This is a genomic window from Streptomyces sp. NPDC127595, from assembly GCF_042671685.1.
Lineage (GTDB): Bacteria > Actinomycetota > Actinomycetes > Streptomycetales > Streptomycetaceae > Streptomyces.
This window is the reverse complement of record NZ_JBHXWK010000013.1, coordinates 114,207-171,877: the sequence shown is the minus strand read 5'-3', so window position 1 is coordinate 171,877 and position 57,671 is coordinate 114,207. Positions and strand designations below refer to the sequence as shown.

Genomic DNA, 57,671 nt, shown 5'->3' with positions numbered 1-57,671 from the left:
AGCCGTCCCTCGCCGACCGTGTCCACCAGCAGGTCCAGGGTCTGGTGCATCCCGCTCGGCCCGGTCAGATCGTGGCCCGCCGCATAGATATGGCAGGTGTCGAGACAGACACCCAGCTTCGGGTGGGCGTCGAGTGCCTCGAAGTACGGCCCGAAGTCCCAGGTACGGGAGCAGAGCGAGGCGCCCTGGCCGGCCGTCGACTCGAGCAGCAGATACGGATCATCGTCGTGGGTCAGCTCGTCGAGCAGCGGCAGCAGGTGTTCGCGCACCTGGGCGAGGGCCACGGAACGCTCCCTGCCCCCGGTGGCGCTCCCCGTGTGCACGACCACGCCCAGCGCGCCGATCTCCCGGCCCCTGCGCAGCGAGTGCCGCAGCGACTCCACGGACTTCTCGACCGTCGCCTCGGTGTGCGAGCCGAAGTTGATCAGATACGGGGCGTGGACGTACGCGGGGATCGACCCGGCGGCGCAGGCCGCGCGGAACTCCTCGTCCTGCCGGGGGTTGCCGACGGGCGTCGCCCAGCCGCGCGGGTTGGCGACGAAGACCTGAACTGTCTCGGCCTTGAGCTCTCGGGCGTAGCTCAGGCCGACGGAGTTGAGGCCGCCGGCCACGGGAACATGGCCGCCGACGGGGTTGCGGAGCTGCTTGCTGGTCACACCCGTCAGGGTGTCACGCGCCAGCGCCCGTTCCGTCGGCGGACCTCGTGCACGGGCCCGACGAGATGCGGCTCACGCGATCTCGATCGTGATCGTCGACCCCTTGGGCGCCGTATCGCCGCCGTCCACCGACTGGCTCTTCACCGTGTTCCCGAAGAGGTTGAGCAGTCCGCGGTCCTCGTCGACCTGGAACCCGGCGTCCTCCAGTGCCTGCTTCGCGTCGTCCACGCTGTCGCCCACGACGTCAGGCACCTCGACCAGCTCGGGACCCTTGGAGACCGTCAGCGTCACGGTGTCGCCCTCGGCCGCCTCGCTGCCCTCACCCGGGGACTGCTTGGCGACCAGTCCCTGGTCGAACTCCGAATTGACCTGCTCGGAGGCGATCTTCACCTTCAGACCCGCCCCCTCCAGCTCCGCGGTGGCGTCCTCGACGGACGCTCCCGTGACGTCGGCCACCTCGACCGGGCTGCCCTTGCTGACCTTGATCGCGATGGCGGAGCCCGCGCGGCGCTCGGTGCCGGCTGCCGGGTCCGTGCTGATCACGGAGCCGCTCGGAACATCGTCGCTGAACTCCCGGGTGACCAGGCCCGCCGCCAGACCGCCGTCCTTCAGCGTGGCCTTCGCGCTGTCCAGCGCCGCGCCCTGGACGTCCGGCACCTTCACCGTCTCGGGGCCGTCGGAGATCGTCAGGTCCACGGAGTCGTTGTCCCGGATCCGGGCGCCGACCTCCGGGTCGCTGCTGATGACGGTGCCGCGCTCCACGGTGTCGCTGAACGCGTGCTTGACCTCACCGGCGTCGAGCCCGGCGTCCGCCAGCCGGTCCTTGGCCTGCTCCTCGGTGACCGCGAGGACCGCCGGGACCTTGGTGAACTGGCCCGAGTTGATGTACCAGACGCCCCCGCCGAGGCCGAGCACCAGAAGGACCGCGGTGACGATCGCGATCATTCCGCGCCGGGGGCGGCCAGGGGCACGCCGTGACGGCGGCGCCCCCTCGGACGCGAACTGGCTGGTCCGCTCGAACCGGCTGGTCGGGTTGAGTACGGCGGCATCCTCCTGGTATTCGTTCACCGGCAGAGGGCGCTGCACGGACAGCGAGCGTGGGATCACGCTCGTACGGTCCTCGGCGTTGTGGTGCCCCATGCCGAGGGCCTGCGGCGGTACGGCGTCGAGCTGCTCGGCGCTGAGCCCGGCCCGCGCCTCCAGCACCTGACCGAGCAGCGCCACCGCGTCGTACGGGCGGACCTCGGGGTTGCGGGCGGTCGCCGAGGTGACCAGCTCGTCGAGCTGGTACGCCAGCCCCGGTACGGCGGCCGACGGCGGCGGTACGTCCGCGTGGAGGTGCTGGTAGAAGACCTGGGCGGGGGAGTCCCCGGCGTGCGGCTTGCCGCCGGTCAGCATCTCGTAGAGGACGATTCCGCACGCGTACACGTCGACGCGGGCGTCGGCGGTGCCGTGCTCGATCTGCTCGGGGGCGAGATACGAGACCGTGCCGAGGACCGCGCCCGTCGTGTTGGTGACGGTGTCCACGGCCCGTACGAGCCCGAAGTCCGCCACCTTGACCCGGCCGTCGTCCCCTATGAGGACGTTCTCCGGCTTCATGTCGCGGTGCACGAAACCGGCGCGGTGAGCCGCGCCGAGCGCGGCGAGCACCGGCTCCAGGATGTCGAGCGCGGCCCTCGGCTGGAGGGCCCCGCGCTCGCGCAGGACGTCGCGCAGGGTGCACCCTGCGACGTACTCCATGGCCAGATAGACGTACGACCCGTGCGCCCCCTGGTCGAAGACCTGCACCACATTGGGGTGCGCGAGCCGGGCCACTGACTTGGCCTCGCGGATGAACCGCTCGACGAACGAGCCGTCCGCCGCCAGGGCCGGGTGCATCACCTTGAGGGCGAGCACACGGTCGAGGCGGGTGTCCAGGGCCCGGTAGACCGTGGCCATCCCGCCGACCGCGATCCGCGCGTCCACGCGATAGCGGCCGTCGAGCAGCTGCCCGACAAGCGGGTCCTGAAGGGTCGTATCCACGCAGGTGAGTCTACGAGCCACCACTGTCACCCCCACCCGTTCAGCCGATACCGGGTCTGGACTGAAGCCGACCTGTGACGCACACCGCACGTCCACGAGGGCACGCGGCAGCCGCCGAGGGCGGGGTGTCGCACAGCCCGCGAGACACCGGCGGCCGCCGACGGAGGGGACCCCCACGGGAGAACGCACACCTTCCAACGGGGTGGAAACGGGCGGTGCGCGGGCGGGGAAGTCCTGAAGCAGCAACCACGGACGGCAGTCAGAAGGCAGGCCGCTCCGGATCCAGCCGAGCGAGCCCCTCCGCAGGGGAAGACGCCTCGGCGAAGTGCCGCCGAGGAATCCGCCCCGCCCGGTAGGCGAGCCGCCCCGCCTCCACCGCATGCCGCATGCCCTCGGCCATGAGCACGGGCTCCTTGGCCCGGGTCACGGCGGAGGCGAGCATCACCCCCGCACACCCCAGCTCCATCGCGAGCGCGGCATCGGACGCCGTACCGGCCCCCGCGTCCAGAATCACCGGCACGCGCGCGTGCTCCACGATCAGCTGGAAGTTGTGCGGGTTCCGGATCCCGAGCCCGGACCCGATCGGCGACCCCAGTGGCATGATCGCGGCGCACCCGACGTCTTCGAGTTTCCGCGCGAGCACAGGGTCGTCGTTCGTGTACGGCAGCACGGTGAACCCGTCGTCCACCAGCGTCTCCGCCGCGTCGAGCAGCTCGATCGGATCGGGCAGCAGCGTGCGCTCGTCGGCGATGACCTCCAGCTTGATCACGTCGGTGCCCAGCGCCTCGCGCGCGAGGCGGGCGGTCAGTACGGCCTCGCCCGCGGTGAAGCAGCCCGCCGTGTTCGGCAGCACCCGGATGCCGAGCCGGTCGAGGACGGACAGCACCGAACCGTGCACGTAAGCGTTTACGCGCCGCATCGCGACCGTCGTCAGCTCCGTGCCGGAGGCGACGAGCGAGCGCTCCAGGACATCGAGGCTGGGCGCACCCCCCGTACCCATGATCAGACGGGACGAGAAGGACGTACCACCGAGGACGAAGGGATCGTCGGCCATGGGTCAGCCTCCTTGGACGGCGGTGAGGACTTCGACGCGGTCTCCCTCGGAGAGGGAGGTGGAGGACCACTGTCCGCGCGGGACGACGGTTTCGTTGAGCGCGGCGGCGACTCCGGACGGGGCCGGGGTGAGCGCCGCGACGAGGGTGTCGAGAGCGGTGCCGGCGGCGATCCGCTGCCGCTCTCCGTTGACGAAGACGCTGACGAGGATGCTCATGCGGGCTGCTCCGTGCGGGCCGGGCTGAAGCGCTTGGGGGAGAAGGGGCGTGCGACGTCCGGGAGTTCACCGGTGGTCAGGACGTGCGCCATCGCGTCACCGGTGACGGGGGTCAGCAGGACGCCGTTGCGGTAGTGCCCGGTCGCCAGGAGGAGCCCGTCGAGCTCGGTCGGACCGAGCAGCGGCGCGTTGTCGGGCGAGGCGGGGCGCAGTCCGGCGCGCGTCTCGGTGAGCGGCAGCTCGGTGATCCCGGGGACCAGCTCATGGGCGTCGCGCAGCAGCTCGTACACGCCGCCCGCGGTCACCGTCGTGTCCCAGCCCAGCTCCTCGCTGGTCGCGCCGACGACGAGCTCGCCGTTCTCGCGCGGCACCAGGTAGACGTGGCTGCCGCGGACGACGGCACGCACGGTGCGGCTGAGGAAGGGCGCGTACGGCCGGGGCACGGTCAGCCGCAGCACCTGCCCCTTCACGGGGCGCACGGGTGGCAGCACGGCCTCGGGAACGCCCGCGAGGCGTCCGCTGAGGCTGCCCGCGGCGAGGACCAGCTGCCCGGCCGACAGCTTGGTGCCGTCCGCGGTGACGACTCCCTGGGCCCGGTTCCGTACCACGCCCAGGCGCTCGGCCCACGTCCGGCGGAACACCACTCCGGCCCGCTCGCACGCCGTGACCAGGGCCTTCGCGAGCCGGCGCGGATCGACCTGGTGGTCGCCGTCGACCCGCAGCCCGCCCCGCACGCCGGGCGCGAGCATCGGCTCCAGGCGGCGGCACTCACGGCCGCTGAGCCACTCCGAGTCGAGCCCCGACTGACGTTGCAGGGTGTGCAGTTCGCGAAGGTGGGCGCGGTCGTCGGCGTCCAGTGCGACGGCCAGGGTGCCGCAGCGGCGGTAGCCGAGGTCCTGCCCCGTCGCCTCGGTGAGCTCGGCGACGAAGTCCGGGTAGCGGTGCGCGGAGTCGAGGTTGAGGCTCAGCAGGGTCTGCTCGCCGTAGTGCAGCTCTGTGACGGCGGCGAGCATGCCGGCCGCGACCTGCGCGGCACCGCCGCCGGGCTCCGGGTCCACCACCGTGGTCGTCAGCCCGCGCTGCGCGGCCCGCCAGGCCGTCACCAGCCCGATGATTCCGCCCCCGATGACCAGGACATCTGTGGTGCCTGAAGTGTGGGATGTGTCTGATGGCGTACGCGACATGGGCGTCCAGCTCCTCCCTTCGCCGGCATGACCCGGATCAGGTTCGTACGGTCGGAGGCCGTTCCAGCCTCCCTCTCAGCCCGGTGCGTCCGGACTCCCGCGAGTGCTTTACGTTGGCCAGCCTAGCTCGCTGCCGTATGTCTCAGTAAGGGAGCCTCCGTCCATGGCCCGTTCGCTCGACGGTCTCGTCCTGTCCCCGGTCGCCGACCAGGCGCCGGGTCAGGTGGGTACCCGCACCCGTTTCACGTACCACGAGCAGGACGGCGAGATCTGGGCCGAGTACGCGGGCGGCGACGTCGTACGCGGCCATCTCCTGGGTACCCGCGAGGGTGACCGCCTCGACTTCCGGTACGTACAGCTGAAGCGCGACGGCAGCACCTCCTCGGGGCACTGCGTGTCCCGCGTGACGGAGCTGCCCGACGGGCGCGTGCGCCTGGAGGAGACCTGGGAGTGGGAGTCACAGCGGGGCAGCGGGACCAGCGTCGTGGAGGAGGTCGCGCCGGGTGACGCGGAGCAGGTCAGGACGGGCGGTGTGGAGCAGGTCACTGAGCACGCCACCTGACTGACGAATTGTCAGCTGTCTATGGTGATCAGGTGACCGAGAAGACGCAGGTTCAGGAGCGGACGGTACGGCAGGTCGTCGTCGTGGGCGCGGGCATGGCGGGCGTACAGACCGCGGTCGCCCTGCGGGAACAGGGCTTCACCGGCGGCGTGACGCTGATCGGGGCGGAGCCGCACCAGCCGTACGACCGGCCACCGCTGTCCAAGGCCGTACTGCTCGGCAAGGCCGAGGGCTCCGCCTTCGACCTCGACTTCGAGGCACTGGGCATCGACCTGCGGCTCGGGCGCGAGGCGCTCGGCGTACGCCCCGGGGACCACGAACTGGACACGGCCGCGGGGCCGGTGCCGTACGACGCCCTGGTCATCGCGACGGGCGCGGAACCGATCCGGCTGCCGGGCGCGGAGGGCGTGCCCGGGGTTCATCTGCTGCGCACCCTGGACGACGCCGAACGGCTGCGTCCCGTGCTCGCCCAGCAGCACGACATCGTGGTGGTGGGGGCGGGCTGGATCGGCGCCGAGTTCGCCACCGCGGCGCGTGAGGCGGGGTGCGTGGTGACCGTCATCGAGGCGGCCGACCGGCCGCTCGCCGGGGCGCTGCCCGCCGAGGTGGCCGCCCCGATGGCCGCCTGGTACGCGGACAGCGGGGCCACATTGCGCACCCACGCGCGCGTGGAGCGCGTCGAGCCCGGCGCGGTGGTGCTGGACGACGGCTCCCGGGTGCCCGCGGGCGCCGTGGTCGTCGGCATCGGAGCGCGCCCCGCCACCGCCTGGCTCAGCGGCTCCGGCATCGAGCTCGGCGCCCACCGCGAGGTCGTGGCCGACGACCATCTGCGCACCTCGGTGCCGGACGTCTACGCGGTCGGCGACTGCGCCTCCTTCCCTTCGGGAAGGTACGAGGACCGCCTTCTGGTCCACCACTGGGACAACGCCCTCCAGGGCCCGCGCACGGTGGCGGCGAACATCATCGGCGAGTCCCCAATGGCGTACGACCCCGTCCCGTACTTCTGGTCCGAGCAGTTCGGCCGCTTCGTCCAGTACGTCGGCCACCACGCCCCCGCGGACACCACCGTCTGGCGCGGTGACCCGTCCGGCGCCGCCTGGACGGTCTGCTGGCTGCACGACGGCCGCCTGGTCGCCCTCCTCGCGGTCGGCCGGCCGAGGGACCTGGCCCAGGGCCGGAAACTCATCGAGGCGGGCACTCCGATGGACCCGGAGCTGCTGTCGGACCCTTCGCGGCCGCTGAAGACGGCGACGCTGACGCCTTAGGCGGGGCTGGTTCGCCGTGGGCGGAACCGGCGCCGGGAACCGCTGCCTGGCGGGCGGTCCGCCGTGCGGTGACCTGGTCGTGACGGGCGGTCCGGCCATGCGGTGACCGGGTTCTGACGGGCGATCCCGCCGCGCGGTGACCCGGTTCTGACAGGCGGTCCGGCCGTGCGGTGACCCGGTCCTGGCGGGCGGTCCGGCCGTGCCATGACCCGATCCTGACGGGACTCGGCTACCGAGTGTCAGTCCGGGATGGCAGGCTTGTCCTGTGACCGAGATTGACGCAAAGATCGATGCTCTCGTCCCCGCCTGGCTCACCCTCCCCGACATCGCCGAGCAGTTCGGTGTCGAGGTGACGCGCGTCCGGCAGTTGGTCAGGGAGGGCCAGCTGATCGCCGTACGCCGTGGTGAGAACCGCGCACTGCACGTCCCCGCCGCTTTCATCGACGGGGCCGAGCAGAAGGTCGTCAAGGGCCTGACAGGCACCCTGACGCTCCTGCGGGACGACGGTTTCTCCGACGAAGAGATGCTCGAGTGGCTCTTCACCCCCGACCCGAGCCTGCCCGGCACCCCCGCACAGGCTCTCAGCGAGAATCGCGGCACGGAGGTGAAGCGCCGCGCCCAGGCGCTCGCCGTCTGACCGAGACAAGACTGTCCGACGTTCGGACCACGGCGGCCATGGACCACCCCGGCCGCCGTGGTCCCCACGCACCGACCACGGGGGTACACGCATGCCCGACAATGCCGCCACCGCACGCACACAGCTCGCCGACGCCCGTGTCTACCTGTGCACGGACGCCCGCAGGAGCCAGGGCGACCTCGCCGATTTCCTGGACGCGGTCCTGGACGGCGGTGTCGACATCGTGCAGCTGCGCGACAAGGGCATGGAGGCCGCCGAGGAGCTGGAGCACCTCCAGGTCTTCGCGGACGCCTGCGCCCGCCACGGCAAGCTGCTCGCGGTCAACGACCGGGCGGATGTGGCCCACGCGGCCGGCGCCGACGTGCTGCACCTGGGCCAGGGCGACCTCCCGGTTCCCGCCGCCCGCGCCATCCTCGGCGACGAGGTCCTGATAGGCCGCTCCACACATGCCGAGTCCGAGGCCGCGGCGGCCGCCGTCCAGGAGGGCGTGGACTACTTCTGCACCGGCCCCTGCTGGCCGACCCCCACCAAGCCCGGCCGCCACGCACCCGGCCTGGACCTGGTCCGGTACACGGCCTCGCTGGGCACCGACCGCCCCTGGTTCGCCATCGGAGGCATCGACCTCGGCAACCTCGACGAGGTGCTGGAGGCGGGGGCCCGCCGCGCCGTCGTGGTGCGGGCGATCACGGAGGCGGACGACCCGGGAGCGGCGGCGGCGGAGTTCGCGAAGCGGCTGCGCGGCGTACAGCTCTCCGCGTAGCGGCGTACAGCTCTCCGAGTAACCGTCCGACGGGCTTTCCTGGTGTCCGTCCGACGGTCTTTCCGAGTAGCTGTGCGAGGTGCTGCCTGGACTGCCTGGGCTGTCTGAAGCGCTGTCCGATTGGCCGAATAGTTGTCCGGGCCCTGTCCGAGGAGTGGACAAGAATTCGACAAACCGGACAATTCTCGGCTGTGCGGTTGGGGGACCCGATCCCCCTGACTAACCTGCGGGTATGGCCCTCGGATCTGCTTCCACCAGGACTGACCACGCACGAACCGTGCGCGACATGCTCGCGACCGGCAACAAGACGTACTCCTTCGAGTTCTCCGCGCCGAAGACCCCCAAGGGCGAGCGGAACCTGTGGAACGCGCTGCGCCGGGTGGAAGCGGTCGCACCCGACTTCGTGTCAGTGACCTACGGAGCCGGCGGATCCACCCGTGCGGGCACGGTCAGGGAGACCCAGCAGATCGTCGCCGACACGACGCTCACCCCGGTCGCCCACCTCACCGCGGTCAACCACTCCATCGCGGAGCTGCGCAACATCATCGGCCAGTACGCGGACGCCGGGATCCGCAACATCCTCGCCGTGCGCGGCGACCCGCCCGGTGACCCCATGGGTGACTGGGTGCCGCACCCCCAGGGCCTGACCTATGCGGCCGATCTCGTCCGTCTCATCAAGGAGTCGGGCGACTTCTGCGTCGGTGTCGCGGCCTTCCCCGAGATGCACCCGCGCTCCGAGGCCTGGGACCTGGACACCGGTCACTTCGTCGACAAGTGCCGCGCCGGCGCCGACTACGCGATCACGCAGATGTTCTTCCACCCCGAGTCGTATCTCCGCCTGCGCGATCGCGTCGCCGCGGCCGGCTGCGCGACTCCGGTGATTCCTGAGGTCATGCCGGTGACGAGTGTGAAGATGCTGGAGAGGCTTCCGAAGCTCAGCAACGCGTCGTTCCCGGACGATCTGAAAGAGCGGATCCTCACAGCCAAAGATGATGCGGCGGCTGTACGCTCCATTGGCATCGAGTTCGCGACGGAGTTCTGCGCGAGGCTGCTGGCCGAGGGAGTCCCCGGACTGCACTTCATCACGCTCAACAACTCCACGGCAACGCTGGAAATCTACGACAATCTGGGTCTGCACCACCCACAGCAGGCCTAGACCGGTCGCACCCACGTACGACACACTGCGTAGCGGCCACTGGGAGAGGGGCGTACATGGGCTGGACGGTCCTCTATATCGCTTTCGGCGTCGTCGCGCTCTGGCTGCTCGGCGAGGTCCTGCTGCAGTACAAGGCACGGCTGCGCTACCGGCTGCTCGCCTTCGCGGGCTTCCTCGGCGTGGTCTTCGGTGTGCTGATCCCCTCCGTCGTGGTCATCGGCCTGGGCGCTGCCGCGTTCGCGGTCGGCCAGACGTATGTGACGCTTTCGTTCCGCCGCGGCTTCGCGGAGGGCTGGGCCGTCGGCAACCGCCAGGGCGCCGACAAGGCCAAGGGCAAGAGCAAGCGTCGCCGCGGTGAGCCCGAGCACCAGGACCCGACGCTGGAGGTCTCCGGCCTCGAAGCGGCCGACGCCACGGAATTCCCGGAGCAGGACGAGTTCGCGAGCGAGGACAACGTCTTCTCACCCGCGCAGTCCGACCGCTTCATGCCGCCGGGTTCGGGCGAGCCCAGCGCCGCCGAGAGCACCGCCGTGTACGAGCCGCAGCCCCTGCCCGACGACACCGGCTCCTACGGCGTGTACGACGCCAACGCGTACGCGACAGCGGCCGACCAGTCGTACGCGAACGCCGCCCAAGGCCAGGACCAGCAGGCCTATGCGTACGACGGCTACTCCGGCTACGACCAGCAGCAGTACGGCTACGACACCAACGGCCAGCAGCAGTACGCCGCCTACTCCGACCCGTACATCGGCACGCAGACGTACAGCGGTGCCTCGTACGACAACACCACCTACGGCGGCGGCGAGCAGCAGCAGTACGGGCAGCAGGGCTACGGGCAGGACCAGTACGCCGCCGGTACGTACGGTGACGGAACTCCGCCCGGTGGCGTCTGGGTGCCGCAGCAGCGCACCGACGAGTACGGCGGCGAACTCCCGCCGGAGCAGCCGTATCCGTACCAGGAGAACGGCAACGGCAACAACAACGGCAACAACAACGGCACCGGGTACGACGAGCAGCAGTACCGGTACTGAGGGGCGGCACCACCGGTACTGAACGGTGTCACCGGTTCGAGGGGCGTCACCGGTACCGAGTGCGGCTCGCACCTGACTTGGTGCGGGTCCTTTTCCGCTTCAGCGCGCCGGGATCACCGCGAGCCCCGGAACTCCGGTCCTTCCACGATCAGTCCGGCCACCAGCGCGCCCGACATGCCCGCATGGGGCAGGCCGCCGCCCGGGTGGGCCCAGCCGCCGACCGCGAACAGACCCGGCAGGCGAGTGCTGTTGGCGGGGTGCAGCCGAGTCCCCGCCGCGCCCGACAGCGAGGGCGCGGGTATCCCGCCGCCCACGGCGCCGGTCTCCTCCTCCGTGTGCACGGGAGTGCGCACCTCGCGCCACAGCACCCGCTCACGCAGCCCCGGAACGGCCCGCTCGGCGGCGGCGGTCATACGGTCCGCGAACGCCTCCGCGGCCCCGGCCGCCGTCCAGTCGTGGTGGGCCTGGGACGGCACGGTAGACGTGAGTACCACCGATTCGTGCGCGTCATCGGGGCGCAGCCGTAGGTCGTTCGGCCGCTCGACCCACACGGTCGGTTGCTCGGGCGGGGTACCGGACCCGAAGAGGTCGAGCTCCGCCTGCCGGTCGGTGGTGTGGACGACCGTGCGGTGCGCGGCGCCCTCCTCGCGCGCGCCGCGCAGCGCGAGACAGACCACGACCTTGCCGGCGAAGAGGGTCTCAGGGGTCGGCTGTACGTCGTCCCCCGCGTACAGCTCGGGACGGCTCAGGCCGCTCAGCCGCCAGGGTCCGCTGCCGACGACCGTGTCCGCCTCGGCGACGGTCCCGTCCCGCAGCTCGACCCCCGCGGCCCGGCCGTCCTTCTCGACGACCCCCGTGACCTCGGCACCGAAGACGAACTCGACCTTCCGGGCCAGGCACCGCTCGTACACCGCGCGCGCCAGCTCCCGTATCCCGCCGCGCACATACCAGGTGCCGAAGGCGTGCTCCATGTACGGCAGCACGGCGGCGCTCGCGGGGGCGACGCGCGGGTCAAGGCCGTACGCGAGGGCGTGGCTCTCCAGGAGGGCGCTCAGGCGCGGGTCGCGCAGCTCCCAGGCGCCGACCTCGGCGAGGGTGGCGGCCCGCCGGGTGCGCAGCAGCCGCTTGTGCGGCACCGCCGGGTACGGCTCGCGCTCGGCGAGAACCTGCCAGTTGGGCCACAGGGGCTCCTCCAGGAGCGGCCTGCGGGTGCGGTCCCAGGCCTCGCGTGCCCGCACCAGGAAGTCGCCCCACCGGTCGCCCGCTCCCGCGCCGAGCGCCTCGGTCAGTGCGGTGACGACGCCCGCGCGGGACGCGTTCGGCAAGGAGACGTCCGTGCCGTCGGCGAAGACATGGCGTGAGGACGGGTCCACCTGGACCAGCTCGACACACGACTCCAGCGGCTCCTTGCCCGTCTTGAGGAACAGGTCGCGATAGACCGCCGGCAGCGGCAGCAGCCCGGGGCCCGTGTCGAAGGAGAAACCGTCGCGCTCGACACGGCGCAGCGCTCCGCCGTACGTCGCCGTGCGCTCGTACACCACCACCCGGTGGCCCGCGACGGCCAGCCGGGCGGCGGCCGCCATCGCGCCCATCCCGGCGCCCATCACCGCAATTCGTGCCATGCCAGGGACTTTATCGGCCGCCACCGACAATCCCGCCCGGCGGTCAGTCGGGCGATCGCCCCACCCGTGCCGCCAGCTCTTTCTCCTCCCGGCGCTGCGCCCTGCGGCGCCGGAACCGACGGATCCGCGAGACCAGGAAGAAGAGCACCACAAGACCGGCGAGCAGCAGGACGCCCGCGATGATCGCGGCGGCCTCGGGGTGGAACATCGCGAAGGTGAGGATCCCCGCGACCCCGAGGTCCTCGGCGGTGCTCATGACGACGTTGCTGAACGGTTCCGGCGAGGTGTTGATCGCCATCCGCGTCCCGGCCTTGACGGTGTGGCTCGCCAGCGCGGTCGAACCGCCGATCGCACCCGCTGCCAGATCCGGCAGCGAACCGCTCTGTCCGGCGAGCAGCGCGCCGACCACGGCACCCGACACGGGCCGGATCACCGTGTGCACGGAGTCCCACACCGAGTCCACGTACGGGATCTTGTCGGCGACCGCCTCACAGAGGAAAAGAACGCCGGCTGTGACGAGGATCTCAGGGCGTTGAAGGGACTCCGGGACGTCGTCGCTGAGGCCGGTCGCGCCGAAGAGGCCGAGGAGCAGCACCACCGCGTACGCGTTGATGCCGCTGGCCCAGCCGCTGGTGAAGACCAGGGGGAGTACGGACACGGAGGCGATCGTAACCAGTCGGCAACGGTGCGTCCTGGGCTTGAGAGCGCAGGGCTGAGTACTCGTACCTAGTGGGTGAGATGAGTACCCGCGCGGATGGGCCCGACCTGCGTGAACGACAGAGTGGAGACACGGAAGGGGGCGCGGCTCCGGTACCGCCGACACGGGGCGGCGGAACGGTTCTCGCGCCCTTGGCCGCTCCTTCCGCCGATTCGTCGGCGGGAGCGAGGCAACGGGGGACCCGGGTTGACCGGTCGGGGTCCAACGGGGGAGATACGGGGGGAGTACGGGGGAGATACGGGGGGAGCACGGCGAAGCGCCGGTTCGAGTGGTCCGCGGGGGACGCGACCACATCGGACCGGCGCTTTCGTGAGTGCCGGGTACGCGGAGAGTCTCAGCGGTTGCCGCTCACACGCCCCTGGAGCAGCCGCGAGAGCGCCGCGTGGACGTCGTCCAGGGAGCGCTCGGGCTGGAAGGCCTGCCAGTCCAGGGCGGCCACCAGGACCATGCCGACCAGCGCGGAGGCCGTGAGCGGGATGTCGATCTCGTCGCTGAGCTCGCCGTTCGCCACGCCGTCGCGCAGGACGTCCTCGACGACCGCGACCGCCTGTTGCCGGACGACCATGAGCGTGGACTGCCAGGCCCGGTTGGTGCGCCACAGCTCGGCCACGTAGAGCTGGGTGAAGGCCGGATAGCGGTCGATGAAGACGAGCCCGGCCCGGATCATCGCGTCCAGTGCGTCGACCTTGCTGCCGCCGTCCCTGGCGGTCTTCTCCGCCGCCTCCCGGAGAGAGGCGGTGAGCAGGCCGACGCCGTGCCGCAGCAGCTCTTCGAAGAGGACGGACTTGCTCGCGAAGTTGTAGTAGACCGTGCCCTTCGCGACCCCGGCGCGCTCGGCGATCTCGTCCACCGTGGTGGCGGAGTAGCCCTGTTCGGCGATGAGGGTGACGGCTGCCTCGTAGAGCTTCTGGCGGGTCGCCTCGCGGCGGCTGCCGCCGGCTGCCGTGGTGTTGCTGCTTTCCATGGCCCTGATTGTCACAGGAACGCTCCCGCGCACGGTCACAGGCTCAGCTCCGGGTGCAGCCGGTCGAGGGTCCAGACCTGCTTACGGCGGGCGGACAGGGCGGTGAGAGCCAGGGCGCCCGCGGTGAAGGCCGCGAGCACGGCGCACGCCTGCCAGACCGGCCCGAGGCCGCCTCCTGTGATGAGCCTCCTGAGGGCCTCGACCACGTAACTCATCGGCAGGAAGGGGTGGATCGCGTTGAAGGAGCCCGGACTGGTCTGGACGGGGTAGGTGCCGCCCGCCGACGTCAGCTGGAGCATCAGGAAGGCGAGGACGAGGATCCGGCCGGCCGCTCCGAAGCGTGCGTTCAGCCATTGCACGATCGCCGCGAAGCACCCCGTCACCAGGAAAAGGAAGCTCACCGTCCCGGCCGCGTGGGCCATCTCCAGGCCGATCGCCCAGTGCAGCACGGACATCAGGGCCGCCGTCTGCAGCACCCCTATGGCGGTCACCGGCAGCCAGCCCGCCAGCGCGATGCGCCAGGCCGAGCCGCCCGCCGCGAGCGCGCGCCGGTTGAGCGGCTGGATCAGCATGTACGCCACCATCGCGCCCACCCACAGGGACAGCGGGATGAAGTACGGGGCGAAACCGGTGCCGTAGTTGGGCGCCTTGTGGAGGTCCTGCGAGGCGAGCTGCACGGGGTCCGACATGACCTCGGTCCGCTGGTCGCGGTCCTGCTTGTCGTAGTCGGGGATCTGGCCGGCGCCGTCGTGCAGTCCGTCGGCGAGCGTGCCGGAGCCGTCGACGAGCTTGTACAGGCCGGTGTCCAGGTCGCCCGCGCCCGTCTTCAGTTTTCCGACACCCGTGTCGAGGTCCGCCGCACCGGTCTTGGCCGTGGCGAGCCCCGAGTGCAGCGACTCCGCTCCGTCGGCGACCTTTCCGGCGCCCTCGTTCAGCTCGTTGATCCTGGAGACGGCGTCGGTGAGGTCCTCGGAGAGGTTCGGCGAGCGGTCGGCGAGGGCCTGGGCCTGCTTCTGGAGCGTCGCCAGGTTCTTGTCCAGCTTGTCGAGATCGCCGTCCTGGTCCTCGATCAGCGTGTTGACGTCGTCGGCGACGGCAGTCACGTCCGCGGCCGCCTGCTTGGCCTTCTTCAGGTCGGGGCATGCGGCGTCGGGGACCGGCAGGCTTTCGCAGCGTGCCTTGTAGACCGTGTCCAGGGTGGCGGACGCCGTGTGGGAACCCTTGGCGGCGGCCGGGGCCGTCTCCACCAGGGTGTCCAGATTGGCGCGGATCCCCGAGGCGGCGTCGGCGACCAGCTGGGCCGTGTCACCGATCGACTTCTCGTTGTCCTGCACGAAGGGGCCCACCTCGTCCGCGACTCCGTTGACCTTGTCGGCCAGGGTCTGCGTACCGTCCGCGACCTGCCGCGAGCCGTCCTCCAGGTCGCCCGCACCGGTGTTCAGCTTCTTCAGGCCCGAGGAGAGCTTCCCGCTGCCCGACTTGGCGTCCTTCAGACCGTCCGCTAGATCCTCGGCCCCCTTCTCCGCCGTGCCGATCCCGCTCTCCAGCTTGTCGGCCCCCTTGGCGGCCTTCTCGGTCTCCCCGTGGATGTCCGAGAAGGAGACGAAGATCCTGTCGAGGAACGACCGGGAGGCCTTCGTGGACGCGGCCGTGCGCACCTCGCTGAACACCGTCCGGGAGATCTGCCCGACGATGTAGTTGTTCGCGTCGTTCGTACGCACCTGGAGCGCGCCCGTCTCCGGCGACTCCCCGGAACTGGAGGCGATCCGCTCGCTGAAGTCGCTCGGCATCGTCAACGACAGGTAGTACCTGCCGTCCTCGACGCCCTCCCGGGCCTCGGCCGCGCCCACCTCGTGCCACTCGAAGGTGTCACTGTCGCGCAGCCCTTTGGTGATGTCGTCGCCCGCCGTCAGCTTCATGCCCGCGGCGGTCGCCCCCTTGTCGTCGTTCACGAGCGCCACGGGGATGCGGTCGAGACGGCCGTACGGGTCCCAGAACGACCACAAGTAGAGGGCGCCGTAGAGCAGGGGCAGCAGCAGGAGCGCGACCAGCGCGGCTCGCGGGAGCTTGCCCCTGCCGAAGCGCCTGAGCTCAAGCGAGGCGAGTTTCGGCGAGCGCATCGGCCGTCTCCTTGGTGTCGTTGGCGTTGGCGGTGTTCTCGTCGTACTCGTCGTGCTGCTGCTCAGCCGCGGTTTCCGGCACGTCGTCGGGCCTGGTGGACACGATGACGGCGTCCTCCGGAGCCTCGTGGCACACCGCGATCACCGTGGTCCCGGACTCGGCGATTGACCGCAACAGGGCCCAGGCCTCGGCCCGTTCCGCATCGGACAGCTTGAGGTCGAGGTCGTCGACGGCGAGCAGTCGAGGACGGCCGACGAGGGCCAGCGCGACGGACAGCCGCAGCGCCTCCAGGCGCTCCAGATCGCGTACGGAGGTCCGGGAGCCCTTGGGCAGCGTCTCCCGGTCGAGCCCGGCGGCGGCCAGGGCGGTGCCGATCCGCAACTTCGCCTCGTTCATCCGCTCGGCACGTGGCCGCAGCAGCCCCCGCAGCGAGCCGCCGAACCGCCTTTGCAGCAGCGCCCGTTCCAGCAGGTGCTCCCCTACGGTCAGCGCCGGGTCCAGGTCGGTGACGCCGGGGACATGGGCGGGCGCGCTGATCCGGCGTACCGCGGACATCTGCCCGGGCAGCCGGCAGGTGCCGACCGTGGCCTGCCCCTCGCCGGCTTTCATCCGTCCGGCGAGCGCCAGCAGCAGACAGGTCCGGCCGGAACCGGACGGCCCCACGATCGCGATCAGCGAACCGGGTTCGGCCGTGATCCCCACGTTCCGGAACGCCCAGCCGCGCGGCCCCTTGAGCCCGAACCCCTCGGCACTGACGGCGACTCCGCGTTGCTCGCCCACAGCTCCCCCTCTTCGAGCCGACCGGGGGGTCGACTTTTTTTGCACTGACTGGTCAGTGCAAAAAGTATCTCGAACTGTCTATCGAAGCAAAAATGCAGGTCAGGCCGGATTGTCAGTGGCATACCTCACGATGGACACATACGGCCACAGAGCCGTCACACAGACGACAGGAGGTTCGTCATGGCCAACTCATCCGCAGCCGCCTCCCACCGGCGCCGCGCCACCGGCCCTGCCCCCTCACTGACCGGCCCGGCGAGCGATGTGCACCCCGTGCTCCGCCGGGCCACGGCCCCACCCGCCGCCCTCGAACTGCTCGCACAGGCCCACGCCGGACTCGACGAGGCGACCGCCCTCGAAACGCCCAACGAGCGCTATGCGACGGCGCACTTGGCCGCCCTGCGCACCGCCGCCGCCGTCCTGGCCGCGCGAGGCCGCCCCGAACCCACCCCCCGACGCAGGGCACGCATCCGGAGCGCCTGGGAAGTGCTCCCGGAAATCGCGCCCGAACTCGCCGAGTGGAGCGCGCTGTTCGCCTCCGGAGCGACCCGCCGTGCCCGCGCCGAGGCGGGCATACAGGGCGCGGCAGGCCGCCGCGACGCGGACGACCTGATACGTGACGTGGCGATGTTCCTGCGCCTCGTCGAGCGGATGCTGGTACTGCAGCCCGTGCTGCCCCAGCCCCGGCAGGAGGGAGACCACCAAGTCCCGGACGCGGGCTGACCGGCACGGAGGCCGCGGAGCACCGTTTCCCCCGGCGACCACACGGGTTCGTGACTCCGGAGCCGATCGGCGATGATCGCTTCGCCGCCCACTAGGGTGGAAGTGCCTGAAGCCTTCCGACCCGAAAGGGCACCGGGAGGCCCCCCGATCGCTCCGCCGCGCAAGAGGCGGTGCCGCGCCGAGGAGTCAACTGCCGTGCCGGACCCGATGCGCCCCCGCGCCTCTCTCCGAACCGCCGTGGTCTGGGAGGTCCTCAAGGACGCCCTGGACCGCCGGGTCAAAGCCACCGGCAGGGAATCCCTGGACGTTCTCGACACCGGGGGCGGCAGCGGCAACTTCGCGGTACCCGTGGCCCGCCTCGGTCACCGCGTCACCGTCGTGGACCCCAGCCCGAACGCGCTGTTCGCGCTGGAGCGCCGGGCCGCCGAGGCCTCGGTCGCCGACCGGGTGCACGGCGTCCAGGGCGACGCGCACGGCCTCTTCGACGTCGTCGAGCGCGGTGGCTACGACGCGGTGCTGTGCCACGGGGTCCTGGAGTACGTGGACGACCCGGCCCAGGGCGTCCGCAACGTGGTGGACGCCCTGCGCCCCGAAGGCGTCCTCAGCCTCCTCGCCGCAGGCCTCGGCGGAGCCGTGCTGGCCCGCGCCCTCGCCGGGCACTTCACGGAGGCCAGGCAGGCGCTCCATGACCCGGACGGACGCTGGGGCGAGGGTGATCCCGTACCCCACCGCTTCACCGCCGAGCAGCTCACCGCCCTGGTCGAGGGCGCGGGCCTGAACGTCGCCGCCGTGCACGGCGTGCGGGTCTTCGCCGACCTGGTCCCCGGCGTCCTCGTGGACACCGAGCCCGGGGCCCTGGAAGCACTGCTGAAACTGGAGGCCGCAGCAGCCGAACTCGCCGCGTTCCACTCCGTGGCGACGCAGCTTCATGTGCTCGGTGAGACACCGGGGGCCGGTGAGGGCTGAGCAGCCTGCTGCGGTGCACCGCTGATCAGGGGCTTGGCCGCAGATGGAGTACGCCACAGGCCCCCCGATCGGGCGCTCGGCGCCGTATGATCGAGGGAGACCGTTCGGCATGACAGGCCGGTTCCTGGGGAATGTACGCCTCAGTGGATCCGGGCGTCATGGCGGCTTCCGGTCGGCGAATTGGCGTAGAGGGGCGGGTTTCACGGGGGCGATTCCCTGCCTATCCTGAAGGGGACCCCCGGTCGCCCCGGCGACTGCACGATGAGGAGGACTCCGTGCCGCTCTCGGAGCACGAGCAGCGAATGCTCGAGCAGATGGAGCGAGCGCTGTACGCCGAAGATCCCAAGTTCGCGACAGCGCTTGAGGGAAGCGGGCTGCGTACGTACACCCGGCGACGGGTGTACCAGGCGGTCGCGGGCTTCCTGGTGGGTATCGCGCTCCTCATGGCCGGAATGGTCACGGTGCAGATCTGGCTGAGCGTGGTGGGTTTTCTCGTCATGCTGGGCTGCGCGGTGCTTGCCGTCACCGGTTGGCGCAAGGCCCCCAAACCGGGTGAGCAGCCGACCGCGCCGGGTGGCGCGCCGGCCGCACGCGGTCAAGGCCGACAGCGCCGCTCCTTGATGGACCGCATCGAACAACGTTGGCAGCGCCGCCGCGACGAACAGGGCCAATAGCCCTCCAAGCCGCGCCGCTACAGACATTCCGTGAGGGGGTGTCCACCGAATCAGGTGGACACCCCCTCACGCACGCCCTGAAACCGTGAGTGGTGGCAGTCGTGTCGTGGCTGTGGGCGTGCGAGCCGCTGGGGGCGGCGGCCATCCCGCAAAGGGTGGCCCCCCGTGAGCGCCGGGCTATTGGACCGTCCCCACCTCCGCCTCAGTGCGGACAGCTGTGCGGCCCCCACCCCAGGTCAGGGCGAGGGCCGCACATCGTGCACGGGTCGGTCAGCCGTTCTGCCCCGAAGGACGCCGCAGCAAGGTGTCCCACCGGGTCGCGAGACGGGCGGTCAGCGCCGCCCAGCGGGCGGAGGCCGCCCAGGCCACCCGGATGGCCGAGCGAGGGGCGAGAAGTGCGCGGAGACGGGCAGGACGGCTAGCCGAGGCGCGGAAGGCATCCGCGATCTGACGGGCGTCCTCGGCGAGGCCCGCCGTCGGAAGGGGACGCGGGGCGTAGAGCACCTGCTCCACCGCCGCCGCCAGCCGGTGCACCGCGTCCGCGGCCGCCGGTTCGAGGAGCCCGAGACGAACGATCCGCGCGGCGGCCTTGCGAGGCGTCTGCGAGTCGTCCGGCTCGATCCCGTAGTCCCACGCCGTATCGGTCACTTCCAGCCAGGCACCCAGCGTGTACACGGCCACATCCGCCTCGGTGCGTCCGTGCCCGCCGAGCCGCAGGCCTCGAATCCGCATGCGCCACAGCATCGGCAGCAGGGGCACTCCCAGCACCAGGAGTCCGGCCAGGGCCAGTCCCAGGATCTGGAGCCACGGAATACCGTCGTCGTCGGAGCCCACCGCCGCCAGCGCGGATTCGCTCGGGCAGGCCTCGAGCTTCCGCTCCTGCGCGGAGCAGCTCTCGGTGGCCGACGCCGAGGCGGCGGGCTCCGAGGACGCCGACGTCGTCGGCTGCGGTGCGGCCGGCACATCGGTGCCGGACGTCTCCGGCTGGGTGTACTCCGGTACCGAGCCCCGGTTCGGAGTCGGCTCGAAGCGCGTCCAGCCCACCCCTTCGAAGTACAGCTCGGGCCAGGCGTGCGCGTCCCGCAGCCCCACCGTCATCGAACCGTCGGGCTGTGCAGAACCGGGCGTGAAGCCCACCGCGACGCGAGCCGGTATCCCCAGCGTGCGGGCCATCGCCGCCATCGCGAAGGAGAAGTGGACGCAGAAGCCCTCCTTGTCCTTCAGGAAGCGGGCGATCGCGGCGGAACCGCTGCCGACCTGCACCTCGGTGTCGTACGTGAATCCGCCGCTCACGGCGAAGTAGTCCTGGAGCTTGACCGCCTGCTCGTAGTGGTTGGCCGAGCCCGCGGTGACCTGGCGCGCGGTGTCGGCAACTACCGAGGGCAGCGAGTCCGGCACCTCGGTGAACTCGCGCTTCAGGGCCGGATCCGGCTCGGGCGCGTTCGCGAGTTGCTCCGCGGTCGGCTGGACCAGAAGGCTGGTGACCTCGTACTGCACGCCTCGGGTGTTCTGGCCGTGGTCCCCGACGAGAGTGCGCCCCACCGGCTCGTACCGCCAACTGCCCTGGATATCCACCTGGCTGGCCGGGTAGGGCATCGGGAGCCAGTCCTGGGCGTACCAGTCGGCCGCTGAGACCCTGGTCTGGATCGAGGTCCGCTGGACATCGCTCCCGAGGCCGATCGGCGCCGGGAACGTCTCCGGCACATCGTCGATGTGCCGCTGGGCCGGCTTCCAGGCCGTCCCGTCGAAGTCGTCCAGGGAGACGATCCGCAGATACATGTCCTGGGTGTCGTCGGTGTTGGTGCGGTACGACATGACCTCGCGGTCCTCGTCCACGTTCAGACTGTCGCGGAGCGAGACCAGCGGGTTCACCGCGGAGATCGTGCCGCCGCCACCGGAGCCCGAGCCGACGCCCGCACCGGCACCGCCCAGCAGGCCGCCGTCGAGCGAGGGCAGGGCGAGCGGCACCACCAGGGCGATGCCCAGCGCGACGGCGCCGATGCGCCGCCCCGTGCGGACGGGCGCGACGGCGCCGTCCGAGGCCAACTCGGGGCCGGGTGTACGGGACGCCCCGCCGAAGACGCGGCCCCACTGCGAGAGCCGGTCGCGGCCCTCGGCAAGGAGCAGCATCAGATAACCGACGGCCGCGAGCAGGAACCACAGCCACGCGGCACCGCCGCCGGACAGCCCCGCGGCGACCGAGTACAGCGCGAGCAGCGGGAGTCCGGCGGGAGCCGCACTGCGGAACGTGACCGCGAGCGCGTCCACCGCCAGCCCGATCACCAGCACGCCGCCGACCAGCATCAGCCGGATGCCGTCGGACAGCGGCGCCGGAATCGCGAACCGTCCGACATCGTCCGCGCCCGCCTGCAGCAGCACCCCGAACTGGTTGAATGCCTCGGGCCCCGGGATCATCCCGAGGAAAGCCTGCTGCCGGGCGAAGACCAGCGTCAGCAGCAGCAGCGTCACCACCGCCTGCACGGCCACGGTCAGCGGCCTGGCCAGCGGAACCCGCCGGGTCAGCGCGCCCACACCGGACTGCAACGCCAGCAGAAACGCCGCCTGGAAGAGCCAGGTCGCCGGATCGACCAGCGGCAGCAGAGCACACGCGGCCATGAGAGTGGCCGCCGCCGCACACAGCGCCAGACGCGCACGCCCGCTCACGCAGCACCACCCCCTGCCGTACTTCCCGTCGACGCGACGCCCGTGCGCTGCCGGTCCGCCTCACGCCACAGGTCGGCGATCCCCGCCCCTCGTGGCACCCTCACAGCCGTCCAGCCCGCCTCGCGCAGCATGCGCAGTTGTTCCTCGCTCTTGTCCAACGGACCGGGGACATCGGTCGGTTCCCGCATCCAGGCCTCGCTGTCCAGCAGGAAGGCGACGGCCCCGCCGCTGCGCTGGCGCATCTTGGCGAGCACCGTGGCCTGTTCCTCGTCCAGATCGCCGAGGAAGGCGATCAGCAGCCCTTCGTTCCCGCCGCGCAGCACGTCGTACGCACGGGACAGACCCGTGCCGTCCGAGTGGTCGACGACGGCGAGCGTGTCCATCATCATCCCGGCCGCGTCCGCCGACTCCTGGCTGGCGCCCGCGAACCCGTCGGCGCCCTCGCCGGGCACCGAATTGCCGGTGTCGGTCAACAGCCGTACCGAAAAGCCCCGTTCGAGCATGTGCACCAGCGACGACGCCGCGCCCGAGACCGCCCACTCGAAGGCCGAGTCCGGTCCGGCACCCTCGTAGGCGATGCCCCGGGTGTCGAGCAGCACCGTGCAGCGGGAGCGCTGCGGCTGCTCCTCGCGGCGGACCATCAGCTCGCCGTAACGCGCGGTCAGGCGCCAGTGCACCCGGCGCAGATCGTCGCCGTAGCGGTAGCCGCGCGGGATGATGTCGTCCTCGCCCGCCAGCGCCAGCGAACGCTGCCGCCCGTCGCCGTACCCCTTCGCCTCGCCGGTCAGCCGCACCGGCGGCAGCGGTTCCACGCGCGGGATGACGGTCAGGGTGTCGTACGTCGAGAAGGAACGCGTCAGTTCGCACATCCCGAAGGGGTCGGTCAGCCGCAGTTGCAGCGGGCCCAGCGGATAGCGGCCGCGCAGGTCGGAGCGCACCCGGTAGGACACCTCGCGGCGGCCGCCGGCCTCCACCCGGTCCAGCACGAACCGGGGCCGAGGACCGAGCACGTACGGCACCCGGTCCTGGAGCATCAGCAGACCGGTGGGCAGCCGCGAGACGTTGTCCATCCGCAGATGAACCCGGGCCTCGGAACCGGCGGGCACGCGCGCGGGGGCGAGTCTGCGGCTGCCCGAGACCCGGTAACGGGTGCGGTACAGCATGGTCGCGCACACCAGCGGCAGAACGGAGAGGAGCAGGCCGACCCGCAGCAGATCGCTCTGCCCCAGGACGTAGGCGCAGATCGCGGCGGCGATTCCGGCGGCCAGGAAGGAGCGCCCCCGTGTGGTGAGCCCGGCGAGCGCCGTGCGCAGCCCGCCCTTGTCCTCCTCGGCGGCGTACCCCGTCCCTCCTTGCGTCATCCAAGCCTCCGGGGCGGTTGCTGGCCGTAGGCGGTCGTACCGCGGCCCACCGTGAAGCCGGCCTGCTGCTGGGGCGCGGCCGGAACGGCGGTGCGCTGCAGAATCTCCTGGACGACCTGCTCGGCCGTACGCCGGTTCAACTGTGCCTGAGCCGTGGGCAGCAGACGATGGGCCAGGACCGCCACGGCGAGTGCCTGGACGTCGTCCGGCAGCGCGTAGTCCCGGCCGCTGAGCGCGGCGGACGCCTTCGCCGCGCGCAGCAGATGCAGGGTGGCACGCGGTGAGGCGCCGAGTCTGAGGTCGGGGTGCGTGCGCGTGGCCCCGACCAGTTCCACCGCATAGCGTCGCACGGCGTCGGCGACGTGGACCGTGCGGACCGCGTCGATCAGCTTCACGATCTCGTGCGCGTGCGCCACCGGCTGGAGGTCGTCCAGCGGGCTCACCCCGCCGTGGATGTCGAGCATCTGCAACTCGGCCTCCGCGCTGGGATAGCCGATGGAGACACGGGCCATGAAACGGTCGCGCTGGGCCTCCGGCAGAGGGTAGGTGCCCTCCATCTCGACCGGGTTCTGCGTGGCCACCACCATGAAGGGGGCCGGCAGTTCGTACGTTGTCCCGTCGACGGTGACCTGGCGCTCCTCCATCGACTCCAGGAGTGCGGACTGCGTCTTGGGTGAGGCGCGGTTGATCTCGTCGCCGATCACGATCTGCGCGAAGATCGCGCCCGGCTTGAACTCGAAGTCCCGCCGCTGCTGGTCCCAGATGGACACACCCGTGATGTCCGAAGGCAGCAGGTCGGGCGTGAACTGGATACGCCGCACCGAGCAGTCGATCGACCGCGCCAGCGCCTTGGCGAGCATCGTCTTGCCGACGCCCGGAACATCCTCGATCAGAAGATGGCCCTCGGCGAGCAGCACGGTCAGCGAAAGCCGTACGACCTCAGGCTTGCCTTCGATCACCCCTTCCACCGAACTGCGGACACGCTCCACAGTGGCGGTCAGATCTGTAAGGCTCGCTCGATCGTCATAGGTCGTCACCCGGCCCTCCTCGGCCCTTTCGCGGGCCGACGCCCTGTGCGGACCGGCCCACCTCGAAACACGGACACCACGCGGGAACACTTCCGCGTGACGCCACACCCGCATTCTTGTTGCCGTTACCGGTTCGTGTCATCCGCCTGTGGATAACTGGCCGCGATATGTCTGCCTTGCGGTTTTTTGGTCGGCTCGGGTTCATGATTTTTAGTGAACAGAGGCTCCCACGAGGCCCAGAAAGCCACCGTGAAGGCCCGATGAAGATTGTCAGACCGGGTCGATCTCGCGCAGCAGACCCGTGGTGACGTCGAAGACGAAGCCGCGCACGTCGCCGGTGTGCAGCAGGAACGGCGAGGTGCGTACACGCTGCATCGACTGCCGTACGTCCTGTTCGACGTCGCGGAAGGCCTCGACGGCCCAGGCGGGGCGCTGGCCGACCTCCATCTCCAGGTCGTGCCGGAAGTCCTCGGTGAGCGACTCCAGGCCGCAGCCGGTGTGGTGGATGAGCACGACACTGCGGGTGCCGAGCGCCCGCTGGCTGATCGTGAGGGAGCGGATCACGTCGTCGGTGACCACTCCGCCCGCGTTGCGGATGGTGTGGCAGTCGCCCAGCTCCAGACCGAGCGCGGCGTGCAGGTCAAGCCGTGCGTCCATGCACGCGACCACGGCGACGTGCAGGACGGGACGGGCGTCCATCCCGGGATCGGTGAAGGCGGCGGCGTACCGCTGGTTCGCGTCGACGAGACGGTCGGTCACGGTGCCGTCGCCCGCTATGGCGCCTTCGGGCTCAGTGGGAACAGAAGCGGAGGTCGTCATGCCTATGACGGTACTTGGCACACATGAAGCGGTCCTGCCGGGAGAGGGGACAAAGAACGCCATCGTGGCTTGTTGTGAGGTAACCCACACGGGCGGTGTCGGCTCGCCCGGACGGGTTGTTCTTCTCGATCCACGGCTTCATCGGCAGCCGGACTCACGACGCGCATGCCGGTTGATTGACCGCGAGACACCGTGGACTAAAGTGACGCGAAGTGGGAGGCGAGGCTCTCCCTGCTGGACTGTTTCCCCCGGGGACCCGGCGATTTTCCGGCGTCTCCCCACGTGCGCGGCGCGTACGTACGGCTCGGCCTCCTCCCGCTCCCGGTCGGCCGACGCCATTCCCCCGGCGCCGGCGGGCCTCCCCTTCTCGAGCGGGCGGGGACCTGGCGGTGCGTACGGCCGCGTGGATCTGAGAGGGCCCCTTGAGCGAGAGTCGACACGTCCCGGTGATGCTCCAGCGGTGCCTGGACATGCTGGCCCCGGCCCTCGCCGGGCCCGGAGCCGTCGTCGTCGACTGCACGCTGGGGCTCGGCGGACACAGCGAAGCGCTCCTCACGCAGTTCCCCGAAGCCCGGCTGGTGGCCCTGGACCGCGACAAGGAGGCACTGCGCCTCTCCGGAGAGCGGCTCGCCCCCTTCGGTGACCGCGCGACCTTCGTGCACGCCGTCTACGACGAACTCCCGGACGTACTCGACCGCCTGGGCATCCCGCGCGTCCAGGGCATCCTGTTCGACCTCGGCGTCTCCTCCATGCAACTCGACGAGGCGGACCGCGGTTTCGCGTACGCGCAGGACGCCCCGCTCGACATGCGCATGGACCAGACGACCGGCATGAGCGCGGCCGAGGTGCTCAACACCTACCCGCCGGGCGAACTGGTGCGGATCCTGCGGGCGTACGGCGAGGAGAAGCAGGCCAAGCGGATCGTGTCGGCGGTCGTCCGCGAACGCGCGAAGGATCCCTTCAGCAACAGCGCGCGGCTCGTCGAGCTGATCCGCGACTCGCTTCCCCAGGCCGCCAAGCGCACTGGCGGCAACCCCGCCAAGCGCACCTTCCAGGCGCTGCGCATCGAGGTCAACGGCGAACTCAGTGTCCTGGAAAGGGCGATCCCCGCGGCCGTGAAGACGCTCGCGGTCGGCGGCCGGATCGCCGTCCTGTCGTACCACTCGCTGGAAGACCGCCTGGTCAAGCAGGTGTTCGCTGCGGGCGCCGCCAACACGGCGCCGCCCGGCCTGCCGGTCGTGCCCGAGCGCTACCAGCCCCGGCTCAAGCTGCTCACCCGCGGTGCCGAACTTCCCACCGAGGAAGAGGTCGCCGAAAACCGGCGAGCGGCTCCCGCCCGGCTGCGGGGGGCACAGCGGATCCGCGAGGAAGCCGAGTGAGGCGCGCGGAGAGGGAGGACGAGTGAGTCGGAAACCCGAACTCGCGGGGTTGTGGGAGTGGGATGTCCCGACTCGCGGTCCGCGTCTCGGTTCGGCATCCAAACTCGCGGGAGCGAGTGGGTTGGGTATCCGGACGCCCGGTCGGCGCCCGAGTAGGACGTCCCAACCCGCGGAGCGGAGCGAGTTGGGGGCCCAGACCCCCGGGGTGGCATGGGTTGGGTTTTCGGACTCGCGGAGCCGCTGTGAGTGGGAGATCCGAACTCGGGGAGCCGCTGTGAATTGGGGAACCGAATCAGCAGGGAGGGTGTGTGAGTAGGAAACCCGAACTGAGAGGGCGAGCGGCTCGGCTCGCCAGGCTCCTCCCGGCCGGTTCCGGGACAGCCGCCCGTACCCCCTTCGTCCTGCTGGTCGTGGTGCTGCTCGGCGGCGGTCTCATCGGCCTCCTCGTGCTGAACTCCGCGCTCAGCGCGGGCTCGTTCCAGCTCGACGACCTGCAGAAGGACACCAAGAGCCTCACCGACGAGGAGCAGGCGCTCCAGCGGGACGTGGACGCCTACGCCGCGCCCGACGCCCTCCAGCGCCGAGCGCGCGAGCTGGGCATGGTCCCCGGCGGCGACCCGGCGTTCCTCAGTCCGGACGGCACCGTCAAGGGCGTCCCCGGACCGGCGGCCCAGCAGTCCTCGGCGCGCAACCCGGTGGTGCGTCCGCCGGAGGTGCTCGCCCCCACGCCGAGCCCGACTCCGACTCCCGCTCCGACTCCCGCTCCGACCGTGCCCCCGACTCCGACGGCGCTTCCCATCCCGACTCCGTCGATGGCCGGCACCTCCGTGCAGCCGACGGCGGCCACCCCGTCCGCGCAGCCCCCCACAACACCCGGCAGGTGACGGAAGTGTCCGACAGGGAACCGCCGCGCCGCCGAGTGCCCGGCCCCGCCAGGCCCGTACGTCCCGAAGGCCAGCGGCGCCCGGGACCCGGCGCCCGCCCCGCGCGCCGCCCTAGCACGGCCCGGCCCACCGGCCCCCGTCCTCTCAGGCTCGGCAGCCCGCGCCCCCGGCTCCGGATGGTCAGCCTCGCGCTGACGCTGGTGATGATCGCCTTCGTCGTACGGCTGCTCCAGGTGCAGGCCGTGGACGCGAGCACCTATGTCGCCAAGGCCGAGCAGAACCGGTATGTCGGGCGCACGCTCGCCGCCGAGCGCGGTGGGATCACGGACCGCAACGGAGTCGAGCTGGCGACCAGCGTGGACGCGTACGACATCACGGCCGACCCCACCTTGTTCACGAAGGAGGCCACGAAGACGGCGGACGCGCCCGAGCAGGCCGCCGCGCTGCTCGCGCCGATCCTCGGCCAGGACGTGGACACGGTCACCGAGAAGCTGAAGACGAAGAACACGCGCTACACCCTGCTCGCCAATCGCCAGACCCCCCAGGTCTGGACGCAGATCAAGGACCTGAGGAACACGCTCGCGGCCAAGGCCGAGACCGACAAGAACACGGTCAACGTCCTCGCGGGCATCGTCGCGGTCCCGGCCAGCAAGCGCGTGTACCCGAACGGAGATCTCGCCGCCGGGATACTGGGCTGGGTCAACGCCGACGGCAAGGGCGGCGGCGGGCTCGAACAGGAGCTGAACAAGGAACTGGCGGGCAAGGACGGCGAGATCCGCTACGCCCAGTCCGGCGGCCTCCAGGTCCCCACCGTGGGCTCCACCGAGACGCCCGCCGTGGCCGGCTCCGACTTCGAGCTGACCATCGACCGTGACATCCAGTGGGCCGCGCAGAACGCCATCACCGAGCAGGTGAAGAAGTCCGAGGCGGACAGCGGGTACGTGATAGTGCAGGACACGCAGACCGGCGAGATCCTCGCCATGGCCAACTCGCCCGGTTTCGACCCAAACGACCTCTCCCAGGCCGACCCGGCGGCGCTGGGCAACGCGGCCGTGCAGGACGCGTACGAGCCCGGTTCCACCGCCAAGGTCATGTCGATGGCCGCCGTGCTGGAGGAGAAGGTCGCCACACCCGAGACGCATGTGATCGTGCCCAACCGGCTGCAGCGCGGCGACCGGCTCTTCCAGGACGACATCGACCACCCGACCTGGAACCTCACGCTCAACGGCGTGCTCGCCAAGTCCAGCAACATCGGCACCATCCTGGCGGCCGGCCAGCTCGGCAAGACGCAGCAGGAGGCCAACAAGGTCCTCTACTCGTACCTGCGCAAGTTCGGCATCGGCGGCGCCACCGGACTGGGCTTCCCCGGCGAGACCAAGGGCATCCTCGCGCCCCCTGAGGACTGGTCGACCTCGCAGCAGTACACGATTCCTTTCGGCCAGGGCGTGTCGCTCAGCGCACTGCAGGCGGCCTCCGTCTACTCGACGATCGCCAACGGCGGCGTACGCATCGAACCGACGCTCGTGCGCGGTACGAAGGGGGCCGACGGCCGCTTCACGCCCGCAGCCGAGCCCAAGAAAACCAGGGTCGTCAGCGAGAAGACGGCGAAGACCCTCGCCCAGATGCTGGAGTCCGTCGTGGACGACGAGCAGGGCACCGGCACCAAGGCGCGCATTCCCGGCTACCGGGTCGCAGGCAAGACGGGTACGGCCAACCGCGTGGATCCGGCCACCGGCAAGTACAACGGCTACACCTCGTCGTTCGCCGGGTTCGCGCCCGCCGACCAACCGCGTATCACGGTGTACTGCGCGATCCAGAACGCCACCAAGGGCAGTTACTTCGGCGGCCAGATCTGCGGACCCATCTACAAGGAGGTGATGGAGTTCGCCCTGAAGACGCTTCAGGTACCGCCCACCGGGGCCAAGGCCGCGAATCTCCCCGTGACCTTCACGCCCTGATCAGCACGGAAACAGCCAGGAACCGCTCGTGACAACGATCACCCCCGATCCCGGGAACCACGCCGTGCCGCACACCCCGCCGCCCGGCCCGTCCACACCCTCACTTCGCTCCGGCGGGGGTGCGCCCGGTACGCTCACCGCCGTGCCAGACGCTGATCAGTCCCAAACCACCCAGAAAGGCGTCCCCGTGACATATCCGGGGCCGCCGCGACCGGTGCAGATCACCGCCACACCCCTGGAGGAACTCGCCGATCAGCTGGGTGCCAAGAAGCCGCAGGGCGCCGCCGTGGAGGTCACGGGCATCACCCACGACTCCCGCGCCGTGCGACCCGGCGACCTGTACGCCGCACTGCCGGGCGCCCGCCTGCACGGCGCCGACTTCGTGACACAGGCGGCCGGCCTCGGCGCCGTCGCCGTGCTGACCGACCCGACGGGCGCCGAACGCGCCGCGGCCACCGGCCTGCCGGTCCTCGTCGTCGAGGACCCGCGTGGGCAGATGGGCGAGCTGGCGGCCACCATCTACGGTCACCCCGGGCCCGGCCTGCTCCAGATCGGCATCACCGGCACCTCCGGCAAGACCACCACGGCGTATCTCGTCGAAGGCGGTCTCAGGACGGTCCACAGCACCGGCCTGATCGGCACCGTCGAGATGCGGATCGGTGACGAGCGGATCAAGTCGGAGCGCACGACGCCCGAAGCCACCGATCTCCAGGCGCTGTTCGCGGTGATGCGGGAACGGGGTGTCGAGGCGGTCGCCATGGAGGTCTCCAGCCACGCGCTGGTCCTCGGCCGGGTAGACGGCTGCATCTTCGACATCGCCGTCTTCAACAACCTCAGCCCGGAGCACATGGAGTTCCACTCCGGCATGGAGGACTACTTCCAGGCCAAGGCCCAGCTGTTCACACCGGAACGCAGCAGGCTGGGCGTGGTCAACCTCGACGACGAGTACGGGCGCCGGCTGGTCAAGGAGGCCACCGTCCCGGTCGTCACCTTCTCCGCCGAGGGCCACCCCGACGCCGACTGGCGCGCCGAGGACGTCGAAGTCGGCCCCATGGACTCGACGTTCACCGCCGTCGGCCCCAAGGGCGAGCGGATCACCGCCAGGTCGCCGCTCGCGGGCACCTTCAACGTGGCGAACACGCTCGCCGCGCTCGTCTCCCTCGCCGCGGCCGGGCTCGACCCGCAGACCGCCGCCGACGGCATCGCGGCCGTGCCGGGCGTACCGGGCCGTCTGGAGCGGGTGGACGTGGGCCAGCCCTATCTGGCGGTGGTCGACTACGCGCACAAGACGGACGCCGTCGAATCGGTCCTGCGCGCGCTGCGCAAGGTGACGACCGGTCGGCTGCACGTGGTGCTCGGCTGCGGCGGTGACCGCGACAAGACCAAGCGCAAGCCCATGGGCGCCGCTGTCGCCCGGCTCGCCGACACCGCCGTACTGACCTCCGACAACCCCCGCTCCGAGGACCCCCTCGCGATCCTCGCCACGATGCTCGCGGGCGCCGCCGAGGTGCCGGCGCACGAGCGCGGCGAGGTCCAGGTCTTCGAGGACCGGGCCGCCGCCATCGCCGCCGCCGTCGCCGTCGCACAGCCGGGCGACACCGTGCTGGTCGCGGGAAAGGGCCACGAGCAGGGCCAGGACATCGCCGGGGTGGTGCGTCCCTTCGACGACCGCCAGGTGCTTCGCGAAGCTATCCAGAAGACTCAGGGATGAACTTGTGATCGCCCTCTCCCTCGCCGAGATCGCAGCAGTCGTCGGCGGGCAGACGTACGACATACCGGATCCGGCGGTACAGGTCACCGGACCCGTCGTCAGGGACTCCCGGGAGGTGGAGCCCGGCAGCCTCTTCGTCGCCTTCGTCGGCGAACGCGTGGACGGTCACGACTTCGCCCGGGCGGTCGTCGACGCGGGCGCGGTCGCCGTGCTGGCCTCCCGGCCCGTCGGCGTCCCCGCGATCGTCGTGGCGGACGTACAGACGGCCCTTGGCGCCCTCGCGCGCCATGTCGTCGAACGGCTGGGCGCGACCCTCGTCGCGCTGACCGGTTCGGCGGGCAAGACCAGCACCAAGGACCTCATCGCGCAGGTACTGCGCAGCAAGGCGCCGACGGTCTTCACGCCGGGCTCGCTCAACAACGAGATCGGGCTGCCGCTCACCGCGCTCACCGCCACCGAGGAGACCAGGTTCCTGGTCCTGGAGATGGGCGCCCGCGGCATCGGCCACATCCGGTACCTGACCGGGCTCACCCCTCCGAAGATCGGTCTCGTCCTCAACGTCGGCACCGCCCACATCGGCGAGTTCGGCGGCCGTGAGCAGATCGCGCAGGCGAAGGGCGAGTTGGTCGAGGGCCTTCCCGAGGACGGCGCGGCGATCCTCAACGCCGACGATCCCCTCGTACGGGCCATGGCATCGCGCACGAAGGCGCGCGTGATTCTCTTCGGAGAGTCCGACGAAGCGGACGTACGCGCCGAGAACGTCCGTCTCACGGAGAGCGGACAGCCTTCCTTCAGCCTTCGCACACCCTCCGGGTGCAGTGACGTGACCATGCGCCTGTACGGTGAGCATCACGTGTCGAACGCGCTCGCCGCGGCCGCCGTCGCCCATGAGCTGGGCTTGTCCGCAGACGAGATCGCAGGTGCGCTCTCCGAGGCGGGCTCCCTCTCCCGCTGGCGGATGGAGGTCACCGAGCGCCCGGACGGCGTGACGGTCGTCAACGACGCCTACAACGCGAACCCCGAGTCCATGCGAGCCGCCCTGCGCGCGCTCGCGGCCATGGGCAAAGGGCGTCGTACGTGGGCGGTGCTCGGTCAGATGGCCGAGCTCGGGGACGAGGCGCTCGCCGAGCACGACGCGATCGGGCGGCTCGCCGTCCGACTCAACGTCAGCAAGCTCGTCGCGGTCGGGGGCAGGGAAGCGTCCTGGCTCCAACTGGGCGCATATAACGAGGGTTCGTGGGGTGAGGAGTCGGTGCACGTGTCCGACGCACAGGCGGCTGTCGACCTGTTGCGCAGTGAACTGCGCCCGGGGGACGTCGTGCTCGTGAAGGCGTCCCGGTCGGTCGGGCTCGAACGGGTGGCGCTCGCGCTGCTCGACAGCGGCGTCGAGGGTGAGGTTGTCGCCTGATGATGAATCAGATCCTGTTCTCAGGCGTCATCGGTCTCTTCCTGACGCTGATCGGCACACCGCTGCTGATCAAGCTGCTGGCCCGCAAGGGCTACGGCCAGTACATCCGCGACGACGGCCCGCGTGAGCACCACAGCAAGCGCGGTACGCCGACCATGGGTGGTATCGCCTTCATCCTGGCGACGATCATCGCGTACTTCCTGAGCAAGGTGATCACCGGCAAGCCGCCGACCTTCTCGGGTCTGCTGGTGCTCGGCCTGATGTCGGGCATGGGCCTGGTCGGCTTCCTGGACGACTACATCAAGATCGTCAAGCGGCGTTCGCTCGGTCTGCGGGCCAAGGCGAAGATGGCCGGACAGCTGATCGTCGGTATCGCCTTCGCGGTACTGGCCCTTCAGTTCTCCGACAGCCTCGGCAACACCCCGGCCTCCACGAAGATCTCCTTCGTCCAGGACTTCGGCTGGTCCATCGGCCCGGTGCTGTTCGTGGTCTGGGCGCTGTTCATGATCCTGGCCATGTCCAACGGCGTGAACCTGACGGACGGTCTTGACGGCCTCGCCACCGGCGCCGCGACGATGGTGTTCGGTGCCTACACCTTCATCGGTGTCTGGCAGTTCCAGGAGTCCTGCGCCAACGCGCAGACGCTCACCAACCCGGCCGCCTGTTACGAGGTGCGGGATCCCCTGGACCTCGCGGTCGTAGCCTCGGCCCTCATGGGCTCCTGCTTCGGCTTCCTGTGGTGGAACACCTCGCCGGCCAAGATCTTCATGGGTGACACCGGTTCGCTGGCCCTCGGCGGCGCGCTCGCCGGACTCGCGATCTGCTCCCGCACGGAGCTCCTGGTCGCCCTGCTCGGCGGCCTCTTCGTCCTCATCACCATGTCGGTGGTCATCCAGGTCGGCTCCTTCAAGATGACCGGCAAGCGAGTCTTCCGAATGGCGCCACTCCAGCACCACTTCGAACTCAAGGGGTGGTCCGAAGTCCTTGTCGTGGTCCGCTTCTGGATCATCCAGGGCATGTGCGTGATCGTCGGTCTCGGCCTCTTCTACGCAGGATGGGCAGCCAAGAAGTGACCAACTGGCAGGGCAGGAACGTCACCGTCGCGGGGCTCGGTGTCTCCGGGATCCCGGCGGCCCGTGTGCTGCACGGTCTCGGCGCGGTCGTCACGGTCGTCAACGACGGCGACGACGAGCGCTCCCGGGACCAGGCCGCGGAACTGGAGGCGCTCGGCATCACCGTGCGCCTCGGTGACGGCGCCACCCTGCCTCGGGGCACCGACCTCATCGTCACCGCGCCCGGCTGGAAGCCGGACAAGCCGCTGTTCGCCGCGGCCGCCGAGGCCGGCGTCCCGGTCTGGGGCGACGTCGAGCTGGCCTGGCGGCTCAGGGGCCCCGATGCGGCTCCCTGGCTCGCCGTCACCGGCACCAACGGCAAGACCACCACCGTCCAGATGCTCGCCTCGATCCTGAAGGCGGCAGGGCTGCGTACGGCGGCCGTCGGCAACATCGGGGTCTCCCTGCTGGACGCGGTCCTCGGCGAGGAGACGTACGACGTCCTCGCGGTGGAGCTGTCGAGCTATCAGCTGCACTGGGCGCCCTCCCTGCGGGCCCACTCGGCCGCCGTGCTGAACCTGGCACCCGACCACCTCGACTGGCACGGCTCCATGGAGGCGTACACCGCCGACAAGGGCCGTATCTACGAAGGCAATCGGGTCGCCTGCGTCTACAACGTGGCCGACAAGGCCACCGAGGAACTGGTGCGCGAGGCGGACGTCGAGGAGGGCTGCCGGGCGATCGGGTTCACTCTCGGCGCGCCCGGGCCCTCCCAACTCGGCGTCGTGGACGGCATCCTGGTCGACCGCGCCTTTGTCGACAACCGGCAGAAGAACGCCCAGGAACTCGCGGAGGTGTCGGACGTCCATCCGCCCGCCCCGCACAACATCGCCAACGCGCTCGCGGCGGCGGCCCTGGCACGCGCCTACGGGGTGCCCGCCGCGGCCGTACGGGACGGTCTGCGGGCCTTCCGGCCGGACGCCCACCGCATCGCGCACGTCGCCGACGTGGACGGGGTCGCGTACATCGACGACTCCAAGGCCACCAACACCCATGCGGCGGAAGCCTCCTTGGCCGCCTACGAGTCGATCGTGTGGATCGCGGGCGGGCTGGCCAAGGGCGCGACCTTCGACGAACTGGTCGCCAAGTCGGCAAAGCGACTGCGAGGCGCCGTGCTGATCGGCGCCGACCGGGCCCTCATCCGGGAAGCGCTCGCGCGACACGCGCCGGAAGTACCCGTCGTCGACCTCGACCGGACCGACACTGGGGCGATGCTCGCGGCGGTTCGGGAGGCGCGGGGGCTCGCTCGGGCGGGCGACACGGTGCTGCTGGCGCCGGCCTGCGCCTCCATGGATATGTTCGCCAACTACAACAAGCGCGGTGACGCTTTCGCGGAAGCGGTTCGCGAACTCGGCGCCGCCGGCGCCTGACGGCGGGTCCGAAGCCGCCGGCCCGGGCGCCCGGGACCCTTGGGAGCGACGCGTGACGCCATCGTGGCCGGTGCTTCGTCGGCGGCTTTCCGCCGATGGCACGGCGCTGTTCAAGACGGTCCCACCCCTCGTGCCCGAAAGGCCCGGGGAGATCCCCGGCGTCACGCCCTCCCACAGCGACGACGGGAGCCGGTGATGCCCAGCAGCCGCACCGGCAGGCCGCCGGTCCAGCGGGCCCCGAAGCGGCCCGCCGTCCTCCGCTCCCCGCGCGAGAACCCGTTGCTCACCCTCTACGTACGCGTCCACAAGGCCTGGGACCGGCCGCTGACCGCGTACTACCTGATCCTCGGCGGCAGTCTGCTGATCACCGTGCTCGGTCTGGTGATGGTCTACTCGGCCTCGCAGATCACGGCGTTGCAGCTCTCGCTGCCGGGGTCGTACTTCTTCCGGAAGCAGTTCCTGGCCGCCTGTATCGGGGGCGTGCTGATGCTCGTCGCCTCGCGGATGCCCGTGCGGCTGCACCGGGCGCTGGCCTATCCGATACTGGCGGGCTCCGTCTTCCTGATGATCCTGGTGCAGGTGCCGGGGATAGGAGTGGCGGTCAACGGCAACCAGAACTGGATCTCCGTCGGCGGCCCCTTCCAGCTCCAGCCGAGCGAGTTCGGCAAGCTGGCGCTCGTGCTCTGGGGCGCCGATCTGCTCGCCCGCAAGCAGGACAAGCGGCTGCTGGCGCAGTGGAAGCACATGCTGGTGCCGCTCGTTCCGGTGGCCTTCATGCTGCTCGGGCTGATCATGCTCGGCGGCGACATGGGGACGGCGATCATCCTCACCGCCATCCTCTTCGGGCTGCTGTGGCTGGCCGGGGCGCCGACGCGCCTGTTCGGGGGCGTGCTCTCCATCGCCCTGACGCTCGGGTTCATCCTCATCAAGACCAGCCCGAACCGCATGGCGCGCCTCTCCTGCCTCGGCGCGACCGAACCCCAGGCGGGACCTGTCGACTGCTGGCAGGCCGTGCACGGCATCTACGCCCTCGCCTCGGGCGGGCTCTTCGGGTCGGGGCTCGGCGCCAGTGTGGAAAAATGGGGGCAACTGCCCGAAGCGCACACGGACTTCATCTTCGCCATCACCGGGGAGGAACTGGGCCTGGCGGGGACGCTGTCGGTGCTCGCCCTCTTCGCGGCTCTAGGCTATGCGGGTATCCGCGTGGCCGGACGCACGGAGGACCCCTTCGTGAGGTATGCCGCGGGAGGCGTGACCACCTGGATCACGGCCCAGGCCGTGATCAACATCGGTGCGGTGCTCGGTCTGCTGCCGATCGCCGGTGTCCCGCTCCCGCTGTTCTCCTACGGGGGTTCCGCCCTGCTGCCGACCATGTTCGCCATCGGACTGCTGATCGCCTTCGCCCGCGAGGACCCCGCGGCGCGGGCGGCGCTCGCGATGCGGCAACCCCGCTTTGGCAGAAAGCGGGCTGCGGTGAGAGGCTCCGCGAGGGAAAACGCGGGGCCTCGGAGATGGAACACAATGCGACGGCGTGCCTCGGCGGCGCGTTCGTCCGGAGAGCGGTGAATTTCGGTGCATGTCGTACTCGCCGGCGGGGGGACCGCCGGCCACATCGAGCCCGCGCTCGCCCTCGCGGACGCCCTGCGCAGGCAGGACCCGACCGTGGGAATCACGGCACTGGGCACGGAGCGCGGCCTTGAGACCCGACTCGTACCCGAGCGGGGTTACGACCTCGCGCTGATCCCCGCCGTCCCACTGCCACGCAAGCCCACCCCCGAGCTGATCACCGTACCGGGGCGGCTGCGCGGCACCATCAAGGCGACCGAGCAGATCCTGGAGCGCACCAAGGCGGACGCGGTCGTCGGCTTCGGCGGCTATGTCGCCCTGCCCGGCTACCTCGCTGCCAAGCGCCTGGGCGTGCCGATCATCATCCACGAGGCCAACGCCCGGCCCGGCCTGGCCAACAAGATCGGTTCCCGGTACGCGGCCCAGGTCGCCGTCTCGACGCCCGACAGCAAGCTCCGCGGCGCCCGCTACATCGGCATCCCGCTGCGCCGCTCCATCGCCACCCTCGACCGGGCCGCCGTACGCCCGGAGGCCCGCGCCTACTTCGGCCTCGACCCCGCGCTGCCGACCCTGCTCGTCTCGGGCGGCTCCCAGGGCGCCCGCCACCTGAACGAGGTCATCGAGCGGGTTGCTCCCTACCTCCAGCAGGCCGGTATCCAGATCCTGCACGCGGTCGGCCCGAAGAACGAACTGCCGCAGGTGCACCAGATGCCGGGAATGCCCCCGTACATCCCGGTACCGTACGTGGACCGGATGGACCTCGCGTACGCCGCGGCCGACATGATGCTCTGCCGCGCGGGCGCGATGACCGTCGCCGAACTCTCCGCCGTCGGGCTCCCCGCCGCCTACGTCCCGCTGCCCATCGGCAACGGCGAACAGCGGCTGAACGCCCAGCCGGTGGTCAAGGCCGGCGGCGGACTGCTTGTCGACGACGCGGAACTGACGCCCGAGTGGATCCAGGGCAACGTCCTGCCCGTGCTCGGCGACCCGCACCGGTTGTACGAGATGTCCCGCGCCGCCAGCGAGTTCGGCCGCCGGGACGCCGACGACCTGCTCGTCGGCATGGTGTACGAGGCGATCGCCTCGCACCGCCGCCAGTAATGCTCGGCGAGTGAGCCGAAGGGGCGCGTCGGTGTCGGGAGATCGAGCGCGCGGAGGCCCGAAGGGCTGAGCACGGTCGACCTCTCCACATCGGCTTGGGCGCCCCGGAGGTGAGCCGAGCCAGGGAGAGGGAGTGCGCGTGGCCGGACCGACTACCGCCGAGCGCGGTGAACGGCAGAAGGTGGAGTCCGGCCCGCCCCGGCGGCCCCGTATCGGGAGGCTGCCCCGGCCTCGTACGCTCATCATCCTTTTGCTCGCCGCGGTGTTGCTCGGTGCCGCCTCCGTGTGGGTTCTCTACGGCTCGAAATGGCTGCGCGTGGAGCGTGTATCGGCCTCCGGGATGCGGGTGCTGACGGATCAGCAGGTGCGAGAAGCGGCCGATGTTCCGGTCGGATCGCCGCTGATTTCCGTCGACACCGACGCCATTGAGGAACGACTGCTGCAGAAATTGCCCCGAATTGACTCGGTTGATGTCGTCCGTTCCTGGCCGCATGGAATCGGACTGAAAGTGACCGAGCGCACTCCGGTCCTGATTGAAGAAAAGGGCGGAAAGTTCGTCGAAGTGGACGCCCAGGGTGTGCGATTCGCGACGGTTTCGGATGCTCCGAAGAGCGTGCCCGTACTGGAATTGACGGTCTCTCGGTCGGCGGGTCTGCGTCGCTTCGGCACCGACCGGCTGGTGCGGGAGGCGGTGACGGCTGTCGGTGACATTCCGGCCGCCGTCGCCCGCGACACCCAGGTCGTCAAGGTCGGCTCGTACGACTCCATCTCGCTGGAGTTGAAGGGCGGCCGGACCGTCGAGTGGGGGAGCAGCGAGAAGGGCGCGGCGAAGGCCCGTACGCTCACCGCTCTCATGAAAGCGGCTCCCGAGGCGCGGCACTTCGACGTAAGTGTCCCCACCGCCCCTGCGTCATCAGGGAGTTGACGCACATCTGCGCAGGCCAGCACCCTGGTTGGGCACTGCTACGGCTGATCACATAGGGTGAAAAGAAAAACGGGAGGTTCGGCGTGTTCGTTGAACGTGCGCCACTTGTCGACTTAGTGTCCTGTTCGGAAGAGTCCAAGGAACAGACACACTGGTAACCCTAAACTTCAACGTTAGGGTTCGGGTCGGCGTTCGGACCGTCCCATTCGGCATCAGTCGTCGGATCGCGAACGTGCGAGGCGACGACACGTAACTCGAGGCGAGAGGCCTTCGACGTGGCAGCACCGCAGAACTACCTCGCAGTCATCAAAGTCATCGGTGTCGGCGGCGGTGGTGTCAATGCCATCAACCGGATGATCGAGGTCGGTCTCAAGGGCGTCGAGTTCATCGCCATCAACACCGACGCGCAAGCTCTGTTGATGAGCGACGCCGACGTCAAGCTCGACGTCGGCCGGGAACTCACCCGCGGACTCGGCGCCGGAGCCAACCCGGCCGTCGGCCGCAAGGCGGCCGAGGACCACCGCGAGGAGATCGAGGAGGTCCTCAAGGGGGCCGACATGGTCTTCGTGACGGCCGGCGAGGGCGGCGGCACAGGCACCGGCGGCGCACCCGTCGTCGCCAACATCGCCCGCTCGCTCGGCGCCCTCACCATCGGCGTGGTCACGCGCCCGTTCACCTTCGAGGGACGGCGCCGGGCCAACCAGGCGGAGGACGGCATCGCCGAACTCCGTGAAGAGGTCGACACCCTCATCGTCATCCCGAACGACCGGCTGCTGTCCATCTCGGACCGCCAGGTCTCCGTCCTCGACGCCTTCAAGTCGGCGGACCAGGTCCTGCTGTCCGGTGTTCAGGGCATCACCGATCTCATCACCACACCCGGTCTGATCAACCTCGACTTCGCCGACGTCAAGTCCGTGATGTCCGAGGCCGGTTCGGCCCTCATGGGGATCGGCTCGGCCCGTGGAGACGACCGCGCGGTGGCGGCGGCCGAGATGGCGATCTCCTCGCCGCTTCTCGAAGCCTCCATCGACGGCGCCCGTGGCGTGCTGCTCTCCATCTCCGGTGGCTCCGACCTCGGTCTCTTCGAGATCAACGAGGCCGCCCAGCTGGTGAGTGAGGCCGCGCACCCCGAGGCCAACATCATCTTCGGCGCGGTCATCGACGACGCGCTCGGCGACGAGGTGCGGGTCACCGTCATCGCCGCCGGCTTCGACGGCGGTCAGCCGCCGACCAAGCGGGACAACATCCTCGGCGCGTCCTCGGCCAAGCGCGAGGAGCCCACTCCGGTGCGGTCCTCCTCCGACAGCCGCCCGTCCTTCGGCTCGCTCGGCAGCGTCACGCCGAAGGAGACCTCGGCGCCCGCGCCGGAGCCGGTCAACGAGATCCCGGTCTCGCCGCCGGTCCCGCCGTCCCGCTCGTACTCGGACAGCGCGGCCGAGGAGCTGGACGTGCCGGACTTCCTGAAGTGATAGGACAGCGCTCCGGAACGAGCACAGTGAGCGGCGCGCACTTCGCCTTCACCGACAGGTGGGGCGGGGTGAGCGCCGTTCCGTACGAGGAGCTCAACCTCGGCGGAGCGGTCGGCGACGACCCCGACGCCGTACGGACCAATCGTGAACTCGCCGCCAAGTCGCTGGGCCTTGACCCGGCCCAGGTCGTCTGGATGAACCAGGTCCACGGGTCGGACGTGGCGGTGGTCGACGGTCCGTGGCTCTCTTCGGAGATCCCGTGCGTCGACGCGATCGTCACAGCGCGCCGGGGACTCGCCCTCGCCGTGCTCACCGCGGACTGCACGCCGGTACTGCTCGCCGATCCCGTCGCCAAAATCGTCGCCGCCGCCCACGCGGGACGGCCCGGCATGGTCGCGGGCGTCGTCCCCGCCGCCGTACGGGCCATGGCGGAGCTGGGTGCCGAGCCGTCCCGGATCGTCGCCCGCACCGGACCCGCCGTCTGCGGGCGGTGCTACGAAGTGCCGGACGCGATGCGGGCCGAGGTCGCCGCCGTCGAACCCGCCGCACATGCCGAGACCAGTTGGGGCACGCCGTCGGTGGATGTGACCGCGGGAGTGCACGCCCAGTTGGCACGGCTCGGGGTGCGTGACCGGGAGCAGTCGCCGGTGTGCACGCTCGAATCGGCGGACCACTTCTCCTACCGCCGCGACCGCACCACCGGGCGGCTCGCGGGTTATGTCTGGCTGGACTGATAGGACATGACGGACCGCAGGGGTCAACTCGCCGGAAATCTGGCGCAAGTGGAGAATCGCATCATGGCGGCGTGCGTGGCCGCCGGGCGCAAGCGTGAAGAGGTGACCCTGATCGTGGTCACCAAGACCTATCCCGCCGGTGATGTGCGGATCCTGTCCGAACTCGGTGTGCGTCATGTCGCCGAGAACCGGGATCAGGACGCGGCGCCCAAAGCGGCGGAATGTTCCGATCTGCCGCTCTCCTGGCACTTTGTCGGTCAGTTGCAGACCAACAAGGTGCGTTCCGTGCTCGGTTACGCGGATCTCGTGCAGTCCGTCGATCGCGCCAAGCTCGTCACCGCACTGTCGAAGGAGGCGGTGCGCAGCGAGCGCGAGGTGGGATGTCTCATCCAGGTCGCGCTGGACGCGGAGGAGAGCGGCCGGGGGGAGCGGGGAGGCGTAGGGGTCGGCGGGATCGAGGAGTTGGGCGATCTGGTCGCTGCGGCGCCGGGGCTCCGCCTCGACGGGCTGATGACCGTGGCGCCGCTCACCGGACCCTATGCCGGGCGCCAACAGGCGGCGTTCGAGCGGCTGATGGATTTGTCGACTGCTATGCGCCGTGCCCATCCGGCTGCGAACATGGTCTCGGCAGGTATGAGTACGGACCTCGAACAAGCCGTTGCGGCCGGAGCGACACATGTACGCGTCGGTACTGCGGTACTCGGAGTCCGACCCAGGCTCGGGTAACGTCGCCAAGAAGTCGGACCACAGCAGAAAATATGGTCATTACCGCCGATGGGCGGGCATAACGACCTCGTGGATCGCGGGCACTTGGCAATCGTGAGCCGATCCACCACAGAGCGGAGGACTCAGAGCATGGCCGGCGCGATGCGCAAGATGGCGGTCTACCTCGGCCTCGTGGAGGACGATGGGTACGACGGCAGGGGTTTCGACCCCGATGACGACTTCGAGCCCGAGCTTGACCCGGAGCCCGAGCGGGACCGTCGGCGGCACGAGCCGCCGCACCAGTCACACCAGGCGCATCAGTCCCAACGGGACGAATCGGTACGAGTGGTACAGCCTCCGGCGCAGCGTGACTCGGTGCCGCATTCCTCTTCGCTGTCCGCGGAATCCGGGCGTCCTGCGCGAATCGCCCCCGTGGCGTCCATCACACAAGAACGTCAAAGCATGGAGAAGAACGCCCCGGTGATCATGCCCAAGGTCGTGTCCGAGCGGGAGCCTTACCGGATCACCACATTGCACCCCCGGACCTACAACGAGGCCCGTACCATCGGGGAACACTTCCGTGAGGGCACCCCGGTGATCATGAATCTGACTGAGATGGATGACACAGATGCGAAGCGACTTGTCGACTTTGCGGCCGGTTTGGTGTTTGGTCTCCACGGCAGCATCGAGCGGGTGACGCAGAAGGTGTTCCTGTTGTCGCCTGCTAACGTCGATGTCACGGCGGAGGACAAGGCCCGTATCGCAGAGGGCGGGTTCTTCAACCAGAGCTGAGACGCAGGACCGGAGTCAAGGTACGGAAACGTACGGAAACAGGGGAGAGGGAAGCACGGATCATGAGCGTGGTCGGGCAGGTTCTCTACGTCGCGCTGATGTGTTTCCTCATCGTGCTGATCTTCCGGTTGGTCATGGACTACGTCTTCCAGTTCGCCCGCTCATGGCAGCCCGGCAAGGCGATGGTGGTCGTTCTGGAGGCCACCTACACTGTCACTGATCCACCGCTCAAGCTCCTGCGGCGGTTCATTCCGCCGCTGCGTCTCGGGGGCGTGGCGCTCGACCTGTCCTTCTTCGTACTGATGATCATCGTGTACATCCTGATCACCGTCGTCAGGTCGGTGTTGGTGTGAACGATACGGTCTTGCCGAATGCCGACGACTACGTTGAGGTGAAGAGATGCCGTTGACCCCCGAGGACGTGCGGAACAAGCAGTTCACGACCGTCCGCCTCCGAGAAGGCTATGACGAGGACGAGGTCGATGCCTTCCTCGATGAGGTCGAAGCCGAACTGACGCGCTTGCTCCGCGAGAACGAGGACCTGCGCGCCAAACTGGCGGCGGCCACGCGCGCGGCTGCGCAGAACCAGCAGCAGGGCATGCGTAAGCCGCCCGAGCAGCAGGACCAGCAGCAGGGTCCGCCGCAGGGCATGCGTGGCCCCGGTGGCCCCGTACCCGCCGGCATATCGGGCCCGCCGCAGCAGCAGATGGGTGGCCCCATGGGCGGCCCGCCCCAGCTGCCCAGCGGTGCGCCGCAGCTGCCCGCCGGCCCCAGTGGCCAGGGTGGTCCGCAGGGTCAGGGCCCGATGGGACAAGGGCCCATGGGTCAGGGTCCGATGGGCCAGGGCCCGATGGGACAAGGGCAGATGGGCCAGGGCCCCATGGGCCAGGGTCCCGGCCAGCAGATGCAGCAGCACCCCGGCCAGATGCAGCCGCAGATGCAGCAGCAGATGGGTGGCCCGATGGGCGGACCCATGGGTGGTCCGATGGGCGGCCCCATGGGCGGTCACGGTCCGCAGATGCCGCAGCCCGGTCAGGGCCCCGGCGGCGACAGCGCCGCCCGTGTGCTCTCGCTGGCCCAGCAGACCGCCGACCAGGCGATCGCCGAGGCCCGCTCCGAAGCCAACAAGATCGTCGGCGAGGCCCGCAGCCGTGCCGAGGGCCTGGAGCGCGACGCGCGCGCCAAGGCCGACGCGCTGGAGCGGGACGCCCAGGAGAAGCACCGCGTCGCGATGGGCTCCCTGGAGTCTGCCCGCGCCACGCTGGAGCGCAAGGTCGAGGATCTGCGCGGCTTCGAGCGTGAGTACCGGACCCGGCTGAAGTCCTACCTCGAGTCCCAGCTGCGTCAGCTGGAGACCCAGGCCGATGACTCGCTGGCTCCGCCGCGGGTTCCGGCGACCGCGTCGCTGCCGTCGCCTTCCGCGCCGTCCATGGCTCCGGCCGGTGCGAGTGCGCCGTCCTACGGTGGGCAGATGGGCGGTCCGGCTCCGGCTCCGCCGTCCTACGGTGGACAGCAGCAGATGACTCCGGCGATGACTCAGCCGATGGCGCCGGTGCGGCCGCAGGGGCCTTCGCCGATGCAGCAGGCTCCCTCGCCGATGCGTGGGTTCCTCATCGATGAGGACGACAACTGACGGCCTGCGGTACGCCTTAGGCGTCGGCAGCGTTCAGGGCGGGGCCCCCGGGTTCGGGGGCCTCGCCCTTTTGTGCGGTGCTTGTCGGCGACTGTGCGGGGCGTGATGCGAGAAGGCCCGGGACCACTGTGATTGTGGTGGTCCCGGGCCTTCTCGTGTGCGTGGTGGGGGTGGGCGTGGGGGGTTGTTCGCCCCCTCCGCCCCTGCCCGTCCCGGATCCGGGGGCTGCCGCCCCCAGACCCCCGCTGTCGGCCTGGACGGCCTCGTCCTCAAACGCCGGACGGGCTGAAGATCCCTCGCCCGGCCGGGGCTGAAGAGTGCCGCCCTCACGGGTGGGTGGGGGATCGGGATGGCACTGGCTCGTCCTCCAGCCCGGACGGGCTGAAACCTCCAGCCCGGACGGGCTGAAACCTCCAGCGCCGGACGGGATGGAGACCTCCAGCCCGTCCGGCGCTGGGAGATCTCTCCAGCTCCCGACGGGCTAGGACCCCCTCTTATGCCTTGCGGAGGCGGAAGGTCAGGGACAGGGGCTCGTCGGTGAACGGGGTGCCGTAGGTGTCGTCCGCCTCGCCCTGGGCGAAGTCTGTGGCGAGGACCTCGTCGGCGATGAGGGTGGAGTGCTCGGCGAGTGCGGCGATGACCTTCGGGTCCGTGGAGGTCCAGCGGAGCGCGATGCGGTCGGCGACGTCGAGGCCGCTGTTCTTGCGGGCCTCCTGGATCAGGCGGATCGCGTCACGGGCGAGGCCCGCCTGGCGCAGTTCCTCGGTGATCTCCAGGTCGAGGGCGACGGTCGCGCCGGAGTCCGAGGCGACGGACCAGCCTTCGCGGGGGGTCTCTGTGATGATCACCTCATCGGGGGCCAGCGTCACCGTCTCGCCGTCGACCTGGACCGAGGCGGTGCCCGTGCGCAGGGCGAGGGAGAGCGCGGCGGCATCGGCCTCCGCGACGGCCTTCGCCACCGCCTGGACGCCCTTGCCGAAGCGCTTGCCCAGGGCGCGGAAGTTCGCCTTGGCCGTGGTGTCGACCAGGGAGCCGCCGACCTCGGAGAGGGAGGCGAGCGAGGAGACGTTCAGCTCCTCGGTGATCTGGGCGTGGAGCTCGGGGGAGAGGGAGTCGAAGCCCGTTGCCGCTACCAAGGCGCGGGACAGCGGCTGGCGGGTCTTGACACCCGACTCCGCGCGCGTGGCGCGGCCCAGCTCCACGAGACGGCGTACGAGCACCATCTGCCTGGACAGTTCCGGGTCGATGACGGACAGGTCCGCCTCGGGCCAGGAGGACAGGTGTACGGACTCGGGGGCACCCGGCGTGACCGGCACCACCAGGTCCTGCCAGACCCGCTCGGTGATGAACGGGGTCAGCGGGGCCATCAGGCGCGTGACCGTCTCGACGACCTCGTGCAGGGTGCGCAGCGCCGCCTTGTCGCCCTGCCAGAAGCGGCGACGCGAGCGGCGTACATACCAGTTGGACAGGTCGTCGACGAAGGCGGAGAGGAGTTTGCCGGCGCGCTGGGTGTCGTACGACTCCAGGGCCTGTGTCACCTGGTCGGTGAGCGCGTGGAGTTCGGACAGGAGCCAGCGGTCCAGGACCGGGCGGTCGGCCGGGGCCGGATCCGCCTCGCTCGGCGCCCAGCCGGACGTCCGCGCGTACAGGGCCTGGAAGGCGACCGTGTTCCAGTACGTGAGGAGCGTCTTGCGGACGACCTCCTGGATGGTGCCGTGGCCCACGCGGCGGGCGGACCAGGGGGAGCCGCCGGCCGCCATGAACCAGCGGACCGCGTCGGCGCCGTGCTGGTCCATCAGCGGGATCGGCTGCAGGATGTTGCCCAGGTGCTTGGACATCTTGCGGCCGTCCTCGGCGAGGATGTGGCCCAGGCAGACCACGTTCTCGTACGACGACTTGTCGAAGACCAGGGTGCCGACGGCCATCAGCGTGTAGAACCAGCCGCGGGTCTGGTCGATTGCCTCCGAGATGAACTGCGCCGGGTAGCGGGACTCGAACAGGTCCTTGTTCTTGTACGGGTAGCCCCACTGCGCGAACGGCATCGAACCCGAGTCGTACCAGGCGTCGATGACCTCCGGCACGCGGGTCGCCGTTTCGGCGCACCGGGGGCAGGGGAACGTGACCGCGTCGATGAACGGGCGGTGCGGGTCAAGCTCCGACTGGTCGGTGCCGGTCAGCTCGGTGAGCTCCGCGCGGGAGCCCACGACGGTGAGGTGGTCCTCCGTGCAGCGCCAGATCGGCAGCGGGGTGCCCCAGTAGCGGCTGCGGGACAGCGCCCAGTCGATGTTGTTGTTCAGCCAGTCGCCGTACCTGCCGTGCTTGACGGTGTCCGGGAACCAGTTGGTGTTCTCGTTCTCCTGGAGGAGGCGGTCCTTGACGGCCGTGGTGCGGATGTACCAGGAGGGCTGCGCGTAGTAGAGGAGCGCGGTGTGGCAGCGCCAGCAGTGCGGGTAGCTGTGCTCGTACGGCACGTGCTTGAAGAGCAGACCGCGGTCCTTGAGGTCCTCGGTGAGCTTTTCGTCCGCCTTCTTGAAGAAGACGCCGCCCACCAGCGGCACGTCCTCGGCGAAGGTGCCGTTCGGACGGACCGGGTTCACGACCGGCAGGCCGTACGCGCGGCAGACCTTGAGGTCCTCCTCACCGAAAGCGGGGGACTGGTGGACCAGGCCCGTACCGTCCTCGGTCGTCACGTACTCCGCGTTCACCACGTAGTGGGCGGGCTCCGGGAACTCCACGAGCTCGAACGGACGTTGATACGTCCAGCGCTCCATCTCGGCGCCGGTGAAGGTCTCGCCGGTGGTCTCCCAGCCCTCGCCGAGCGTCTTGGCCAGCAGCGGCTCGGCGACGACGAGCTGCTCCTCGCCGTCGGTCGCGACGACGTAGGTGACGTCGGGGCGCGCGGCGACCGCGGTGTTGGAGACCAGCGTCCACGGGGTCGTCGTCCAGACCAGGAGCGCGGCGCGGCCGGCGAGCGGACCGGAGGTGAGCGGGAAACGGACGTACACGGAGGGGTCGACGATCGTCTCGTAACCCTGCGCCAGCTCGTGGTCCGACAGGCCCGTCTCGTCGCGCGGGCACCACGGGGCGACGCGGTAGTCCTGGACCAGCAGACCCTTGTTGAAGATCTCCTTGAGCGACCACCAGACCGAGTCGATGTACTCGGGGTCCATCGTGCGGTAGGGGTCATTGAGGTCCGCCCAGTAACCCATGCGGGTCGTGAGCTCCTCGAAGGCGTCGGTGTGGCGGGTCACGGACTCGCGGCACCTGGCGTTGAACTCGGCGATGCCGTACGCCTCGATGTCCTGCTTGCCGTTGAAGCCGAGTTCCTTCTCGACGGCCAGCTCGACGGGGAGGCCATGGCAGTCCCAGCCGGCCTTGCGGGCCACGTGATAGCCGCGCATGGTGCGGAAGCGCGGGAAGACGTCCTTGAAGACGCGCGCCTCGATGTGGTGGGCTCCCGGCATGCCGTTCGCGGTGGGCGGGCCCTCGTAGAACACCCATTCGGGGCGGCCCTCGGACTGCTCAAGGCTCTTGGCGAAGATCTTCTGCTCGCGCCACAGGTCGAGCACGGCGTGCTCGAGGGCGGGCAGGTCGACCTGGGCGGGCACCTGGCGGTACGTCGGCGCTGTCATCAGCGAGCTTCCTCCAACGGACTTGCTGCCTTCCGTCGGAGGGACGAGAGCCTGTACGGCTGCCTAGCAGCCGCTGCGGACGCCGTGTGCGGCGCGCTCCCGCGGTACCACCCTCCTTGGCCCTCCGGTGCTCTGTGTGCACCGGTGAGCCCCCTCATTGGGGTCGCGATACCGGGTCTACTGGCCTTGGCAGCTGGGCTGCGGCTTTCTTCCGGCGGCTCCGGGGTGATCTTCGCGTCGCGCTCGCCCCCGGGCTTCCACCGCCCCCGGGTCGCTCCTGGCCGCTTACGCCGCTACTCGTCCCCATCCATGCTTCTCGCTCCGCCCAGTGTACGGCGCCGCGAGGACAGTGCCCGACCGGTTTTCCGGGGAGGCCCGGTGGCCTGCGCAGTGACCCGAATGGCGAGGTGTCGACGTCCGGATCCTGGGACGCCGGACTCGGCGGATTACCGGGCGGGGAGCTGGGCACAACGCTTGAAGGCTTGTCGTGCGGGACCCGCGGGGCGGGCGAATCGCTGGTGTGCTGCGTTGCCGCGGGCCGGAAGTCGATTTATCGTCCCAGCACGATTCGCGAGCAAGATCACAATATGTGAAGGGGCCGCGGCCATGGTGGCGAAGAAGACCGCCGTACAGCAGTCGGCGTCCGGCAGATCCACGGGTCCGGCGGCCAAGGATGTGAGTGGGAAGAAGAGCGCGCAGGCGGCGCCGGCGGAAGGCGGGAGCACCGGCTCCAAGCCGGTGAAGAACGCTTCCAAGAGGGCTGCCAAGGCGGGCGAGGCGTCCCGGACGTCCACGGCGTCCGAGGTGGCGGCCGGGGCGACCGGGAAGTCGGCTGCTTCCAAGGGGGCCGCTTCCAAGGCGTCCGCTTCGAAGGCGGCTGCTTCGAAAACAGCTGCCCCGAAGGCGGCTGCTTCGAAGACGGGGGTCAAGAAGGCTTCGGCCAAGAAGACCGCTGCCAAGAAGGCGGTGGCCAAGAAGGCCGTCGGGAAGAAGGCCGCGGTGGCGGAGGCCGCTCCGGAGGAGTCTGCGCCTGCGAAGGGCGGTACGACGAAGAGGGCCGGTGCGAAGCGCGCCGCCAAGAAGAGCACCAGCAGCACCAGCAGCACGCGCAGCACGGGCCGTACGAGCAGCACGGGCAGTACGAGCAGTACGAGCAGTACGGCGAAGAAGGCGGTCGCGTCCGCGGCCCAGGGCGCGGCCCAGGCCGCGAAGACGACGGGAGCCACGACGGTGGTTGCGAAGAAGACTCCTGGAACGGCCACGGCGGCCAAGAAGCCCCGCGCGGTCCCCAAGGCACGGGTCTCCGCGGTGGTGGAGCCCGGTGAACTCGCGGTGCGCCCCGGCGAGGACCCCTGGACCCCGGACGAGGTCGCGGAGGCACGCGCGGAGCTCCAGTCCGAGGCGCTGCGGCTGAGCTCCGAGATCTCCTCGTCCGAGGAGGCGCTCGCGGGCCTGATGAGGGACTCCGGGGACGGTGCGGGCGACGACCAGGCGGACACCGGTACGAAGAACATCACCCGTGAGTCGGAGATGGCGCTCAACGCCAACGCGCGCGAGATGCTGGAGCAGACCCAGCGGGCGCTGGAGCGCCTCGACGCGGGCACGTACGGACTCTGTGAGAACTGCGGCAACCCCATCGGCAAGGCGCGCATGCAGGCCTTCCCGCGCGCCACCCTGTGTGTCGAGTGCAAGCAGAAGCAGGAGCGCCGCTACTGATCGGCGCGGGAGGGCTCCTGAGCACGTGGGCGTCAGAGGGCGTGTCGTACCCTCGTCCTCAGTCAGGAACCTAGGTTGAGGGACTCACGTGGCAGAGGCGGAGCGCATCATCGGTACGCCGGACATCCCAGGCGCGGCGGGGTCCGGGCCGGAGCAGTCCGACGAGAACGCGGCGTCGGGCGACCGGTCCGGCTCGGACGGGTCGGCCCAGGGCGAGTCGGCCACGGACGGGCGCTCCGGCGTGGACGAGAGCGGGAGTCCTGCCGAGGGTTCCGGCCCGGGTGACAGTGAGGTCCCGGCCGAGCGGCCGAAGGGCAAGCGGCGGATCGCCGTCCTGTTCACGGTCGCCGCCCTGGCGTACGTCCTCGACCTCGTCAGCAAGATGATCGTGGTCGCGAAGCTGGAGCACCACGACTCGATCGAGATCATCGGGGACTGGCTGAAGTTCGAGGCGATCCGCAACGCGGGCGCGGCCTTCGGGCTCGGCGAGGCCTTCACCATCATCTTCACGGTGATCGCGGCGGCCGTGATCGTGGTGATCGCCCGGCTCGCGCGCAAGCTGTACAGCCTGCCCTGGGCGATCGCGCTCGGCCTGCTGCTTGGCGGCGCGCTCGGGAACCTGACCGACCGGATCTTCCGCTCGCCGGGCGTCTTCGAGGGGGCGGTCGTCGACTTCATCGCGCCCAAGCATTTCGCGGTCTTCAACCTGGCCGACTCGGCGATCGTCTGCGGCGGCATCCTGATCGTGCTGCTGTCCTTCCGCGGTCTCGACCCGGACGGGACCGTCCACAAGGACTGAGCGCGGTCTGCGGGGCGGTCCATGGACTGAGGCCGGTCTGCGGGGCGTCCACCAGGACTGAGTGCGGTCCGCAGGGGACCGGCCACCAGGACTGAGTGCGGTCCGCAGGGGACCGGCCACCAGGACTGAGTGCGGTCCGCAGGAGACCGGCCACCAGGACTGAGTGCGGTCCGCAGGAGACCGGCCACCAGGACTGAGTGCGGTCCGCAGGAGACCGGCCACCAGGACTGAGCGCGGGCTGCGAGGCCGTTCAAGGGCACTGATGTTCGGGCTGTGGTCGGGCGGTGTCGGACCCGTCCGGCATACTCGACGAGTGAGCACCGTTCCCGAGATCCGCAACCTGCCCGTGCCCGACGGCCTGGAGGGCGAGCGCGTCGACGCCGCCATCTCCCGCATGTTCGGCTTCTCCCGCACGAAGGCGGCCGAGCTCGCCGCCGCGGGGAAGGTCACGGTCGACGGCTCGGTGGTCGGCAAGTCCGAGCGGGTGCACGGCGGCGCCTGGCTGGAAGTGGAGATGCCGCAGGCTCCCGCGCCCGTGCAGATCGTGGCCGAGCCCGTCGAGGGCATGGAGATCGTTCACGATGACGACGACATCGTCGTGATCATGAAGCCGGTCGGCGTCGCCGCACATCCGAGCCCCGGCTGGACCGGGACCACCGTCATCGGCGGCCTCGCCGCCGCGGGCTACCGGATCTCGACCTCCGGTGCCGCCGAGCGCCAGGGCATCGTGCACCGGCTCGACGTCGGCACCTCGGGCCTGATGGCCGTGGCCAAGTCGGAGCGCGCGTACACCTCGCTGAAGCGCCAGTTCAAGGAGCGCGTCGTCGACAAGCGCTACCACTCGCTGGTCCAGGGCCACCCGGACCCGATGAGCGGCACGATCGACGCCCCGATCGGGCGCCACCCGAACCACGACTACAAGTGGGCGGTGACGGCGGAGGGCAAGCCCTCGGTCACGCACTACGACCTCATCGAGGCGTTCCGCGCCGCCAGCCTCCTCGACATCAAGCTGGAGACGGGACGTACGCACCAGATCCGCGTGCACATGTCCGCGCACCGGCATCCCTGTGTCGGCGACCTGACGTACGGCGCGGACCCGACGCTCGCCAAGCGGCTCGGTCTCACCCGGCAGTGGCTGCACGCGGTGCGGCTCGGCTTCGAGCACCCCGGTGACGGCCAGTGGGTGGAGTTCGAGAGCGGCTACCCCGAGGACCTGCAGATGGCGCTCGACAAGGTGCGTGAGGAGAGCTACGCGTGAGTGCCGCCTACCAGGTGTGGGTCGCCGAGGACGCCTCCGATCGCGAGGCGTGCTTCGCGGTGCGCAAGGACGTCTTCGTCGGTGAGCAGGGCGTGCCCGAGGACATCGAGTATGACGCGTACGACGACGGGGCACTGCATGTGCTGGCCGTCCGTGCGGACGGGGTGCCGCTCGGTACCGGACGCCTGCTGTTCGGCGAAGCCGCCGCCGCGAAGACCGACGGGGACCTGACGGTCGGCTCGCTCGGGCGGCTCGCGGTGACGCGGGAGGCGCGCGGGCTCGGCGTCGGCGCCGGGCTCGTACGCGCCATCGAGGACGCGGCACGCGCGCGTGGACTGGCCGCGGTGGATCTGCACGCGCAGACGCATGCCCTGGGTTTCTACGAGCGGCTCGGGTACGTGGCGTACGGTGCGGAGTTCCCGGACGCCGGCATCGCGCACCGGGCGATGCGCAAAACGCTCTGAGGCGGGGCCGAGAGGCTGTCGCCGACGCTTTGTCGTAGGCGCGTGGCACGCTGGGGTCTGGATCTTCCCTGATCGTGATCGCCCAGACCCTGCCGGAGCGTTGACCGTGGATCAGCTGGCCCTGTTGTTCGCGCTGTTGCTCGGGGCCGTGCTGAGTGTCCCGGTGGGGGACCGGCTGGGGCTGCCTGCGCCGGTGCTGATGACGCTTCTCGGGATCGTCCTCGCCGTGCTGGACTTCGTGCCCAATGTGGACATCCCGCCGGACCTGATCCTGCCCGCGCTGCTGCCGCCCCTGCTCTACGCCTCCGTGCGGCGCACGTCGTGGAGACAGTTCGCGGCCAACAAACGCCCGATCTTCCTGCTGGCCGTGGCGCTGGTCTTCGTCACCACCGCGGCGGTGGCCACGGTCGCGAGCGCGATCGTGCCCGGGCTGCCGGTCGCCGCCGCCGTCGCGCTCGGCGCCCTCGTGGCACCGCCCGACCCGGTCGCGGCGACCGCCGTCGCGGGACAACTCGGGCTGCCGCGAAGGCTGGTGTCGACCCTGGAGGGCGAGGGTCTCTTCAACGACGTGACGGCCATCGTGCTGTACCACGTCGCCATCGCCGCAGCCGTCAGCGGGACCTTCTCGCCCTGGCGGGCCGGCCTCGACTTCGTGCTGTCCGCCGTCATCGCGCTCGCCGTAGGGCTCGCCCTCGGCTGGGGCACGAACAAGCTGATGGGCCTGCTCGACGACCCCACCCTGCACATCGGTCTGACCCTGCTGGTGCCGTTCGCCTCCTACGTACTGGCCGAGGAGCTGCGCGGCTCCGGGGTGCTCGCGGTACTCGTCACGGCGTTGTTCCTCGCGGAGTTCGCCACCGATGCCGACGACGTCATGATCCGGCTCGCCGGGCAGTCGTTCTGGGACGTGGTGGACACCTTGGTCACCGGGGTCGCGTTCGGGCTGATCGGACTCGAACTGCACAACGCGATCAGGACGGCGTCGGGGCGGTGGGGGGAGATGCTGGGCTGGGCCGCGGCCATCGTCGGCGTCGTCGTGTTCGTACGCCTCGCGTGGCTGTTGCCGGCGACCTGGCTGACGCGGCGGCTGCACGCCAAGCGGGACTACGACGAGGACATCCCGATCTCCTGGCGGGAGACCGTCGTGATGTGGTGGGCGGGGATGCGAGGGGTCGCCTCCGTGGCCCTCGCCCTGGCGATCCCGCTGAAGACGGACGACGGGTCGGCCTTCCCCGACCGGGACGAGATCGTGTTCATCGCGTTCGGCGTGATCATGGCGACGCTCGTGGTGCAGGGGCTGACGCTGCCCTGGCTCGTCAAGAGGCTCGGCGTGCGCGCCGACACCAAGGCCGAGAAGGCCTTCGAGAGAGAGCTCGCGGTACGGGCCGCGAAGGCGGCGCGCGGGAAGCTGAAGGAGATCGAGGCGGAGGAGGAGCTGCCGGACGAGGTGTCCGAGCAACTGCGGCGGCGGGCGCTCGACATCGGACTGCGGATCAGCCCGGACCTGGGCGAGGGAGAGCGGCGGGAGGGGCATGAGCAACGGGTGCGGCGTATCAAGCGGTTCCGCCGGATCCAGGGCGAGATGATGAGCGCGGCCCGGCACGAGGTGCTGTCCGCACGGAGCGAACCGGGGGCGGATCCGGAGATCGTGGACCGGGTACTGCGGCACCTGGATGTGCGCAGCCTGCGGTGACACTGCGTTGGGCTTGAGCGGATTCTCTCCCACCCGCGCACCGCCCGCTTCTGCCCTTATGACAAGTTCATGTCTCCTGTGGGGGATCCGCGTCGTCGGCGGCTGCGGGTTCGTACGATCTGATCATGGCGCGCAATGTGGTGATCAGCGGTGGGGGTACGGGAATTGGGCTCGCGGCGGCGCAGGTGTTCGCCTCGGACGGGGACCGGGTGCTCTTGCTCGGGCGACGGGCCGATGTGCTGGAGAAGGCCGCGGTGCCGGGGGCGCTCACCTTTGCGGCCGACCTGACTGATCCGGACAGCGTGCGCGGCGTCACCGAGTTCGTGGCCGCCGAGCTCGGCACCGTGGACGTACTGATTCACAGTGCCGGTGGCAACGGGAGCCTGGAACCCAGGGTCGACAGCGAAGACCCGCTCGAAGCCGTCGCGCACAACTGGACCGTCAACTTCAGGCTCAACACGCTGACCGCAGTGCTGCTCACCGAGGCCCTGCGGGAGCGGCTGGCCTCGCCCGGCGGGCGGGTGCTGTTCCTCAGCTCCATCGCCGCCTACCGGGGTTCCGGGAGCGGCGCGTACGCGGCGTCGAAGGCCGCGCTGCATCCGTACGCCTTCGATCTGGCACGGGAGTTGGGGCCACGCGGGATCACCGTGAACGTGGTGGCGCCCGGCTATGTCGAGGACACCGGGTTCTTCGGCGGGGAGATCGAGGGGGCGCGGCGGGACCGGCTCGTCGGGGAGACCTCGACGGGGCGTGCGGGGACGCCAGGGGACATCGCGGCGACACTGCACTGGCTGGCGTCGCCGGGCGCCGGACATGTCACCGCACAGGTCGTACAGGTCAACGGGGGTGCGGAGCGCGGGCATTGAGCCCCCAGGGTGTCAGCCTCTGCCCGGGCCCGTCCTCGGGGGCTCGGTGGCCCGGTCGCGGTTCGGGCGCGGGGATGTGCCGTTGGTGTGGCCCGGGGGGAGGGTCGCGTCTGCCGTGTTGACGCGGGGGAGGGCGTAGGGGTGTTGCTCGGTGAGCCAGCGGATCATCTGTTCGCGGACCGTGACCCGTACCGTCCAGATGTCGTCCGCGTCCTTCGCGGTGACCAGGGCGCGTACTTCCATGGTGTTGGGCGTCGAGTCCGTGACGGCCAGTCCGTAGTCGCGGCCGTCCCAGGCCGGGCACTCGCGCAGGATGTCCCGGAGCTGCTCGCGCATCGCCTCCACGGGGGCGGAGTGGTCGAGCTGGAAGAAGATGATGCCGGTCATCTGGGTGCTGCCGCGCGACCAGTTCTCGAAGGGCTTGGAGACGAAGTACGAGACCGGCATCGTGATCCGGCGTTCGTCCCAGGTCCGTACCGTCAGGAACGTCAGTGTGATCTCGTCGACCGTGCCCCACTCGCCGTCCACCACGACCGTGTCGCCGAGGCGCACCATGTCGCCGAAGGCGATCTGCAGCCCCGCGAACATGTTGGCGAGCGTCGACTGGGCGGCGACACCGGCGACGATGCCGAGGATGCCCGCCGAGGCCAGCAGGGAGGCACCGGCCGCGCGCATCGCCGGGAACGTCAGCAACATCGCGGCGACCGCCACCACGCCCACGATCGCGGAGACCACGCGCTGGATCAGTGTCACCTGCGTCCGCACCCGGCGGACCCGCGCCGGATCGCGGTGGGCGTGCGCGTAGCGCGAGTACGAGGTCTCGACGATCGCCGCCGCGATCCGCACGATCAGCCAGGCGGTCGACCCGATCAGGATCAGCGACAGGATCCGGCCGATGGCGGTCGAGTGCTCGCGGGCGAGCTCCGCCTGGGCGTACGAGCCTCTCAGCAGAGCCACGCACAGCACGAGCTGGAAGGGGATACGGGCACGGCGGAGCAGGCCCCACAGCCCGGTCTCGTCGTGCCGGGCGTCGGCCCGTCGCAGCGCGATGTCCACGGCCCACCCGATGAGCAGCGTGAGCACGACCGAGCCGCCGAGGACGATCAGAGGGCGCAGTACGTTCTCCATGCCTGAGACCGTAACCGGCCCGAGGGGCTCATGAACATGTGTACTTGGCCGGGTCCGGGGTACCGCGGCCTCGCTCCCGGCCTGATCAGGCGTTGTCAGTGGGGGCTGGCACCATGGGGCTCATGAACATCATGCTCTTTCACTCGACCTACGGGCTCCGGCCGGCGGTGCACGCAGCGGCCGACCGGCTGCGTGCGGCGGGCCACGAGGTGTGGACCCCCGACCTCTTCGAGGGACGCACCTTCGAGACCGTGGAGGAGGGCATGGCCTTCAATGACGGGATCGGCAAGGACGAGTTGCTCAGACGGGCGGTCCTGGCCGCGGCGCCCTACTCGGACCGCGGAGTGGTGTACGCGGGATTCTCGCTCGGCGCCTCCATCGCGCAGACCCTCGCGCTCGGCGACGAGAAGGCCCGCGGACTGCTGCTTCTGCACGGCACGTCGGACATCGCGGAGAGCGCGTCGGTGGACGAGCTGTCCGTCCAGCTCCATGTCGCCGAGCCCGACGCCTTCGAGACGGACGACTGGCTGAGCTCCTGGTACTTGCAGATGCGCAGAGCCGGGGCCGATGTGGAGGTCTATCGGTACGCGGGTGCCGGGCACCTGTACACCGACCCCGACCTGCCGGACTACGACGCGGAGGCCGCCGAGGCCACCTGGAAGGTGGCGCTCGGCTTCCTCGACAGCCTGTAACCACTCATGGTGACCCTCACACCGGGTCGTATGTCCGCTCCACCTTCTGCGTGCCGCTGCGCGTGCGGTACGAACGGGCCCAGGACGAGGTCGCGTCCGCCTTCGTGCGGTCGGAGAGCACGTAGTAGTCCATCTGCGCGCGGTCGGCGGTGATGTCCAGGACGCCGTAGCCGTGGCGGTCGGTGTCGACCCAGTGGACGTGCCGGTTGGCGAGGCGGATGACCGGCTCGGCGATGGCCGAGACGGAGCCCTCGGAGACCTTGAGTATGTCGTCGAGGTTGTCGGAGGTGACCGAGGTGACGACGAACTCGGTGGCGGCGGAGGCGGAGAGCGGGTACGTACCGGCGTCGACCGGCACGTCGTTCGCCCAGGCCATGTGGATGTCGCCGGTCAGGAAGACGGTGTTGCGTATCGCGTTGGACCGCAGGTGGGCCAGGATCTCGCGGCGGTCGTCCGTGTAGCCGTCCCACTGGTCGGTGTTGAGGGCCAGGCCCTCTTTGGGGAGGCCGAGCAGCTCGGCGAGCGGCTTGAGGAGGTCGGCGGCGAGCGAGCCGATGGCGAAGGGCGAGATCATCACCGAGTTGCCGACCAGACGCCAGGTGGTGTCCGAGGCCTTGAGCCCCGACTTCAGCCAGTCGAGCTGGGCCCGGCCGGTGAGCGTACGGTTCGGGTCGTCGACCGAGCCGCTGCCGACGGCCGCCTGCTGGGAGCGGAACGAGCGCAGGTCCAGCAGGGACAGGTCGGCGAGCTTGCCGAAGCGGAGGCGGCGGTAGGTGGTGCCCGCGATCGCCGGGCGGACCGGCATCCACTCGAAGTAGGCCTGCTTCGCGGCGGCCTGACGTGCCGTCCAGGTGCCCTCGGCGCCCTCGGTGTGGTTCTGCGCGCCGCCCGACCAGGCGTCGTTGGCGAACTCGTGGTCGTCCCAGATGGCGACGACCGGGGCCGCGGCATGCAGAGCCTGGAGGTCGGGGTCCGTCTTGTAACGCCCGTGCCGGGTGCGGTAGTCGGCGAGGGTGGTGATCTCGCCCGCGGGGGCGTGCGGGCGTACGACCGTGTCGCGGGTGCCGTAGTCGCCGGACGCGTACTCGTAGATGTAGTCGCCGAGGTGCAGCCAGGCGTCCAGGTCGCCGCGCGCCGCGAGATGGCGGTACGAGGAGAAGTAGCCCGCCTCCCAGTTGGCACAGGAGACGACGCCGAAGCGCAGGCCGGTCACGGCGGCGTCGGCTGCCGGGGCGGTGCGGGTGCGGGCGGCGGGCGAGTCGGTGCCGCCGGCGGAGAAGCGGAACCAGTAGTCGGTGGCCGGCCGCAGGCCGCGGATGTCCGCCTTCACGGTGTGGTCGGAGGCGGCCGACACGGTGGTGGAACCCTTGGCGACGATCGAGCCGAACGCCTTGTCGGTGGCGACGGTCCAGCTCACCTCGGTGTCCGGGCCGAGCCCGGAGCCGGGTGTCGCCTCGGCGGAGGGCGTCACCCGGGTCCACAGCAGAATGCCGTCGGGCAGCGGATCGCCGGAGGCGACCCCGTGCAGGAAGGCCGGGGCCTCGGTGGCGGCGCGGGCCGGGAGAGAGGCCGCGAGCGGAGCCGCGAGGACGGCGGTGGCGGCCGCGGCCTTCACGACCGTACGGCGGCGCGGGGCGCGGGAGTTGACGGCGCCCGAGGAGTCGGATGATCTGAAGCGACTGGTCACGAGCGAGCAG

General features: G+C 70.3%; 49 protein-coding genes and 1 riboswitch (1 of these 50 only partly in view). Of the genes, 32 read left to right on the top strand and 17 right to left on the bottom strand.

Annotation, left to right across the window (positions count from 1 at the left end; all coding sequences use genetic code 11):
- The 5 genes from ACFVKT_RS33510 to thiO all read right to left on the bottom strand — a co-directional run.
- Positions 1-656: the 5' portion of a deoxyribonuclease IV gene (locus ACFVKT_RS33510; protein WP_385738579.1), read on the bottom strand. The gene continues 211 nt to the left of window position 1, outside the view; only the first 656 of its 867 coding nucleotides appear in the window; its start codon is at positions 654-656; the stop codon falls past the left edge of the window.
- 72 nt (positions 657-728) lie between these two features.
- The gene (gene pknB, locus ACFVKT_RS33505; RefSeq protein ID WP_385738577.1) at positions 729-2,678 is read right to left on the bottom strand and encodes a Stk1 family PASTA domain-containing Ser/Thr kinase; all 1,950 of its coding nucleotides are present in this window, start codon (positions 2,676-2,678) and stop codon (positions 729-731) included.
- A gap of 259 nt (positions 2,679-2,937) precedes the next feature.
- Entirely contained in the window at positions 2,938-3,732 is a 795-nt protein-coding gene (locus tag ACFVKT_RS33500) for a thiazole synthase (protein ID WP_365427465.1), read from the bottom strand.
- A gap of 3 nt (positions 3,733-3,735) precedes the next feature.
- Entirely contained in the window at positions 3,736-3,948 is a 213-nt protein-coding gene (gene thiS / locus ACFVKT_RS33495; protein WP_385738575.1) for a sulfur carrier protein ThiS, read from the bottom strand.
- On the bottom strand, positions 3,945-5,132 hold the full coding sequence (gene thiO, locus ACFVKT_RS33490) for a glycine oxidase ThiO (RefSeq protein WP_385738573.1): 1,188 nt from the start codon (positions 5,130-5,132) through the stop codon (positions 3,945-3,947). The genes thiS and thiO overlap by 4 nt, the downstream gene beginning before the upstream one ends.
- Positions 5,129-5,243, bottom strand: a riboswitch (TPP riboswitch). It overlaps the preceding gene by 4 nt.
- A 52-nt stretch (positions 5,244-5,295) precedes the next feature.
- On the opposite strand from thiO, the gene ACFVKT_RS33485 reads away from it, so the two are divergent.
- The 6 genes from ACFVKT_RS33485 (at position 5,296) to ACFVKT_RS33460 (ending at position 10,543) form a co-directional block, all read left to right on the top strand.
- Positions 5,296-5,694: a hypothetical protein gene (locus ACFVKT_RS33485; RefSeq protein ID WP_385738571.1), complete on the top strand. Its 399-nt coding sequence runs from the start codon at positions 5,296-5,298 to the stop codon at positions 5,692-5,694.
- Positions 5,695-5,789: 95 nt separating this feature from the next.
- Positions 5,790-6,959: an NAD(P)/FAD-dependent oxidoreductase gene (locus ACFVKT_RS33480; protein ID WP_385738731.1), complete on the top strand. Its 1,170-nt coding sequence runs from the start codon at positions 5,790-5,792 to the stop codon at positions 6,957-6,959.
- A gap of 265 nt (positions 6,960-7,224) precedes the next feature.
- Entirely contained in the window at positions 7,225-7,596 is a 372-nt protein-coding gene (locus tag ACFVKT_RS33475; RefSeq protein ID WP_365427474.1) for an Rv2175c family DNA-binding protein, read from the top strand.
- Positions 7,597-7,687: 91 nt separating this feature from the next.
- Entirely contained in the window at positions 7,688-8,356 is a 669-nt protein-coding gene (gene thiE / locus ACFVKT_RS33470; RefSeq protein WP_385738569.1) for a thiamine phosphate synthase, read from the top strand.
- A gap of 232 nt (positions 8,357-8,588) precedes the next feature.
- Complete coding sequence (metF, locus tag ACFVKT_RS33465; RefSeq protein WP_385738567.1) at positions 8,589-9,512, top strand: methylenetetrahydrofolate reductase [NAD(P)H]; 924 nt, start codon at positions 8,589-8,591, stop codon at positions 9,510-9,512.
- Between the two features lie 56 nt (positions 9,513-9,568).
- Positions 9,569-10,543: a hypothetical protein gene (locus ACFVKT_RS33460; protein WP_385738565.1), complete on the top strand. Its 975-nt coding sequence runs from the start codon at positions 9,569-9,571 to the stop codon at positions 10,541-10,543.
- A gap of 113 nt (positions 10,544-10,656) precedes the next feature.
- Here the strand turns inward: ACFVKT_RS33460 and ACFVKT_RS33455 are convergent, their stop codons facing one another.
- From ACFVKT_RS33455 to ACFVKT_RS33435, 5 genes are all read right to left on the bottom strand, one after another.
- Positions 10,657-12,165, bottom strand: a complete 1,509-nt coding sequence (locus tag ACFVKT_RS33455) for a phytoene desaturase family protein (protein WP_385738563.1) — start codon at positions 12,163-12,165, stop codon at positions 10,657-10,659.
- A 43-nt stretch (positions 12,166-12,208) separates the two neighbouring features.
- On the bottom strand, positions 12,209-12,823 hold the full coding sequence (locus tag ACFVKT_RS33450) for a DUF4126 domain-containing protein (RefSeq protein ID WP_385738561.1): 615 nt from the start codon (positions 12,821-12,823) through the stop codon (positions 12,209-12,211).
- Between the two features lie 394 nt (positions 12,824-13,217).
- A complete protein-coding gene (locus ACFVKT_RS33445; protein WP_385738559.1) occupies positions 13,218-13,847 on the bottom strand; it encodes a TetR/AcrR family transcriptional regulator in 630 nt (209 codons plus the stop codon).
- 35 nt (positions 13,848-13,882) lie between these two features.
- Positions 13,883-15,967, bottom strand: a complete 2,085-nt coding sequence (locus ACFVKT_RS33440) for a YhgE/Pip family protein (RefSeq protein ID WP_385738557.1) — start codon at positions 15,965-15,967, stop codon at positions 13,883-13,885.
- Entirely contained in the window at positions 15,939-16,748 is an 810-nt protein-coding gene (locus ACFVKT_RS33435) for an ATP-binding cassette domain-containing protein (RefSeq protein WP_385738555.1), read from the bottom strand. Before ACFVKT_RS33435 ends, ACFVKT_RS33440 begins: the two co-directional genes overlap by 29 nt.
- 180 nt (positions 16,749-16,928) lie before the next feature.
- Between ACFVKT_RS33435 and ACFVKT_RS33430 the strand changes: the two genes are divergently transcribed.
- From ACFVKT_RS33430 to ACFVKT_RS33420, 3 genes are all read left to right on the top strand, one after another.
- Positions 16,929-17,468, top strand: a complete 540-nt coding sequence (locus ACFVKT_RS33430; RefSeq protein ID WP_385738553.1) for an SAV_6107 family HEPN domain-containing protein — start codon at positions 16,929-16,931, stop codon at positions 17,466-17,468.
- 195 nt (positions 17,469-17,663) lie between these two features.
- Positions 17,664-18,434: a methyltransferase gene (locus tag ACFVKT_RS33425; RefSeq protein ID WP_385738551.1), complete on the top strand. Its 771-nt coding sequence runs from the start codon at positions 17,664-17,666 to the stop codon at positions 18,432-18,434.
- A gap of 275 nt (positions 18,435-18,709) precedes the next feature.
- Positions 18,710-19,108 carry a DUF3040 domain-containing protein gene (locus ACFVKT_RS33420; RefSeq protein ID WP_385738549.1) on the top strand — a complete coding sequence of 133 codons (399 nt, stop codon included), beginning with the start codon at positions 18,710-18,712 and terminating at the stop codon, positions 19,106-19,108.
- A gap of 270 nt (positions 19,109-19,378) precedes the next feature.
- Here ACFVKT_RS33420 and ACFVKT_RS33415 read toward each other — a convergent pair whose 3' ends face one another.
- The 4 genes from ACFVKT_RS33415 to ACFVKT_RS33400 all read right to left on the bottom strand — a co-directional run bounded on the left by ACFVKT_RS33415 (position 19,379) and on the right by ACFVKT_RS33400 (position 24,980).
- On the bottom strand, positions 19,379-21,772 hold the full coding sequence (locus tag ACFVKT_RS33415) for a DUF3488 and DUF4129 domain-containing transglutaminase family protein (RefSeq protein WP_385738547.1): 2,394 nt from the start codon (positions 21,770-21,772) through the stop codon (positions 19,379-19,381).
- Positions 21,769-23,133, bottom strand: a complete 1,365-nt coding sequence (locus ACFVKT_RS33410) for a DUF58 domain-containing protein (protein ID WP_385738545.1) — start codon at positions 23,131-23,133, stop codon at positions 21,769-21,771. The genes ACFVKT_RS33415 and ACFVKT_RS33410 overlap by 4 nt, the downstream gene beginning before the upstream one ends.
- Positions 23,130-24,170: an AAA family ATPase gene (locus ACFVKT_RS33405; protein ID WP_385738543.1), complete on the bottom strand. Its 1,041-nt coding sequence runs from the start codon at positions 24,168-24,170 to the stop codon at positions 23,130-23,132. Before ACFVKT_RS33405 ends, ACFVKT_RS33410 begins: the two co-directional genes overlap by 4 nt.
- A gap of 261 nt (positions 24,171-24,431) precedes the next feature.
- On the bottom strand, positions 24,432-24,980 hold the full coding sequence (locus tag ACFVKT_RS33400) for a beta-class carbonic anhydrase (RefSeq protein WP_385738541.1): 549 nt from the start codon (positions 24,978-24,980) through the stop codon (positions 24,432-24,434).
- A gap of 422 nt (positions 24,981-25,402) precedes the next feature.
- Between ACFVKT_RS33400 and rsmH the strand changes: the two genes are divergently transcribed.
- The 16 genes from rsmH to ACFVKT_RS33320 all read left to right on the top strand — a co-directional run bounded on the left by rsmH (position 25,403) and on the right by ACFVKT_RS33320 (position 43,726).
- Complete coding sequence (rsmH, locus tag ACFVKT_RS33395) at positions 25,403-26,359, top strand: 16S rRNA (cytosine(1402)-N(4))-methyltransferase RsmH (RefSeq protein ID WP_385738539.1); 957 nt, start codon at positions 25,403-25,405, stop codon at positions 26,357-26,359.
- Positions 26,360-26,667: 308 nt separating this feature from the next.
- On the top strand, positions 26,668-27,243 hold the full coding sequence (locus tag ACFVKT_RS33390; protein WP_385738537.1) for a hypothetical protein: 576 nt from the start codon (positions 26,668-26,670) through the stop codon (positions 27,241-27,243).
- Between the two features lie 5 nt (positions 27,244-27,248).
- A complete protein-coding gene (locus ACFVKT_RS33385) occupies positions 27,249-29,201 on the top strand; it encodes a peptidoglycan D,D-transpeptidase FtsI family protein (protein WP_385738535.1) in 1,953 nt (650 codons plus the stop codon).
- 28 nt (positions 29,202-29,229) lie between these two features.
- A complete protein-coding gene (locus ACFVKT_RS33380) occupies positions 29,230-30,912 on the top strand; it encodes a UDP-N-acetylmuramoyl-L-alanyl-D-glutamate--2,6-diaminopimelate ligase (protein ID WP_385738534.1) in 1,683 nt (560 codons plus the stop codon).
- A gap of 4 nt (positions 30,913-30,916) precedes the next feature.
- Positions 30,917-32,320, top strand: a complete 1,404-nt coding sequence (gene murF / locus ACFVKT_RS33375; RefSeq protein ID WP_385738532.1) for a UDP-N-acetylmuramoyl-tripeptide--D-alanyl-D-alanine ligase — start codon at positions 30,917-30,919, stop codon at positions 32,318-32,320.
- On the top strand, positions 32,320-33,393 hold the full coding sequence (gene mraY / locus ACFVKT_RS33370; protein ID WP_385738530.1) for a phospho-N-acetylmuramoyl-pentapeptide-transferase: 1,074 nt from the start codon (positions 32,320-32,322) through the stop codon (positions 33,391-33,393). The genes murF and mraY overlap by 1 nt, the downstream gene beginning before the upstream one ends.
- Entirely contained in the window at positions 33,375-34,802 is a 1,428-nt protein-coding gene (murD, locus tag ACFVKT_RS33365; RefSeq protein ID WP_385738528.1) for a UDP-N-acetylmuramoyl-L-alanine--D-glutamate ligase, read from the top strand. The genes mraY and murD overlap by 19 nt, the downstream gene beginning before the upstream one ends.
- A 195-nt stretch (positions 34,803-34,997) precedes the next feature.
- The gene (gene ftsW, locus ACFVKT_RS33360; protein ID WP_385738526.1) at positions 34,998-36,368 is read left to right on the top strand and encodes a putative lipid II flippase FtsW; all 1,371 of its coding nucleotides are present in this window, start codon (positions 34,998-35,000) and stop codon (positions 36,366-36,368) included.
- Between the two features lie 6 nt (positions 36,369-36,374).
- A complete protein-coding gene (murG, locus tag ACFVKT_RS33355; protein WP_385738525.1) occupies positions 36,375-37,469 on the top strand; it encodes an undecaprenyldiphospho-muramoylpentapeptide beta-N-acetylglucosaminyltransferase in 1,095 nt (364 codons plus the stop codon).
- A 139-nt stretch (positions 37,470-37,608) separates the two neighbouring features.
- Entirely contained in the window at positions 37,609-38,394 is a 786-nt protein-coding gene (locus ACFVKT_RS33350; protein ID WP_385738523.1) for a cell division protein FtsQ/DivIB, read from the top strand.
- A 275-nt stretch (positions 38,395-38,669) separates the two neighbouring features.
- Positions 38,670-39,863 carry a cell division protein FtsZ gene (ftsZ, locus tag ACFVKT_RS33345; RefSeq protein WP_385738521.1) on the top strand — a complete coding sequence of 398 codons (1,194 nt, stop codon included), beginning with the start codon at positions 38,670-38,672 and terminating at the stop codon, positions 39,861-39,863.
- Positions 39,860-40,597 carry a peptidoglycan editing factor PgeF gene (gene pgeF / locus ACFVKT_RS33340; protein WP_385738519.1) on the top strand — a complete coding sequence of 246 codons (738 nt, stop codon included), beginning with the start codon at positions 39,860-39,862 and terminating at the stop codon, positions 40,595-40,597. Before ftsZ ends, pgeF begins: the two co-directional genes overlap by 4 nt.
- A 6-nt stretch (positions 40,598-40,603) precedes the next feature.
- Entirely contained in the window at positions 40,604-41,323 is a 720-nt protein-coding gene (locus ACFVKT_RS33335; protein WP_385738517.1) for a YggS family pyridoxal phosphate-dependent enzyme, read from the top strand.
- Positions 41,324-41,452: 129 nt separating this feature from the next.
- Positions 41,453-42,094 (top strand): cell division protein SepF, encoded by a 642-nt coding sequence (locus tag ACFVKT_RS33330; protein ID WP_385738515.1) that lies wholly within the window; start codon positions 41,453-41,455, stop codon positions 42,092-42,094.
- A 62-nt stretch (positions 42,095-42,156) separates the two neighbouring features.
- Entirely contained in the window at positions 42,157-42,447 is a 291-nt protein-coding gene (locus ACFVKT_RS33325; RefSeq protein ID WP_385738513.1) for a YggT family protein, read from the top strand.
- Positions 42,448-42,493: 46 nt separating this feature from the next.
- On the top strand, positions 42,494-43,726 hold the full coding sequence (locus ACFVKT_RS33320; protein ID WP_385738511.1) for a DivIVA domain-containing protein: 1,233 nt from the start codon (positions 42,494-42,496) through the stop codon (positions 43,724-43,726).
- Between the two features lie 494 nt (positions 43,727-44,220).
- On the opposite strand, the gene ileS is transcribed toward ACFVKT_RS33320, so the two are convergent.
- Positions 44,221-47,358 (bottom strand): isoleucine--tRNA ligase, encoded by a 3,138-nt coding sequence (gene ileS, locus ACFVKT_RS33315; RefSeq protein WP_385738509.1) that lies wholly within the window; start codon positions 47,356-47,358, stop codon positions 44,221-44,223.
- A 606-nt stretch (positions 47,359-47,964) separates the two neighbouring features.
- Here ileS and ACFVKT_RS33310 point away from each other — a divergent pair.
- From ACFVKT_RS33310 to ACFVKT_RS33285, 6 genes are all read left to right on the top strand, one after another.
- Positions 47,965-49,074 carry a TraR/DksA family transcriptional regulator gene (locus ACFVKT_RS33310; RefSeq protein WP_385738507.1) on the top strand — a complete coding sequence of 370 codons (1,110 nt, stop codon included), beginning with the start codon at positions 47,965-47,967 and terminating at the stop codon, positions 49,072-49,074.
- An 88-nt stretch (positions 49,075-49,162) separates the two neighbouring features.
- A complete protein-coding gene (gene lspA, locus ACFVKT_RS33305; protein WP_385738505.1) occupies positions 49,163-49,873 on the top strand; it encodes a signal peptidase II in 711 nt (236 codons plus the stop codon).
- Between the two features lie 313 nt (positions 49,874-50,186).
- Positions 50,187-51,131 carry an RluA family pseudouridine synthase gene (locus tag ACFVKT_RS33300; RefSeq protein ID WP_385738503.1) on the top strand — a complete coding sequence of 315 codons (945 nt, stop codon included), beginning with the start codon at positions 50,187-50,189 and terminating at the stop codon, positions 51,129-51,131.
- Positions 51,128-51,595: a GNAT family N-acetyltransferase gene (locus ACFVKT_RS33295; protein WP_385738501.1), complete on the top strand. Its 468-nt coding sequence runs from the start codon at positions 51,128-51,130 to the stop codon at positions 51,593-51,595. Before ACFVKT_RS33300 ends, ACFVKT_RS33295 begins: the two co-directional genes overlap by 4 nt.
- 106 nt (positions 51,596-51,701) lie before the next feature.
- Positions 51,702-53,288 (top strand): Na+/H+ antiporter, encoded by a 1,587-nt coding sequence (locus tag ACFVKT_RS33290; protein ID WP_385738499.1) that lies wholly within the window; start codon positions 51,702-51,704, stop codon positions 53,286-53,288.
- 125 nt (positions 53,289-53,413) lie between these two features.
- A complete protein-coding gene (locus ACFVKT_RS33285; protein WP_385738497.1) occupies positions 53,414-54,154 on the top strand; it encodes an SDR family NAD(P)-dependent oxidoreductase in 741 nt (246 codons plus the stop codon).
- A 12-nt stretch (positions 54,155-54,166) separates the two neighbouring features.
- On the opposite strand, the gene ACFVKT_RS33280 is transcribed toward ACFVKT_RS33285, so the two are convergent.
- On the bottom strand, positions 54,167-55,282 hold the full coding sequence (locus ACFVKT_RS33280) for a mechanosensitive ion channel family protein (protein ID WP_385738495.1): 1,116 nt from the start codon (positions 55,280-55,282) through the stop codon (positions 54,167-54,169).
- Positions 55,283-55,404: 122 nt separating this feature from the next.
- On the opposite strand from ACFVKT_RS33280, the gene ACFVKT_RS33275 reads away from it, so the two are divergent.
- Entirely contained in the window at positions 55,405-55,974 is a 570-nt protein-coding gene (locus tag ACFVKT_RS33275; RefSeq protein WP_385738493.1) for a dienelactone hydrolase family protein, read from the top strand.
- 16 nt (positions 55,975-55,990) lie between these two features.
- Here the strand turns inward: ACFVKT_RS33275 and ACFVKT_RS33270 are convergent, their stop codons facing one another.
- Positions 55,991-57,661: an alkaline phosphatase D family protein gene (locus ACFVKT_RS33270; protein ID WP_385738491.1), complete on the bottom strand. Its 1,671-nt coding sequence runs from the start codon at positions 57,659-57,661 to the stop codon at positions 55,991-55,993.
- Between the last annotated feature and the right edge of the window lie 10 nt (positions 57,662-57,671).

Excerpts from the sequence above, each read along its gene's own strand:
- ACFVKT_RS33400 (WP_385738541.1), bottom strand. The coding sequence starts at position 24,980 with ATGACGACCTCCGCTTCTGTTCCCACTGAGCCCGAAGGCGCCATAGCG.
- ACFVKT_RS33485 (WP_385738571.1), top strand. The coding sequence starts at position 5,296 with ATGGCCCGTTCGCTCGACGGTCTCGTCCTGTCCCCGGTCGCCGACCAG.
- ACFVKT_RS33285 (WP_385738497.1), top strand. The coding sequence starts at position 53,414 with ATGGCGCGCAATGTGGTGATCAGCGGTGGGGGTACGGGAATTGGGCTC.
- ACFVKT_RS33480 (WP_385738731.1), top strand. The coding sequence starts at position 5,790 with ATGGCGGGCGTACAGACCGCGGTCGCCCTGCGGGAACAGGGCTTCACC.
- thiS (WP_385738575.1), bottom strand. The coding sequence starts at position 3,948 with ATGAGCATCCTCGTCAGCGTCTTCGTCAACGGAGAGCGGCAGCGGATC.
- ACFVKT_RS33320 (WP_385738511.1), top strand. The coding sequence starts at position 42,494 with ATGCCGTTGACCCCCGAGGACGTGCGGAACAAGCAGTTCACGACCGTC.
- ACFVKT_RS33460 (WP_385738565.1), top strand. The coding sequence starts at position 9,569 with ATGGGCTGGACGGTCCTCTATATCGCTTTCGGCGTCGTCGCGCTCTGG.
- ACFVKT_RS33335 (WP_385738517.1), top strand. The coding sequence starts at position 40,604 with ATGACGGACCGCAGGGGTCAACTCGCCGGAAATCTGGCGCAAGTGGAG.
- ileS (WP_385738509.1), bottom strand. The coding sequence starts at position 47,358 with ATGACAGCGCCGACGTACCGCCAGGTGCCCGCCCAGGTCGACCTGCCC.
- ACFVKT_RS33410 (WP_385738545.1), bottom strand. The coding sequence starts at position 23,133 with ATGACGCAAGGAGGGACGGGGTACGCCGCCGAGGAGGACAAGGGCGGG.
- ACFVKT_RS33440 (WP_385738557.1), bottom strand. The coding sequence starts at position 15,967 with ATGCGCTCGCCGAAACTCGCCTCGCTTGAGCTCAGGCGCTTCGGCAGG.
- ACFVKT_RS33455 (WP_385738563.1), bottom strand. The coding sequence starts at position 12,165 with ATGGCACGAATTGCGGTGATGGGCGCCGGGATGGGCGCGATGGCGGCC.
- ACFVKT_RS33325 (WP_385738513.1), top strand. The coding sequence starts at position 42,157 with ATGAGCGTGGTCGGGCAGGTTCTCTACGTCGCGCTGATGTGTTTCCTC.
- mraY (WP_385738530.1), top strand. The coding sequence starts at position 32,320 with ATGATGAATCAGATCCTGTTCTCAGGCGTCATCGGTCTCTTCCTGACG.
- ACFVKT_RS33310 (WP_385738507.1), top strand. The coding sequence starts at position 47,965 with ATGGTGGCGAAGAAGACCGCCGTACAGCAGTCGGCGTCCGGCAGATCC.
- ACFVKT_RS33445 (WP_385738559.1), bottom strand. The coding sequence starts at position 13,847 with ATGGAAAGCAGCAACACCACGGCAGCCGGCGGCAGCCGCCGCGAGGCG.
- thiE (WP_385738569.1), top strand. The coding sequence starts at position 7,688 with ATGCCCGACAATGCCGCCACCGCACGCACACAGCTCGCCGACGCCCGT.
- ACFVKT_RS33430 (WP_385738553.1), top strand. The coding sequence starts at position 16,929 with ATGGCCAACTCATCCGCAGCCGCCTCCCACCGGCGCCGCGCCACCGGC.
- ACFVKT_RS33500 (WP_365427465.1), bottom strand. The coding sequence starts at position 3,732 with ATGGCCGACGATCCCTTCGTCCTCGGTGGTACGTCCTTCTCGTCCCGT.
- murD (WP_385738528.1), top strand. The coding sequence starts at position 33,375 with ATGGGCAGCCAAGAAGTGACCAACTGGCAGGGCAGGAACGTCACCGTC.
- ACFVKT_RS33330 (WP_385738515.1), top strand. The coding sequence starts at position 41,453 with ATGGCCGGCGCGATGCGCAAGATGGCGGTCTACCTCGGCCTCGTGGAG.
- ACFVKT_RS33275 (WP_385738493.1), top strand. The coding sequence starts at position 55,405 with ATGAACATCATGCTCTTTCACTCGACCTACGGGCTCCGGCCGGCGGTG.
- metF (WP_385738567.1), top strand. The coding sequence starts at position 8,589 with ATGGCCCTCGGATCTGCTTCCACCAGGACTGACCACGCACGAACCGTG.
- thiO (WP_385738573.1), bottom strand. The coding sequence starts at position 5,132 with ATGTCGCGTACGCCATCAGACACATCCCACACTTCAGGCACCACAGAT.
- ftsW (WP_385738526.1), top strand. The coding sequence starts at position 34,998 with ATGCCCAGCAGCCGCACCGGCAGGCCGCCGGTCCAGCGGGCCCCGAAG.
- ACFVKT_RS33280 (WP_385738495.1), bottom strand. The coding sequence starts at position 55,282 with ATGGAGAACGTACTGCGCCCTCTGATCGTCCTCGGCGGCTCGGTCGTG.